General features: G+C 61.9%; 47 protein-coding genes (2 of these 47 only partly in view). 35 read left to right on the top strand and 12 right to left on the bottom strand.

Annotation, left to right across the window (positions count from 1 at the left end):
* A protein-coding gene (locus AB0O81_RS08000) for a glycoside hydrolase family 13 protein (protein ID WP_363583029.1) crosses the window boundary here: on the bottom strand, positions 1-1,505 show its 5' portion. It extends 178 nt beyond the left edge of the window; 1,505 of the gene's 1,683 nt are visible here — the first part of the coding sequence; it begins with the start codon at positions 1,503-1,505; the stop codon falls past the left edge of the window.
* A 99-nt stretch (positions 1,506-1,604) separates the two neighbouring features.
* Between AB0O81_RS08000 and AB0O81_RS07995 the strand changes: the two genes are divergently transcribed.
* The 4 genes from AB0O81_RS07995 to AB0O81_RS07980 all read left to right on the top strand — a co-directional run bounded on the left by AB0O81_RS07995 (position 1,605) and on the right by AB0O81_RS07980 (position 6,110).
* A complete protein-coding gene (locus AB0O81_RS07995; RefSeq protein ID WP_363583027.1) occupies positions 1,605-2,120 on the top strand; it encodes an adenine phosphoribosyltransferase in 516 nt (171 codons plus the stop codon).
* Between the two features lie 113 nt (positions 2,121-2,233).
* Positions 2,234-4,102 (top strand): alkyl sulfatase dimerization domain-containing protein, encoded by a 1,869-nt coding sequence (locus AB0O81_RS07990; protein WP_363583025.1) that lies wholly within the window; start codon positions 2,234-2,236, stop codon positions 4,100-4,102.
* A 113-nt stretch (positions 4,103-4,215) separates the two neighbouring features.
* Positions 4,216-4,425, top strand: a complete 210-nt coding sequence (locus AB0O81_RS07985) for a hypothetical protein (protein WP_363583023.1) — start codon at positions 4,216-4,218, stop codon at positions 4,423-4,425.
* 161 nt (positions 4,426-4,586) lie between these two features.
* Positions 4,587-6,110, top strand: a complete 1,524-nt coding sequence (locus tag AB0O81_RS07980; protein ID WP_363583021.1) for a nucleobase:cation symporter-2 family protein — start codon at positions 4,587-4,589, stop codon at positions 6,108-6,110.
* A 59-nt stretch (positions 6,111-6,169) separates the two neighbouring features.
* Here the strand turns inward: AB0O81_RS07980 and AB0O81_RS07975 are convergent, their stop codons facing one another.
* The gene (locus AB0O81_RS07975; protein WP_363583019.1) at positions 6,170-6,943 is read right to left on the bottom strand and encodes a helix-turn-helix domain-containing protein; all 774 of its coding nucleotides are present in this window, start codon (positions 6,941-6,943) and stop codon (positions 6,170-6,172) included.
* A complete protein-coding gene (locus tag AB0O81_RS07970; RefSeq protein WP_363583017.1) occupies positions 6,882-8,414 on the bottom strand; it encodes an APC family permease in 1,533 nt (510 codons plus the stop codon). Before AB0O81_RS07970 ends, AB0O81_RS07975 begins: the two co-directional genes overlap by 62 nt.
* Positions 8,415-8,650: 236 nt before the next feature.
* On the opposite strand from AB0O81_RS07970, the gene AB0O81_RS07965 reads away from it, so the two are divergent.
* The 13 genes from AB0O81_RS07965 to AB0O81_RS07905 all read left to right on the top strand — a co-directional run bounded on the left by AB0O81_RS07965 (position 8,651) and on the right by AB0O81_RS07905 (position 26,942).
* Positions 8,651-10,126 (top strand): APC family permease, encoded by a 1,476-nt coding sequence (locus AB0O81_RS07965; RefSeq protein ID WP_363583015.1) that lies wholly within the window; start codon positions 8,651-8,653, stop codon positions 10,124-10,126.
* 76 nt (positions 10,127-10,202) lie between these two features.
* Positions 10,203-12,224, top strand: coding sequence for a primary-amine oxidase (locus tag AB0O81_RS07960; RefSeq protein ID WP_363583013.1), 2,022 nt, complete (start codon positions 10,203-10,205; stop codon positions 12,222-12,224).
* Between the two features lie 19 nt (positions 12,225-12,243).
* Positions 12,244-12,780 carry a hypothetical protein gene (locus tag AB0O81_RS07955; protein ID WP_363583011.1) on the top strand — a complete coding sequence of 179 codons (537 nt, stop codon included), beginning with the start codon at positions 12,244-12,246 and terminating at the stop codon, positions 12,778-12,780.
* 63 nt (positions 12,781-12,843) lie between these two features.
* Positions 12,844-16,116, top strand: a complete 3,273-nt coding sequence (locus AB0O81_RS07950; RefSeq protein ID WP_363583009.1) for a transglutaminase family protein — start codon at positions 12,844-12,846, stop codon at positions 16,114-16,116.
* On the top strand, positions 16,113-18,617 hold the full coding sequence (locus AB0O81_RS07945) for a circularly permuted type 2 ATP-grasp protein (protein WP_363583007.1): 2,505 nt from the start codon (positions 16,113-16,115) through the stop codon (positions 18,615-18,617). The genes AB0O81_RS07950 and AB0O81_RS07945 overlap by 4 nt, the downstream gene beginning before the upstream one ends.
* Positions 18,614-19,495 (top strand): transglutaminase family protein, encoded by an 882-nt coding sequence (locus tag AB0O81_RS07940; RefSeq protein WP_363583005.1) that lies wholly within the window; start codon positions 18,614-18,616, stop codon positions 19,493-19,495. Before AB0O81_RS07945 ends, AB0O81_RS07940 begins: the two co-directional genes overlap by 4 nt.
* 3 nt (positions 19,496-19,498) lie before the next feature.
* Positions 19,499-20,488: a putative zinc-binding metallopeptidase gene (locus AB0O81_RS07935; RefSeq protein WP_363583003.1), complete on the top strand. Its 990-nt coding sequence runs from the start codon at positions 19,499-19,501 to the stop codon at positions 20,486-20,488.
* Between the two features lie 287 nt (positions 20,489-20,775).
* The gene (locus tag AB0O81_RS07930; protein ID WP_363583001.1) at positions 20,776-21,837 is read left to right on the top strand and encodes an AbrB family transcriptional regulator; all 1,062 of its coding nucleotides are present in this window, start codon (positions 20,776-20,778) and stop codon (positions 21,835-21,837) included.
* A 63-nt stretch (positions 21,838-21,900) separates the two neighbouring features.
* A complete protein-coding gene (locus AB0O81_RS07925) occupies positions 21,901-22,998 on the top strand; it encodes an NAD(P)-dependent alcohol dehydrogenase (protein ID WP_363582999.1) in 1,098 nt (365 codons plus the stop codon).
* Between the two features lie 206 nt (positions 22,999-23,204).
* Entirely contained in the window at positions 23,205-23,708 is a 504-nt protein-coding gene (locus tag AB0O81_RS07920) for a flavin reductase family protein (protein ID WP_363582997.1), read from the top strand.
* A 350-nt stretch (positions 23,709-24,058) separates the two neighbouring features.
* Entirely contained in the window at positions 24,059-24,808 is a 750-nt protein-coding gene (locus tag AB0O81_RS07915; RefSeq protein ID WP_363582995.1) for an ABC transporter ATP-binding protein, read from the top strand.
* Positions 24,808-25,674, top strand: a complete 867-nt coding sequence (locus tag AB0O81_RS07910; protein WP_363582993.1) for an ABC transporter permease — start codon at positions 24,808-24,810, stop codon at positions 25,672-25,674. Before AB0O81_RS07915 ends, AB0O81_RS07910 begins: the two co-directional genes overlap by 1 nt.
* Before the next feature lie 101 nt (positions 25,675-25,775).
* On the top strand, positions 25,776-26,942 hold the full coding sequence (locus AB0O81_RS07905) for a hypothetical protein (RefSeq protein ID WP_363582991.1): 1,167 nt from the start codon (positions 25,776-25,778) through the stop codon (positions 26,940-26,942).
* Positions 26,943-27,018: 76 nt separating this feature from the next.
* Here the strand turns inward: AB0O81_RS07905 and AB0O81_RS07900 are convergent, their stop codons facing one another.
* The 6 genes from AB0O81_RS07900 to AB0O81_RS07875 all read right to left on the bottom strand — a co-directional run bounded on the left by AB0O81_RS07900 (position 27,019) and on the right by AB0O81_RS07875 (position 34,063).
* A complete protein-coding gene (locus AB0O81_RS07900) occupies positions 27,019-28,029 on the bottom strand; it encodes a nucleoside hydrolase (protein WP_363582989.1) in 1,011 nt (336 codons plus the stop codon).
* A gap of 62 nt (positions 28,030-28,091) precedes the next feature.
* Positions 28,092-29,102, bottom strand: a complete 1,011-nt coding sequence (locus AB0O81_RS07895; protein ID WP_363582987.1) for a queuosine salvage family protein — start codon at positions 29,100-29,102, stop codon at positions 28,092-28,094.
* Positions 29,103-29,105: 3 nt separating this feature from the next.
* On the bottom strand, positions 29,106-30,341 hold the full coding sequence (locus AB0O81_RS07890; RefSeq protein WP_363582985.1) for an ABC transporter permease: 1,236 nt from the start codon (positions 30,339-30,341) through the stop codon (positions 29,106-29,108).
* Complete coding sequence (locus tag AB0O81_RS07885) at positions 30,338-31,489, bottom strand: ABC transporter permease (protein WP_363582983.1); 1,152 nt, start codon at positions 31,487-31,489, stop codon at positions 30,338-30,340. The genes AB0O81_RS07890 and AB0O81_RS07885 overlap by 4 nt, the downstream gene beginning before the upstream one ends.
* On the bottom strand, positions 31,486-32,994 hold the full coding sequence (locus AB0O81_RS07880; protein WP_363582981.1) for an ABC transporter ATP-binding protein: 1,509 nt from the start codon (positions 32,992-32,994) through the stop codon (positions 31,486-31,488). Before AB0O81_RS07880 ends, AB0O81_RS07885 begins: the two co-directional genes overlap by 4 nt.
* Before the next feature lie 25 nt (positions 32,995-33,019).
* Entirely contained in the window at positions 33,020-34,063 is a 1,044-nt protein-coding gene (locus AB0O81_RS07875; RefSeq protein ID WP_363582979.1) for a BMP family ABC transporter substrate-binding protein, read from the bottom strand.
* Positions 34,064-34,476: 413 nt separating this feature from the next.
* Between AB0O81_RS07875 and AB0O81_RS07870 the strand changes: the two genes are divergently transcribed.
* The 18 genes from AB0O81_RS07870 to AB0O81_RS07785 all read left to right on the top strand — a co-directional run bounded on the left by AB0O81_RS07870 (position 34,477) and on the right by AB0O81_RS07785 (position 55,908).
* A complete protein-coding gene (locus AB0O81_RS07870) occupies positions 34,477-35,337 on the top strand; it encodes a carbon-nitrogen hydrolase family protein (protein WP_363582977.1) in 861 nt (286 codons plus the stop codon).
* A complete protein-coding gene (locus tag AB0O81_RS07865; protein ID WP_363582975.1) occupies positions 35,337-36,719 on the top strand; it encodes an amidohydrolase family protein in 1,383 nt (460 codons plus the stop codon). Before AB0O81_RS07870 ends, AB0O81_RS07865 begins: the two co-directional genes overlap by 1 nt.
* Positions 36,716-37,786: a hypothetical protein gene (locus AB0O81_RS07860; protein WP_363582973.1), complete on the top strand. Its 1,071-nt coding sequence runs from the start codon at positions 36,716-36,718 to the stop codon at positions 37,784-37,786. Before AB0O81_RS07865 ends, AB0O81_RS07860 begins: the two co-directional genes overlap by 4 nt.
* On the top strand, positions 37,783-39,198 hold the full coding sequence (locus AB0O81_RS07855) for an aldehyde dehydrogenase family protein (RefSeq protein ID WP_363582971.1): 1,416 nt from the start codon (positions 37,783-37,785) through the stop codon (positions 39,196-39,198). The genes AB0O81_RS07860 and AB0O81_RS07855 overlap by 4 nt, the downstream gene beginning before the upstream one ends.
* Positions 39,199-39,208: 10 nt before the next feature.
* Positions 39,209-40,468 (top strand): aspartate aminotransferase family protein, encoded by a 1,260-nt coding sequence (locus AB0O81_RS07850; RefSeq protein ID WP_363582969.1) that lies wholly within the window; start codon positions 39,209-39,211, stop codon positions 40,466-40,468.
* Positions 40,465-41,850 carry an amidohydrolase family protein gene (locus tag AB0O81_RS07845; protein WP_363582967.1) on the top strand — a complete coding sequence of 462 codons (1,386 nt, stop codon included), beginning with the start codon at positions 40,465-40,467 and terminating at the stop codon, positions 41,848-41,850. Before AB0O81_RS07850 ends, AB0O81_RS07845 begins: the two co-directional genes overlap by 4 nt.
* Positions 41,847-43,430, top strand: coding sequence for an NAD(P)/FAD-dependent oxidoreductase (locus AB0O81_RS07840; protein WP_363582965.1), 1,584 nt, complete (start codon positions 41,847-41,849; stop codon positions 43,428-43,430). The genes AB0O81_RS07845 and AB0O81_RS07840 overlap by 4 nt, the downstream gene beginning before the upstream one ends.
* A gap of 26 nt (positions 43,431-43,456) precedes the next feature.
* Positions 43,457-44,455, top strand: a complete 999-nt coding sequence (locus AB0O81_RS07835) for a methyltransferase (RefSeq protein WP_363582963.1) — start codon at positions 43,457-43,459, stop codon at positions 44,453-44,455.
* Positions 44,452-45,375, top strand: coding sequence for a GntR family transcriptional regulator (locus AB0O81_RS07830; protein WP_363582961.1), 924 nt, complete (start codon positions 44,452-44,454; stop codon positions 45,373-45,375). The genes AB0O81_RS07835 and AB0O81_RS07830 overlap by 4 nt, the downstream gene beginning before the upstream one ends.
* Positions 45,376-45,398: 23 nt before the next feature.
* Positions 45,399-46,361, top strand: a complete 963-nt coding sequence (locus tag AB0O81_RS07825; protein ID WP_363582959.1) for a hypothetical protein — start codon at positions 45,399-45,401, stop codon at positions 46,359-46,361.
* Between the two features lie 140 nt (positions 46,362-46,501).
* Positions 46,502-47,935 carry a 4-hydroxyphenylacetate 3-hydroxylase N-terminal domain-containing protein gene (locus AB0O81_RS07820; protein WP_363582957.1) on the top strand — a complete coding sequence of 478 codons (1,434 nt, stop codon included), beginning with the start codon at positions 46,502-46,504 and terminating at the stop codon, positions 47,933-47,935.
* On the top strand, positions 47,928-48,587 hold the full coding sequence (locus AB0O81_RS07815) for an FCD domain-containing protein (RefSeq protein ID WP_363582955.1): 660 nt from the start codon (positions 47,928-47,930) through the stop codon (positions 48,585-48,587). Before AB0O81_RS07820 ends, AB0O81_RS07815 begins: the two co-directional genes overlap by 8 nt.
* Positions 48,584-49,765, top strand: coding sequence for an amidase (locus tag AB0O81_RS07810; protein ID WP_363582953.1), 1,182 nt, complete (start codon positions 48,584-48,586; stop codon positions 49,763-49,765). Before AB0O81_RS07815 ends, AB0O81_RS07810 begins: the two co-directional genes overlap by 4 nt.
* Complete coding sequence (locus AB0O81_RS07805; RefSeq protein ID WP_363582951.1) at positions 49,762-50,640, top strand: polysaccharide deacetylase family protein; 879 nt, start codon at positions 49,762-49,764, stop codon at positions 50,638-50,640. Before AB0O81_RS07810 ends, AB0O81_RS07805 begins: the two co-directional genes overlap by 4 nt.
* Complete coding sequence (locus AB0O81_RS07800; RefSeq protein ID WP_363582949.1) at positions 50,637-52,019, top strand: amidase; 1,383 nt, start codon at positions 50,637-50,639, stop codon at positions 52,017-52,019. Before AB0O81_RS07805 ends, AB0O81_RS07800 begins: the two co-directional genes overlap by 4 nt.
* On the top strand, positions 52,016-53,470 hold the full coding sequence (locus tag AB0O81_RS07795; RefSeq protein ID WP_363582947.1) for an NAD(P)/FAD-dependent oxidoreductase: 1,455 nt from the start codon (positions 52,016-52,018) through the stop codon (positions 53,468-53,470). Before AB0O81_RS07800 ends, AB0O81_RS07795 begins: the two co-directional genes overlap by 4 nt.
* Positions 53,463-54,368, top strand: coding sequence for an allantoinase (locus AB0O81_RS07790; protein WP_363582945.1), 906 nt, complete (start codon positions 53,463-53,465; stop codon positions 54,366-54,368). Before AB0O81_RS07795 ends, AB0O81_RS07790 begins: the two co-directional genes overlap by 8 nt.
* Position 54,369: 1 nt before the next feature.
* Complete coding sequence (locus AB0O81_RS07785; protein ID WP_363582943.1) at positions 54,370-55,908, top strand: amidohydrolase family protein; 1,539 nt, start codon at positions 54,370-54,372, stop codon at positions 55,906-55,908.
* Here the strand turns inward: AB0O81_RS07785 and pucL are convergent.
* The 3 genes in view from pucL to uraD are tightly spaced (at most 2 nt apart) and all read right to left on the bottom strand, a layout consistent with a single transcriptional unit that may run on beyond the window.
* Complete coding sequence (pucL, locus tag AB0O81_RS07780) at positions 55,905-56,822, bottom strand: factor-independent urate hydroxylase (protein WP_363582941.1); 918 nt, start codon at positions 56,820-56,822, stop codon at positions 55,905-55,907. The two genes, AB0O81_RS07785 and pucL, sit on opposite strands and share 4 nt — an antisense overlap.
* A gap of 2 nt (positions 56,823-56,824) precedes the next feature.
* Positions 56,825-57,187, bottom strand: a complete 363-nt coding sequence (gene uraH / locus AB0O81_RS07775; protein WP_363582939.1) for a hydroxyisourate hydrolase — start codon at positions 57,185-57,187, stop codon at positions 56,825-56,827.
* Positions 57,184-57,671 carry the 3' portion of a 2-oxo-4-hydroxy-4-carboxy-5-ureidoimidazoline decarboxylase gene (gene uraD / locus AB0O81_RS07770; RefSeq protein WP_363582937.1) on the bottom strand. It continues 43 nt past the right edge of the window, so 488 of the gene's 531 nt are visible here — the last part of the coding sequence; the start codon falls outside the window, past its right edge — the gene reads right to left on this strand; its stop codon occupies positions 57,184-57,186. Before uraD ends, uraH begins: the two co-directional genes overlap by 4 nt.

The following is a 57,671-nucleotide window of genomic DNA, read 5'->3' as shown; positions in this document are numbered from 1 at the left end:
TCGACCGACCCCTCGCCGAGCTGGTGAGCACGGCGCTGCTCGAGCAAGGTGCGATAAAGCGTGAGCGTTGACGACGGATCCCCTTGCTGTTGATCGCGCGCCAGCGCCTTCCACTCGGCCGGTTGCGGCAACCAGGAATCTCCGGATTCACTGAAGCCGTATGCGCGGCCGTCGGCAGTCCACGGAATCGGAACACGGCACCCATCCCGGCCATAGCGCTCGCCGTTTGTGCGGAACCAGGTGGGATCTTGGCGTGCTTCGCCGGGAATGTCGATCACTTCAGGAAGGCCCAGCTCTTCGCCCTGGTAGAGGTATGACGATCCCGGAAGGGCCAGCATGAGTGTCGTGGCGGCTCTCGCGCGGGCTAGGCCCACGACCGGGTCGGGAAGACCGGGAGAGTCGGGGCCGATGCCAACGCCCTGTGGATTTTCGGCCGTGAGCGCGAGGCGTGACGCATGACGCACGACGTCGTGGTTTGACAGCACCCAGGTGCTCGGCGCGCCGACGGCGCCGTAAGCCTTGAGGGAGCGGTCAATGACTGCGCGCAGAGCTGCGGCGTCCCATGCGGTCTCGAGATAGGCGAAGTTGAACGCCTGGTGCATCTCGTCCGGGCGCACCCACAACGCCGTTTTCTCTGGTGTGGGCATCCATGCTTCGGCGCATAGCGCACGGTCGCCCTCGTACTCGGCGACAACCTGGTGCCAGTCGCGGTAGATGTCGTGCACGCCGTCTTGGCCCCAGTAGGGAACGTCGGCCGCTTCGCCACCCATCGACCCTGCCTCGGGGTCAGGGGTGTAGTCGGGCAGTCCGTCGGCCTTGATCATGCCGTGCGCAACATCCACACGGAAGCCGTCGACACCACGGTCGAGCCAGAAACGCAAGATATCGCGGAACTCTTCGCGCACGACCTCGTTTGTCCAGTCAAAGTCGGGCTGCGACGAGTCGAAGAGGTGCAGGTACCACTGGCCGTCGCTGCCGTCGGCCTCCTCGATGCGCGTCCACGCGGGGCCGCCGAAGACGGAGTCCCAGTTGTTGGGCGGCAGTTCACCATTGGCGCCTTTGCCGTCTCGGAACATGTACCGCGCGCGTTCTGCACTGCCTGGAGCAGCCGCGAGAGCTTGCTGAAACCAGACGTGCTGGTCAGACGAGTGGTTGGGAACAAGATCCACGATGATCCGGATGCTGCGCTCGTGCGCGGCGGCAAGCATGTCGTCGAAGTCGTCTAGCGTGCCAAAGAGCGGGTCAACATCGCAGTAGTCCGACACGTCGTAGCCGGCGTCTTTTTGAGGAGACCGTTGGAACGGGCTCAACCAAACGGCATCGACGCCCAGATCAGACAGGTCGCTCATGTGTGAGGTGATTCCGGGCAGGTCGCCAATCCCGTTGCCCGTGGCATCAGCGAACGAACGCGGGTAGATCTGGTAGATCACCGCTGTGCGCCACCACTCGTTGCCAACGCGGCCTTTGGATTCTGCGGGGAGCGTGCTTGGAACGGGAGGAGTCATTTCATCAGCGTAATGCAAGCGCTTACATCCTGTGAGGTTGAAGGTCAGGTGGTCGTGCTGTCGCTCAGTCGGGCGTGCGACGCGGGGTATCGTGGGCGAGTGAACGCAGCCCTAGAGCGCGCCCAGTCGCTGATCCGCACCATACCCGACTATCCCGAAGCGGGTGTGATGTTTCGCGACATCACCCCCCTGCTGGCTGATGCCGCGGCGCACCGAGCGGTGATCGATTCGATGATCGAACCCTTCGCGGGTGAGTTCGACATCGTGGCGGGGGTTGAAGCGCGCGGCTTCTTGCTTGCTGGCGCGATCGCCGTGGCGGCGAATGTCGGACTCGTGCCCATTCGCAAGGCGGGCAAGCTACCTCGACCTGCCGCCGCAGTGTCGTACACGCTTGAGTACGGCACCGCGACTATTGAGGCCCACGACGACATGGCGCCCGGTTCCAGGGTGCTGCTGGTTGACGATGTGCTCGCCACCGGAGGCACACTGGTCGCCGCCCACGATCTGGTCTCAAGACTCGGTGGCACCGTCGTAGGCACTTCCGTGCTTATGGAGCTTGAGGCGCTAGGCGGGCGCTCCGCGGTCGGCGACGTGCACGCTGTCTTCGCCGCCTGACCTGCCCCCGGCGGGAGTCGTTTCCCCTCGGTGGTGGTGCCGGAACACCCCTGGCAATAGCCTGTTCGAATGACCTGCGATCGTCTTCGCTAGGTGGACAGGAGCATTCTGCAATGGACGATAAGTCGGCAACCCCCACGATTGAAGCGCAACATGCCGAAGCGCTGAGAGAGCTGCCATTCTCTGACACACGCGACCTTGAAGATGCCCAGCGCGGCTTCATCGCCGCGTTAGAGCCAGGAATCGTGCGCAAGGCAGACGGCACCGTCGTCTGGGACAACGACAGCTACGCTTTTTTGCAGGGTGAGGCACCCACGACGGTTCATCCGAGCCTTTGGCGCCAGTCGAAACTCGTTGCGACGCAGGGCCTGTTCGAGGTGACGGAAGGCATCTATCAGGTGCGCGGTCTTGACCTGGCGAATATGACGATCGTCGAATCAGAAACTGGCATCATCGTCATCGACCCGCTTATTTCGACCGAGACTGCTGCAGCAGCGATCGCTTTGTATCGCCAGCACCGCGGCGAACGCGCCGTTGTCGCAGTGATCCATACTCACTCGCATATTGATCATTTCGGAGGCATTTTCGGAGTGACGTCGCAGGCCGAGGTGGACTCTGGTGCTGTGCAGATCATCGCGCCCGAAGGCTTCGTCGAAGAGGCCGTGTCGGAGAACGTCTATGCGGGCACTGCAATGGCGCGTCGCGCCGGTTATATGTATGGGCAGGCACTGGAGCGCGGCCCTCGGGGCGCGGTTGGCGCCGGGCTCGGCCAGACCACCTCGACCGGTGAGGTTGCGATTATTGCTCCTACGCTCGAGATCACCACCACGGGTGAGGCGCACACGATCGACGGGGTTGAGATCGAGTTTCAGATGGCGCCCGGCACCGAAGCGCCGGCAGAGATGCACTTCTATTTTCCCAAGCACCGCGCGCTCTGTATGGCTGAGAATGCCACGCACACGCTGCACAACTTGCTGACCTTGCGCGGCGCACTTGTTCGTGACCCTCACGTATGGGCGCAGTACCTCACCGAGGCGATCGACACCTTTGCTGGTCGCGCCGATGTGGTGTTCGCTTCGCACCACTGGCCCACATGGGGTGAAGAGCGCATCGTCGAGTTCATGTCGACGCAGCGTGACCTTTACGCCTACCTGCACGACCAGACGTTGCGCTTGATCAACAGCGGCTACACCGGCTCTGAGGCCGCAGAGGCGTTCGTGCTGCCGCCCGCGCTCGAAAATGCGTGGAACGCACGCGGCTACTACGGCTCGGTGAGTCACAACGTCAAGGCAATCGTGCAGCGCTACCTCGGCTGGTTCGACGGCAACCCAGCACGCCTGTGGGCACACACGCCCACCGAGATCTCAGCGCGCTACGTCGACGCGATCGGTGGCGTTGACCGTGTCGTCGAGATTGCGCAGACCGCCTTCGACGGTGGCGACTTCCGCTGGGCGGCCACCCTGCTCGACCACGCGATCTTCGTGGATGAAAACCACGCAGCCGCACGCACGCTTTACGCTGACACGCTCGAGCAGTTGGGCTACGGCTCGGAGAACGGCACGTGGCGCAACTTCTTTCTGTCGGGTGCAACGGAGTTGCGCGGCGAGAATTTCGGAACGCCCACCAAAACCAACGCGCCGACGCTTCTGGCTCAGCTTTCGCCTGAGCAGCTGCTTGACTCGATCGCGATCCGCATCGACGGACCCAAGGCGTGGAAGCTTGATCTCGCTTTCGCGTTCGAGTTCACCGACCTGGGTCGGCGGTTCTTCATCACCGTGAAAAACGGGGTCTTGGTGTACCGCGAGACCGCAGACGGCGAAGTGGGCCTCACGGTCAAGCTTGCCAAGCTGCGCTTGCTCGCCATGCTGGCGGGCGACTCTGAGTCACCGGGTGTCGAGTTCGTGGGTGACGCCGAAATTCTGCAGCAGTTGCTCGCAGTACTCGACCAGGGCAACGACGCGTTCAACATCGTTACGCCGTAGCTTTTGATTCGAAGACCCGTCGCATGCCTGAAGGTCGGGCCTGCGGCGGGTTCTTAGTGGGTGGGGTCGTGATTCTGGCTGGGCTGTCGGTGTGACCCACGTACGCTCGAGGTGTGGAAACCCTCGCAGCTATCGCCCTGTTCGCAAACGCCGTCTTCAACGCCGTGGTGTGGCCGCGTTTCTACCCCCGAATCGCAAACGACACCCGCGCTGGTGAGCCGGGTGCGCGCACCGCGTTTTACCGCGTTCATGTCGTGCTGATCACGATCGCCTTGGTGTTCGCGGCGGCTTCCCTCGTCATTGGCGTGCTGCTTCTGATCTAAGTGCCTGGTCGTACCAGCGTGTTGCGGGTCTGTTTCGCCCCGTGAAATCCGCGAGAAGTGTGCGCCGTTGCTGTATCGGCGAGCATGGTGGGGCTCTACGGTCTTGATCACAGCGACGGGGCGACACTCCGTGTGCGCGCCGCGATAGATGGGAGCGTGCCATGACGAAGACCGACGAACCACCCGTCGACAAGAAAGCCGCCCGCAAAGCGCGAGCTCAGTCGAACACAGTTGATTCCGTGCCAATGATGGGCCGGTTGTTTCCGTTAGGGCTGCAGCACGTTCTGGCGATGTATGCCGGTGCCGTCGCGGTGCCGCTCATCGTGGGTGGCGCGCTCGGCTATTCGTCAGAGGACATGGCCTTCCTCATCAGCGCCGATCTGTTTGTCGCCGGTATCGCCACGATCATCCAGTCGGTGGGCTTCTGGAAGTTCGGTGTGCGGTTGCCCCTGATGCAGGGTGTGACCTTTGCTGCTGTCGGCCCGATGATCGCGATCGGTCAGAGCGAAGGCATCCAGGCAATTTTCGGGGCTACCATCGCCTGCGGCCTGTTCATGATTCTTGTGGCACCGTTCTTTGCGCAACTGCTGAGATTCTTCCCGCCGATCGTGACCGGCACGGTGATCCTCATCATCGGTCTGTCGTTGATGCGCGTCGCGGCCGGCTGGATAGTCGACGGTTCCGAAGATGGCGCGCCACCCATAAACGTCGCTTTTGCCTTCGGCACGCTGCTGTTCATCATCCTGATCGAGCGCTTCGCGCCACCGGCGTTGCAGCGAGTGTCGGTGCTGCTCGGTCTCGTGCTTGGCACGATCGCCGCGCTCTTCGTTCCCGGTATGGTCAACTGGTCGGCCGTTGACGGCGCCCAATGGTTCGCCGTGGTGACCCCGTTCCACTTCGGGTTGCCGACTTTCCAAGTCGCATCCATCGTCTCGATGCTCATTGTGGGTCTCGTGATCATGACCGAAACGACCGGCGATATGATCGCCGTCGGCGAGATCGTTGAGAAGCCGGTCGGTCGTAAGCAACTTGCTGACGGTCTTCGCGCTGATGGTCTGGGCACCGTGATCGGCGGTGTGTTCAACACGTTCCCCTACACCGCATTCGCCCAGAATGTCGGCTTGGTTTCTCTCACGGGTGTGCGCTCGCGCTACGTCGCGACGGCAGCCGGTGTGATTCTGGTGGCGCTGGGTCTCATCCCGAAGGTTTCGGCCGTGGTCGAGGGGGTGCCGCGCGCCGTACTCGGTGGGGCGGGCATCGCACTGTTCGGCATGGTCGCCGCATCGGGAATCCGCACTCTGACGAAGGTCAAGTTCAACAACAAGAACGTGCTCATCGTCGCGATCTCGGTTGGCGTGGCGCTGCTGCCGACCGTGACGCCGACGATCTATGACCAGTTTCCTGAGTGGTTCACTTTGATCTTCGACTCGGGCATCAGCGCAGGCGCCATCACTGCGATCTTGTTGAATCTGCTGCTCAACTCTGAAGAGATGCGGGCAGCCAAGATGAGTGACCCGAGTATCGGGTCTTATGACGCCGTGCGTGGCCCCGCCGCTGCCGCGCTCGTGCACCCCGACGCTCGGGGAACGGGCCTGATTCCCACTCAGCTTCTCGAAGACAAGCCAGAAGTGGATGCTGCGCCCGGCGCCATCGCCGAGCCTGCGCCACCCGCTAGCAAAGACTGACGTTTCCAGCACCCGGTGGCGCGGCGCTGCCCGACGCAGGCGCCGCGCCACCTATTGGATCAGCTGACGAGCGGCGCGAGCCGCCTCGCTGCGGGCCGGAGCGAGGCCAGCACGTTTTCTGGATTGCTGATGCGATGCACAGGGCCGGAGAAGCCAAGGGCGCCGGCGAGAGCACCGCGTTCATCGCGGATGCCGACCGCAAGGCAGCCGTAGCCCGAGATGAGCTCATTCATCTGGCGCGCGGCCGCGTACCTCGCCACATCGGCGATCGTGTCGGGTGAGAGCGCGCTGGCGGGTTCAGATTGTTCCGCAAGCAGGAGACGGCCCAACGCATACCGTTGTGGTTCACGTCCTAGGCGAACCGGATCACTGAACGGAAAGTCTGGATCTGAGTCCACCACTGAGATACGTGCATCGGTGTACATCACTACCTGAACTCCCCCGCGTACCGAACGGCGCACTTCGGTCAACAGTTGACGCGCAGCCGTGGATAAGCGCACGGGGGCTGCGGCTGAGGCGAGGTGTACGACCTTTGCTCCGAGCGCGAAGCCCGTGAGATCAGGGGTGCGTACAAGGAACTCGTCCTGCACCAGCAGGTTCAGCAGTCGATACGCCGTAGCCCGGGGTAGCCCGAGGGCGGTGGAGATTTCGCGCGCAGTGGCACCGGGCCCAAGTTCAGCGACGGCTTCGAGCACCGTGAGTGCACTGTGAATGGCCCGAGGTTGCCGAGCACCTAGATCTGCTGCTGCACCAGGCATCACGAGAGTCGCCTCAGACACCGGGCGAGCTGTCGGAGGCGTCTCGTGCTGGCGGCCTGCCTCGGTGGGCGTCATTGACCCCACCGAGCACGTGGGCTGCGATGGGCTCGTCGTACGTGCCGATGCCTGCAAGCGAGGCAGCCCCGCGCCGCAGGCGCCACGCTACGAGGCACGCCGCAATTGCCGCAACGACAAGGGCTACCGTCACACCCAGGTTTCCGCGCATGCCCTCGTAAGCCAGGTAGATCAAGAGTCCGCCGGCTAGAGCGATAGTCGAAACGATCGCAATCAGCGTCGAAGCGAAGGTGTTCTCGCCGATGCGGCGCAAGAAAACCGGGGCAGCAATGCAGACAAGAGCGTAGGCGACGATGTAGCCGGTCGCTGAAATCGCGATGACCGATTGCATGGCCTCCCACGGGCTGTTGCCGGTCAGTACCGCCAAAACTGATCCCAATGTGACTAAGGGAACGGCGACACCGATGGCGACGATGGGGGTTCGATGGCGGGCGTGAACCTTTCCGAACGCCCGGGGCGCAACGCCGTCGCGACCCATCGAGAAAAGTAACCGGGTGAGCGCGGTGGTCGAAGCAATCGCGCACGCGAGAAACGATCCGGTGATGCCGAGATCGATCAGCACGCCCAGCTGCGCCGCGCCGAAAGCGCCGGCGAGATCGTTCACCGGCGATGTCGACTGGGCAAAAGACTGCCCGAGAGCGGCGAACCCCGCGATCTGGGTGTACGCGGCGAGCACGTAGAGCACCGCGGAGACAAGAACTGTGCCCACGATCGCACGCGGGATGTTGCGCAGCGGCGATCGCGCCTCGACACCCAGCGTCGCCGCGCTTTCGAAGCCGACGAAAGCTGTCAACGCCAGCACCGCGCCTGCGGCCAGACCAGCCGCCGAGAGATCATCCAGCGCAACGATCGCACTGAGATCGATCGGGCCAATCTGCACGAGTAAGGCGATGAACAGCGCCACGATGATCGCGACAGACACGAGTTCGACCACCAAAGCCAAACGTGATGACAGGCGAATTCCACGCACCAGCACGATCGCAAGCACTGCGGCCTGACCCGCGAGGGTCGCAGTGGTGGCTAGCGGTCCCCCGAATGATGGCCACAAGGCACTAATGAGCAATGTCAGATAGTGGGCTCCCCCAAGTAGTGCGAACACAGAGATGAAACCGTAGCCGATCATGATCGCTGCTCCTGCGACGACGGCAGCACCAGAGCCCAGACCTTTGGAGACGAACGTGTAAATCGAGCCAGCCGTGGCCATGCGCTTGGCGAACTGGTTGATGGTCGATGCGATCAGCAAAGCGAGCACTCCCGCGACGGCGACGGCAAGGACTGCCGCTGAACCCGCGACGCCAGCGACCAACAACACCACGGTTGTTGCAGCAGCAGACGGAGCGACGGCAGCGACAGATTGAGCGAGCACGTCTGCGAAGCCGACGCTTCTACGGTCGAGGCCGTCGAGCGGTGAACGTGAGCCAAACCCGTGCACTGGTTGCGGCCGTGCAATCGCGCGTTCGAGTGCGGACATGAGCTCCTCCGAGGGTTGCCGCCAGGTTAGGCGCTGACCGTTGCTCCATCGCGTCCCGCGTGTTTCCGGTGTGTGACGCCGAATGAGACATCTGAGACGGCACGTCTCAGATGCCGTGGTTGAGGCTTCACGCTGCTGAGACAGCGGGGCAACTCGAGTCAGTCATTGTCGATCTATCTGCACCATCTGCCGCGGCTAGCTCCCGCACATCACCCCTACACAGAAACGGGCACGACATGACTCAACTGCAATCTCAGGGAGTCGAGGATTCCGCGAAACGCGGCCTCACTGGTTCTCTCGGCGTCACGGCGATCGTCTTCATGGTCGTTGCCGCTGCCTCTCCTCTTACTGTCATCGGTGGAGCGGCGCCCCTCGGCATCCTGATCGGAAACGGAATCGGCTTCCCTTCGCTGTACGCGATCAGCGCCGTCATCTTGCTCTTGTTTTCGGTCGGTCTTGCGGCCATGACGCGTCACGTTCCCAAGCCGGGAGCATTCTTCACCTATGTGGGCTACGGCTTAGGTCGCTCGACCGGACTCGCCAGCGCATGGCTGGCCATGCTCACCTACACGACCATCCAGGTCTCGGTTCATGCCTATGTCGGCTACATTCTGTCGATCACGCTCGAGTCGCTCGGCGGACCGGTTGTGCCGTGGTGGGTCTTCTCCCTCACCGTGATCGCGCTGGTCGGCATTCTTGGGTTTCGTCACATCGACCTGTCGAGCAAGGTGCTTGGCGTTCTGCTCATTGCCGAAGTTGGCATCGTGATCGCGCTGGTGATCGCAGTTGTGGCCACGGGCGGCGAGGAGGGCCTGAGCCTTGCACCGTTCGAGCCCGCCAACGTCGTCAGCGGCTCACCCGGAGTCGGTCTGATGTTCGCGATCGCCGCTTTCATTGGTTTCGAAGCCACCGCAATCTTCCGTGACGAGGCAAAGGACCCCGACAAGACAATCCCGCGCGCGACGTACGCTGCGGTCATCGGCATCGGCATCTTCTACACCGTGTCATCGTGGGCGCTCATCATGGCGTGGGGCCCGAACGGCGTCATTGACGTTGTGGCTGAAGATCCGGGCACGTTCATCATCACCACCATGGCGCGCTATCTCGGCGTTATTGGTGAAGTGGGCGTCAATATCTTGCTGATCACAGCGATGTTTGCATGCGTACTGTCGTTCCACAACGTCGTCACGCGCTACCAGCACTCCATGGCCAACGCTGGCGTGCTGCCCGATCGCCTGGCGAACGTACACGCTAAGCATCTGTCACCCCATGTGTCCTCGCTCGTCCAGACGGTGACGGCAGCGGTGCTCATCATCATCTTCGCGTCGCTGGGGCTCGACCCCGTGCTGCAGGTATTCACCTGGTTCGCAGGAGTCGCGACGCTGGCGATTGCAGTGCTGATGGCTATCACTTCGCTCGCTGTCATCGTCTACTTCGCCAAGACGAAGAGCGATCGCCGCGTCTGGAACACGGTCATCGCTCCCGCCCTTGGCTTCATTGGACTTGTGACGGCGGCCGCACTAATCATTGCGTACTTCCCGATCATGGTCGGCGACGCAGATGCCGAGGGTGCGCCGGTGTTCGGTGGCGTGAGCTGGTTCCTGTTGTCACTGATCGTGATCTTCCCTGCGATCGGCTACATCCAAGCGAGCTGGATCAAGAACAAGCGGCCTGCCGCCTATGTGAAGCTGACCGACTCGATCGCCGGCTGACTGAAACAAATATGTACGGCCGCCGCCGACCTCATCCCGGCGGCGGTCGTCCTCGTTCCGATTGAAGGAGAAATCCATGACCATTCTTGATTCCGCGACTGACTCTGCCTACACCGCCCCTGCCGCCCCGGTTCATCCCCTCGCCTCGCTGAGCTCTGCCGAGATCGAGGCTGTGCGACTCTTGGTTCTCGGCTTCGAAGACTTCACGGAGACAACCCGATTCGCATACGTCGGCCTCGAAGAGCCGCTCAAGAACGAAGTTCTTGCCTGGGAGGCAGAGAGTGGTGCGCTGCCGGATCGCCGTGCTCGGGTACAGCTGCTCGATATGGCTACGGCGCGATCGACTGACAGCGTCATCTCGATCACGACCGGAGCCGCAATTTCGCACGATGTTCTTGATGGGTCAAACGGACAGCTCGCCATTCTTGATGCTGAGTTCGAAGACGTCGGTGTGATTCTCGCCGCAGACGAGGCATGGGTAGCGGCGCTTGCGACTCGTGGTCTCACGATGGACCAGGTCGTCGCCGTGCCGCTGTCGCCAGGCAACTATGGCTTTGCCAATGAGGAAGGCCGGCGAATCCTGCGTTCGTTCGTGTTCCGCATGGACCACGAAGCAGACCACCCGTGGGCACACCCCGTTGCCGGACTCACCGCCTACGTCGACACGGCCAGCCGTTCGGTCATCGAGATCATCGATACCCCCGGCTACGACGTGCCTGAGACGTCAGGAAACTTCGATGACCCTGCCATGCAGGGCGCTCCCCTCGAGGGCTTGAAGCCGATCGTGATCACTCAGCCGGAGGGTCCGAGCTTCAATGTCGACGGTGAGCACGTCACCTGGGGCAACTGGAAGCTGCGCGTGGGCTTCGACATGCGCGAGGGTCTCATCATGCGCGAGTTGAGCTTCGCCGACCAGGGCGTTGACCGCCCAGTGATGTATCGCGGTTCGGTGAGCGAGATGCTGGTGCCATACGCCGAGCCGAACCCGAACCGCTTCTGGCAGAACTATTTCGATACCGGCGAGTACATGTTCGGTCGCTACACGAACTCGCTTGCGCTCGGGTGCGACTGCGTGGGTGAGATCAAGTACTTCGACGCTGTGTTCGCGGACGAACTGGGCATGCCGCGAACCGTCTCCAACGGCATCTGCATGCACGAAGAAGACTTTGGCACCCTGTGGAAGCACACCGACATCTTCACGGAATCTCAAGAAGTGCGTCGTGCGCGGCGCCTGGTGATCTCATTCTTCACGACTGTGGGCAACTACGACTACGGCTTCTATTGGTACCTGTATCTCGACGGCACGATCGAGTGTGAAGCGAAGCTCACCGGAGTTCTGTTCACATCTGCCTATCCCGGAGACGCCGAAGACGGCACGCCGTACCCCTACGCCTCTGAGGTGGCTCCTGGACTAGCAGCGCCTTATCACCAGCACCTGTTCAACATGCGCCTCGATATGACAGTGGATGGTGTGGCGAATGTCGTCAACGAGATTGATGCCGTCCGGTTGCCTATCTCCGAAACGAACCCGGTCGGCAACGCCTTCACCAAGAAGGTGACGCCTATTGAATCTGAGGCCGTCTCGGGTCGCGTCGCTGACGGACAGGTAAACCGGGTGTGGCAGATCGCCTCGACCGAAAAGACCAGTGGCATGGGCCAGCCCACGTCATACATGTTGTTTCCCACTGAGACACCCACGTTGATGGCGGCGAGCGATTCAGTGATCGCCAAGCGGGCCGATTTTGCGACAAAGAACCTCTATGTGACCAAGTACGACCACTCCGAGCGATACGCCGCGGGTGACTTCGTCAACCAGCATCCTGGCGGCGGCGGGATTCCCGAGTTCATCGCGGGAGACGAGCCCCTCGTGGGTGAAGATCTCGTACTTTGGCACACCTTCGGCTTGACGCACTTCCCGCGCAATGAGGACTGGCCAGTCATGCCGACGGACTACGCCAAGTTCACTCTCAAGCCATACAACTTCTTCGACCGCAACCCCACGCTCAACGTGCCACCGCCTGTCAGCGCCCACTGCGCGGCCGGCAATCCCGCTGATGAAAAGCCCGAGGCTGCCGCCCAGGATTCCTGCTGCCACTGACTCGGATCGGACTCAGCATATGGGAGAGATCTTCCACGTGGGGGCGCTCGTTCCCGCCGCGATCGGCACGTGTTGCATCGCTGCCGACCGTCGGTGGGTGCGGGCGCCCGAACTCTTGGCCTCGCTGATCATGCTGACGGCGATGCTCGATGTAATGTTCTGGTCGTTGATCGCTCCAGTCTTCTGGAGCGCTGCACTTATCGCGTTCGCGCTGCTCATGGTGGCGGCGCGCGGCCTCGGGCGCGGCGCACGAAGCGAGCCAGGATCGGCGCGCATGATGGGGGCGCACTCAGCCCTCGGCATGGTCGTGATGGCCGTTATCGTGATGGCGATGGCACCCGCCGGTTCATCGGTGGATTTGCCTGCTGGGGGGCATCAGCATGCCAGCACCGCAGTGTCGTTCTTGATTTTTTGTGTCGCGGTCTCAGTGGGCTACGGCGCGTGGTCGCTGGCGTCGGCGATGCGCCCGCATGGACGTTTCTCACGCCTGGCGAAACTGGAGATTGGCGCCATGGGAGTCTCGACAGCAGTCATGGGCGCCGCGCTGATTCTGTGAGTTGCACAAGAATGAGCGCGCGTCCGTAACCCATCGGCAACAGAATTCAGGGATGCTTGATCCATGTCGATCAAGGTCGCTCTCGAGCATTACACGAGCTATGAGTTCTCCGAGCCGGTAACGGTGCACCCACACGTGATCAGGCTGCGACCCGCGCCACACGCGCGGACTCCTATCGAGGCGTACTCGCTTGAGATCAGCCCGAAGAACCACTTCATCAACTGGCAGCAAGATCCCTTTGGCAACTGGGCCGCCCGCATCGTGTTCCCAGAGAAGGTCAGCAAGCTCGAAATCACGGTAGGCCTCGTCGCCGACATGATGGTGATCAACCCATTCGACTTCTTCATCGAGGAGTACGCCGAACAGTTCCCCTTCACCTATCGCCCAGAACTTGCTGCCGACCTCGCGCCCTACCGCGCGCCCGTCGATGACAGCACCGATGCCGAACGGTGGAAGAGCGAGCTGGCCGAGCTGCCCGAGAGCGGCATGGCAACTGTTTCATTCTTGGCGAGCCTGAACTCTGCGGTGAATCGCGCTGTCGCCTACGACGTGCGCATGGAACCGGGCGTGCAGTCACCAGACGAGACCTTGCGCATTGGCATCGGCTCTTGCCGCGACTCCGCGTGGCTGCTGGTGAGCCTGCTGCGCAAGTACGGCCTCGCGGCACGCTTCGTCTCGGGCTATCTCGTGCAACTTGCGGCAGATCAGAAGTCGCTCGATGGCCCCAGTGGCCCAACCGCCGACTTCACCGACCTTCACGCCTGGGCCGAGGTCTTCATTCCCGGTGCTGGGTGGGTGGGCATGGACCCCACGAGCGCGCTGTTCGCGGGCGAGGGTCACATTCCCCTCAGCGCGACCCCGCACCCGAGCACCGCGGCTCCGATCGAAGGATCGACGGGCCGCACACAGGTCACTTTCGGGTTCCACAACGAAGTGCGCCGCATTCACGAAGATCCTCGCACCACGAAGCCGTACACCACCCAGCAGTGGGAGCGCATCGACTTGCTCGGTGAAGCTGTCGACGAGCGGTTGCGCCAACAGGATGTGCGCTTGACGATGGGCGGTGAGCCAACGTTCGTCGCGTTGGACGACGCCACGGCCGCCGAGTGGAACACGGATGCTGATGGCCCGCAGAAGCGCGAGCGCGCAACGATCCTCGCCGAACGGCTGCGCGAGCAGTACGCACAGGGCGGGGTCGTGCACCGCGGAGACGGCAAGTGGTACCCGGGCGAACCGCTCCCGCGCTGGAACATCGCACTTCAGTGGCGCACCGACGGGGTGCGCATGTGGAGCGACCCCGCGCTATTCGCCGACCCCTGGAACGGCGACGCTGCGCCCGACGCCAAAGTGAAGGCCGAAGCGCTCGCGCGTCGAATGACTGAGCTGCTTGGCCTTCCTGCTGGCCAGCTGTTGGCGGCGTACGAAGACCCGCTCGCTGATGTTGCCGCCGAGATGCGTAAGCCAGCGGGCCCCCGCCTCGACGCAGACGAACTTGCTGAGGCTGACATCGCCGAGCTCGATGAGTCGGTCAATGAAGCTACGGGTTGGGTACTGCCCATCACCACAGAAGACGAATGGACGAGCCCCGCGTGGACATTCCGGCGCGGCCGCTTAGTGCTATTGCCCGGCACGAGTGCGGTCGGGCTGCGCCTGCCGCTCGACGCGATCGCGTGGACCGATCCCGAGCACCCGGGCGAACCCAGCTACCTTGAAGCTGGCCCTTCGCTCTTGCCAGGAATCCCCAAGGTCACTGTTGTCGAGCCCGACACCGCTCAGCGCACCGCGCTCGCCATCGAGGCCCGCTCGGGTCACGTGCACGTGTTCTTTCCGCCGACCACCACACTCGAGGCATATGCCGACCTGTTGGTGCTTATCGAGACAGCAGCGCGCGAAAGTAAGACGACGGTGGTGCTTGAGGGCTACGGCCCACCGCCCGACGCCCGCATCAGCCAGCTCGTGGTGACCCCAGATCCTGGCGTTATCGAAGTGAACGTGCAGCCGACATCATCGTGGGCCGAGCAGCGAGATCTGACTCAGTCGCTCTACGAGCACGCACGACAGAGCCGGCTTGCCACCGAGAAGTTCGATCTCGATGGCCTGCACACCGGCACCGGTGGCGGAAACCACATCACCCTCGGCGGCACACAGCCAATTGACTCGCCGCTGCTGCGTCGCCCCGACCTGTTGGCAAGCCTTGTCGCGTACTGGCAGCGGCATCCCTCGCTGTCTTACTTGTTCTCAGGGCGCTTCATCGGGCCAACGAGCCAGGCACCTCGCTTCGACGAGGGGCGCCCTGAGGCCGTGTATGAGATGGAGATCGCGCTGCAAGAAGTGCTGCGCCTATCGAAAGATCCTGACGACGAAGACGCCACCAACCTGCCGTGGCTCGTTGACAGAGCGCTTCGCCATCTGCTGACCGACCTCACCGGCAACACACATCGCGCCGAGTTCTGCATTGACAAGCTCTATTCGCCCGACAGCAGCCGCGGGCGACTGGGCTTGCTTGAGCTGCGCGGATTCGAGATGCCGCCGCATCCCGAACTTGCTCTCGTGCAGGCACTTCTGGTGCGCAGTCTGGTGGCGATGTTCTGGGAGAAGCCCTACACGGCACCACTGGTGCGGTGGGGTACTCGCCTGCATGAAGACTTCTTGCTGCCGCAGGGAGCTCGAGCAGACATCGCCGAGGTCGTCGCTGATCTGCGTGCACACGGCATTGCCTTTGAAGAGAGCTGGCTCGACCCGTTCGTCGAGTTCCGTTTTCCTCGCATTGGCATCACGCGAATCGGAGGCGCTAACAACGGCATCGAACTCGAGCTGCGCCAGGCAATTGAACCCTGGCACGTGCTGGGTGAAGAGGCAACAGCTGGCGGTACTGCACGCTATGTCGACTCCTCGGTGGAACGAATTCAGGTGCGCGTTCGCGGACTCGATAGCGATCGGCACCTCGTGACGTGCCAGGGTATACCTGTGCCACTTACTCCGACCGAGCACATGGGCGAGTACTACGCCGGTGTGCGCTACCGCGCTTGGCAGCCGTGGTCTGCGCTTCACCCGTCTATCGAGGTGCATGCCCCACTCACGTTCGAGGTCGTCGACATTGAGTCGTCAGTGAGTTTGGGCGGTGCGACCTATCACGTCGTTCACCCCGGTGGCCGTTCGTACGATCACCCTCCGATTAACGCGAACGAAGCCGAGGCTCGCCGCGCGAGTCGATTCGAGCAGCGCGGGTTCTCGGCCGGTGAGTTGGATATCGCGGCGATGCAGGATGCTGCGCGCAACGCTGCCACGAGCGACTACCCCCGCACACTCGACCTTCGGAGGGTTCCTCCGAAGTGAGCGTGCTCCACGAATATGCGGCAGAGCTGACGCGGGCGACATTGCCACTCACTGCCGCTGACGAGCGTGCTTCCGAGGCGCGTTACGACGAAGTTATCGCGCCCGAGGGCACGCTTCGTGCTGCCTGGAAGACTCTTGCTGCCGCGGCGGTCACGCTGACCTCAGCCGAAGTCGACCGCCTCGACGAAGAGATCGCGCAAGCGCTCGCCGATGATGGCGTCACCTACGCGCACCCGGGCGACGGAGCCAGGCCGTGGAAGCTCGATCCGTTGCCACTGGTTTTTGACGCAGAGTCGTGGACAGCGCTCGAGGTCGGTTTGGTGCAACGGGCCGAGCTGCTGAACGCGATCATGGCTGATATCTACGGCGAGCAGAAACTCCTTTCGGAGGGCATCATCCCTGCCGCGGTGGTTACCGCTCACCCCGGTTTCGTCCGCGCGATCGCACGCCCGAGTGTTCCCCAGGCTCACCCACTCTTGATGTCGGCGACCGATCTTGGTCGCGATGAGAACGGCGAATGGCGGGTGCTGGCCGATCGCGTACAGGCGCCTTCCGGGCTCGGGTATGCGATGGAGAACCGTCTTGTGATCTCGCGGCTGTTGCCGGATCTCTACCAAGAGGCAGACCTGCACCGCATGGATCCTTACTTCGCGATCCTTCGCGACGCGCTGCTGCAGTGCGCAGCGAGTGACGATACCGACCCCCGAGTGGTGGTGCTCTCGCCGGGAACGCACTCTGAAACGGCTTATGATCAGGCATTTATCGCCAACACTTTGGGGTTTCCGCTTGTGCAGGGCAACGACCTCATCGTGAGCGATGGATGCGTCTGGATTAAGCCGGCGCGTTGGCCGAACACCGTACCAGTTGACCGCGTTGATGTCATTCTGCGCCGTGTTGATTCTCAGTGGTGCGATCCACTTGAACTGCGCGGAGACTCGCAACTCGGGGTGACTGGACTCGTCGAAGCGGTGCGTCGTGGCACCGTGCAGGTGGTCAACTCTCTCGGCTCAGGCGTGCTTGAGAACCCGGCGTTGCTGCCTTTCATGGCTGCCGCGTGCGAGCGACTGCTCGGCGAGCAACTGCGACTGCCGGCGACTCCCGCTTGGTGGTGCGGCGAAGCGACGGGCCTCGCAGAAGTGCTTTACCGCCTGCGCAATGACCCGGAAGGCGTCATCGTGCGCACGCTCGATGGCGACCTCGCGGGTGACGGGGTGCCCGTCGAAGACTTGATCAGCCAGATCGAGACCCATCCCTATCGCTATGTGGGTCTCGCCCGGCTGCCGCTGTCGCAAGCGCCCTCGTGGGGACGCAACGGGGCTGCCTTGCCGCAACCTCTCGTGTTGCGAGGGTTTACCGTGCGCTATGGCTCGTCGTACCGCACCCTAGCTGGTGGCATGGCGACGGCACGTGATGACGACGGTGCTCCGCTGACCAAAGACGTGTGGGTTCTCAAGGCTGACCCTGACGATCCTGATCAGGGTTTGGCGTTGACGATGCCGCGCACGCTGATCCCTTCTATTCCCGCTCTCGCGCCGCGTGCGCTCGAAGACATGTATTGGGCAGGCCGTTACGCAGAACGTGCCGAAGACATGCTGCGCCTCGTTCTGGCGGCGCAAACCGATCTTGAACGCAAACGCGCCCCACGAACCAGTGCCGAGTCGGTACTTCTGGGCGTTATCCATTCGCTCGCAGGTACCAGGTTCTCGCAACCAAACGAAGAGTTGCGTTCGCTGTTGGTAGACGCACATCGCCCGGGGTCTGCGGCACATGCGCTTTCGCGTATGCGAGGTTCGCTTGAGGGCGTACGCGACCAGCTTTCGGGCGATGTGTGGCGCGTATTCGGTGCTGCCGATCGCGCCATGGCGGTTGCGCGCACGACGGCGCACAGCCCGCAGATCGCAGAGTCCGCGGGACGCATGCTGACCGGCGTGCTTTCGCTGCACGGTGTCACGGCCAACATGATTCGTGACTCGGGCTGGCACATGATTGAGGCCGGACGCTACATCGAGCGCTCGATGCAGCTGTGCGCGTTGCTCACGGCAACCACCTCGGCACACCCGGTGCGCGCCACTGATCGAGGGATTCTCGACGGCGTCTTGCTCGCTGCCGAGAGTCTCGTGACGCATCGCCGCCGGTATCGCGGGTACGGCCGCACGCGAAGCGTCTTCGAACTGCTGCTGAAAGACCTCGACAATCCGCGTTCGCTCGCATTCGCGCTTGAGCAGTTGCACACCCACCTGGCGGCACTTCATGAGTCGACGGGTTCGACCAGGCCTGAGCGGCTGCGGTTCGAGTTGGCCGACATGCTCGACTCTGCAGACGCCGCGACGCTCTCGCAAGAGATTGATGGCTATCGGCCCGCACTCGCCGAGATGCTTGAGGAGATGTCACAGGGGCTTCGGCAACTGTCAGATGCGGTCGGCGATGTGCACTTCGCGGGCGGTCCGCCGTCGATGGAGATGTCGTCGCTCTCGCTGATTGAAGAGATCGGGCGCGCATGAAATACCTGCTCTCTCACAGCACCGAGTACCGCTATGACAAGCAGGTGCGCAACAGTCTCGGTGTGCACCATCTGCGGCCGCGGTCACTGCCATGGCAAGAGGTATCATCCCACACGGTGGTGCTTGACCCGGTGCCTACCGACACGTCTCGTGACGTGGACTATTACGGCAATGCGGTTACCTATTACCACCTTCTCGAGCCCCATACGCGCCTCGAAATTGCGGCAACGAGCGAGGTGACGGTCTCCGTACCCAGCTATGACAAGTCAGCGCTTGCGATGCCGTGGGAGAACGCTCGACCTTTGCTCGGTGATACCGGACCCCACGGATGGAGCGCCACCGAGTTCGCCCTCGAGTCGCCCCGGGTGAAGCACACGCCCGAAGCAGCCGAGTACGGCGCCGAGTCTTTGACTCCCGGCCGAGCGCTCGGCGAGGCTGCGACTGATCTGATGAAACGCATCTATCGCGACTTCGACTACGACACCAAAGCAACGACCGTTACGAGCACGGTCGCCGACGCGATGCGAAAGCGCGCCGGGGTTTGCCAAGACTTCGCTCATGTGGCTCTGGCCTGTCTTCGCAGCCACGGCCTTGCTGCGCGCTATGTCAGCGGATATCTCGCCACCCAGCCACCTCCCGGCAAAGAACGCGTTTTCGGTGCCGATGCCTCTCACGCCTGGCTTGCGGTGTGGTTGCCCGCGTCAAATGAGTGGCTGGCGATCGACCCGACGAACAATCAATGGGCCAACGATCGGTACATCACGGTGGCTTGGGGGCGTGACTATGGTGATGTTGCCCCGGTTCGTGGCATCATCTGGTCGAAGGCTAGGCGATCAACGCTCAATGTCTCGGTGGATGTGGCTCCTGTGGAGGCGTAAAGCATGAAGTCGTTTCGTTGTCGTGTATGCGGTGCACAGCTGTTCTTTGAGAACTCGGTCTGCGTGTCTTGTGGCACCGCCCTGGGTTATTCGCGCGATGAGCACGACATCGTTCCGCTCAACAAGTCGGGGCAGTACGTCGACTCCGACGGCATGGTTTGGTATATATGCCGAAATTTGAATTTATCTGGATGCACGTGGCTCGCGCGCATCAAGGGCGAGCAGTGTGACAGCTGTGCGTTGACGCGTGTGCGCCCGAACGACGCTGATCTTGAAGGCCTCGAGAACTTCGTGTCGGCCGAGCGCGCGCAACGTCAGCTGGTGGTCGAGATCGACCGCCTGGGTTTACCTCTTCGCAACCGAGCCGATGAACCCATCGAAGGACTCTGCTTCGACCTGCTATCGAGTGTGTCGCAGTCGGTGACAATTGGGCATGCCGATGGCGTGATCACGATCGACCTTGCCGAGAGCGACGACGTCTATCGCGAGCGAGTGCGTGACCGGCTCGACGAGCCGTACCGCACAATGCTCGGGCACTTCCGGCACGAAGTAGGTCACTACTACCAATGGCAGCTCGTGCGTTCAGCCGACGAGTCCGCCCGCTTTCGTTCGCTGTTTGGCGACGAGAGGGCCGACTATCAGGCTGCAATCGACGAGCACTACGCGAATGGTGCGCCGGCGGGTTGGCGGCAGTCCTACATCTCCCAGTACGCGACCATGCACCCCCACGAAGATTTCGCCGAGACCTGGGCGCACTTCCTTCACATTCGCGACACTATCGACACCGCTGTGTCGTTCGGACTCATCTCGGCCCCGCCCGCGGGCCAGCAGTTTCGAGAGCAGGTCGTGAAGGTGTGGATGCCGCTGGCTGCTGCCCTCAACGGGGTCAACCGTTCGATGGGCAAAGAGGATCTCTACCCATTCGTCATCGCCAGCGACGTGCTCGACAAGCTCGACTATGTCGCTGACCTGGTGGCAGACTTCGTGCTCTGAAGGCGTTAGCGCGACCCTTCGCATGCCGGATGTTGTTGGTGATGCGGGCCGTCGCCACGACACCGCACGGGTGACACAGGGTGACACCCGCCACTTTTGAAGACAGTAAACTGCACTTTCGTAACGTTTTGGCGATGCATACCGATGACACCGCCCCGGCTCTCCTCACGAGGCCGCACGTTTCTTTCGCGCCACCTCAGCTAAGAGCTTGCTCCGCGAATAGGTCGTTATTGTGTCAGTTCTTCTTGGCGCACACCCCACGCTCCACCCAAGACGAAGGACACATCGTGCGAGATGCTTTCACCCGTGGCGCCATACTTTTGGGGCTCGTCGTGGCCAGCCTCGCTATTGGATTACCTTTGCAGACAGCTGGTTTGTCGAGCGCAACACTCTTCGCGGGTCTCGCGATCGGTGCCGCCGTGGCGCTCGCGACATCACAGGTGCGCGTGTTCCCCAAGCCAGTCGTGCGCGCCGCTCACGGCGGAGTCGGCGTTGTCGTCGCGAGTAGCGTCTCGTACACGGCGCTCGACTCATTCACGACGACCTGGTCGTTTGTGTTGGTTGCGGTGACTGTGACTTTGCTTCTCGGATTTCTGGGTGCCTGGCTCTTCTTCGTCGTGACCAAGTCGTCTGACGTCACCTCGTTGCTCGCAATGCTCCCCGGGGGAGCGGCGGGTGTGTCTGCGCTGAGTTCAGAGCTCGGCGCAGACGATCGTGTGGTGTCGGTCTCTCAGTACACACGCCTGTTGATCGTCGTGCTCTCACTGCCGCTCATCGCCACACCCCTGGGGGCGGTCGCTTCGGCGGGCGACGGCCCGGCTTTTGACCTTTTGGCCCCGATCGATCCGACCGGACTGGCGCTCGTCGTGGTGACGATCCTTGTGGGCGGATGGGGCGCGAGCAAGTTGAAGATTCCCGCGAGTTGGCTTCTCGGTCCGCTCATCGTCGGCGTCATGTTCGCCGCATTTCTGCCCGGTCTTTGGTCGCCTCCCGCGCAGCTCACCCCGATCGTGTTCGCGATTGTCGGTCTTGTCATCGGCTTGACGTTCGATCGTGCATCTTTCAAGGCTGTCGCGGCGGTGGTGCCCTGGGTGGCGGCGATTGCTGTCGTATTGATTGCCGCCACTTTTCTCGCATCGACCCTCGCCGCCGATATCTGGGGGATCGACCGACTCGATGCATACCTCGCAACGGCGCCGGGCGGCGTCTATGCGGTTGCCGCCTACGCAGCGACGTCTGCGGATGATTCGGCGCTTGTGATGGCCACTCAAACCGCCCGCTTGCTCGCTGTGCTCGCGCTTACGCCGCTGTTGGCATGGGGATTGCGCCAGCGACGACGCCCGCGATAACGATCAATCGAATACGCCCGAGACGATCTCGCCGGCGTACAGCTGCTCAAGGACGGGGCAATCATGGAGGTACGGGCAGCAGTCGCTCGCGAGGCGCGACAACCGCTCCAACTGATGACGTTGCAGCTCGACGAGCCGCGAGCGAACGAGGTACGCGTGAAGATGGTCGCTGCGGGTGTCTGTCACACCGACGCGAGTGTTCGCGATCAGTTGCTCCCGACCCCGTTGCCTGTCGTCTTAGGCCATGAGGGCGCCGGAATCGTCGTTGAGGTGGGCGCGGCTGTGCGAGCGGTCGAAGTAGGGGATCACGTTGTTCTGGGCTCGACGTCTTGCGGGTTCTGTAAGTGGTGCCTCGTCGGGTATCCAGCCGACTGCGTGAACGCCGGTGTCTACAAATGGTCTGCGAAGCGTTCCGACCGCACCACCGCGTATGCCGATGGCGCAGAGGCTATCGGGAGCCACTTTTTCGGGCAGTCGAGCTTCTCCACGTATGCCAACGTTGATGCTCGGACTGTCATCAAGGTGCCCAAATCCACGCCCTTGCGCCATGCCGCAGCCCTCGGCTGCGGCATGGCGACGGGTGCGGGCACTGTCTTCAACGTGCTTCGGCCAGAGCCTGGTTCTTCCATTGCAGTTTTCGGAACAGGCGCCGTCGGGTGTGCCGCCATGCTGGCCGCGGTCGTTGCCCATTGCTCGACGATCATCATGGTGGACGTTGTCGACAGCCGGCTGCAACGGGCTATGGAGCTGGGCGCGACTCATGTCGTCAACGGTTCGCGGGAGGACAGCGTTGCTGTGATCCGAGAGATCACAGGAGACGGTGTGCAATTTGCGGTCGACACGACGAGTAGCGCTCAGGTGTTTCGCCAAATGCTCGACTCCCTTGCAACGAGAGGTCACGCCACCCGTCTCGGGGAAGCTGCGCCCGGCGACAACGCGGTCATCGACCACGGCAAGATAATGAAGCGCTCCCAGCGCATAACGGGCGTCCGCCAGGGCGACGCGGTACCACAAGTGATCGTTCCTCAACTGCTCGAACTGCATTCTGCTGGTCGCTTCGCCTTCACAGAACTGATCGAAGTTTTTCCGTTCGAGCAGATCAATGACGCTTTTGACGCGTCTGCGTGCGGCAGAACCATAAAGCCGATCGTTGTCTTCTGATGTCGAACGTGCCCAGGCGCGCACGGCGGGGGCTGTGCTCGCTGTCACTGTGATGCCACAATCTGTGTCTCTGTGTCGCACTCGGTAACGGGGTCAGGAGCGTCGTCGTAACAGGCATGTAAAACCCGGTGAGATCGATCATCTCGCGTTGTTTCTCGACCGATCCGGCACGTAGCGTCAGATGACGAGAGGAACACGTGCGAATCATGACTATCTGCGCTCGCCAAGAGGTTGAAACCGCTTTTTCGGGTTTCCCGTCGGGCGTGGCTGCTCTCACCGCAGTGATCGACGGCGAGCCGGTCGGTTTCGTGTCTACGTCGTTCACCGTGGGAATATCGTTCGACCCGCCGCAGGTGCTGTTCTCCGTCAAACAGAGCTCTCGAACGTGGCCCGTTCTGCGCCGTGCCGAGCGAATCGGAGTTTCGGTGCTGGCCAGCGGGCAAGAAGAGACATGCCGGCAGCTGGCATCGCGTTCGCGCGATCGCTTCGCGGGGCTTGACGTGCTGGCAGGTGATGGTGGCGCGCTGTTCGTTGCGGGGTCGGCACTCAGGTTGGAATGCCGCGTTCACGCGGAACACGAGAGCGGGGATCACATCCTGGTCGTTCTTGGTGTGGAACGCATGGAATCCATCGCTGACGCCGAGCCCCTCGTGTACCACCGCCGAACATTTCGCCAGATGCTGGCGGCCCCGCAGCGCAACATCGCGTAGGGCTCCGCGGCACCCCCTCATGGGGTAGGTCAGATTTGCCCGATCCTGTGTCTGGGACCTGCTCTCAGCGGCTCAAGCCTGCGGCTGCCGTCTTGCAACGCGGTTGGGCCACCGAATGCGCGCGCCGGCTCTTTGAAATCGATAGCCATCACGGGTTCTTTCTGTGACGCACCCGCATCAATCTGTCTCTCTGTGCCTGGGTCTGTAACGAGGTCAGGAGCACCGCATAAAAGGCATGTAAAACCCTGTGATTTCGGCGATTTCGCTTTGTTGGACGGGAGATCTGGCACGTAGCTTCAAGAGTGCGCAGAGACAGAGGCGCAAAACGCAGCGGCGTGAGGAGCAATTTTATGGTGACCGCACTCACCGATACGAAACCGATTATCTCGTTTCGAGACATCGGTATGTCGTTCGGAGATGTCCCTGTCTTCGAGGGTTTCGACCTTGACGTCAGCCCAGGGGAATTCGTGTCGATCATCGGTCCCTCCGGCTGCGGCAAGTCAACGGTTCTGCGGCTCGGCTCAGGGCTGCAGGAGCCGACCGAGGGCGACGTGTCTCGTACGACCGACAACATCGGATACGTCTTTCAGGATGCAACTTTGATGCCCTGGCATACGGTTCGCAAGAATGTCGAACTGCTGGGCAAACTCGACAAGTTTTCAGCGGCAGAACTCAACAAACGAGTTGATGACGCGCTCGAGAAGGTCGGGCTGACCCAGTATGCGGATCTCTTGCCTCGTCAGCTATCGGGTGGCATGAAGATGCGCGCATCGCTTGCGCGAGCGTTGGTCGTCCAGCCGGAGCTCTTCTTCTTCGATGAGCCATTCGGCGCACTCGATGAAATCACGCGGGTTCGGCTGAACCAAGAACTGATGACCTTGTTCGCCGAGCGGCGGTTCGCTGGCCTCTTCATCACCCACTCTGTCGATGAGTCCATCTTCTTGTCGACGAAAGTGCTTGTGATGTCGCCTCGACCTGGGCGCGTTGTCGCATCCTTCGACGTTCCCTTCGCCTTCCCTCGCCCAGTGGAGATCAAATTCACTCCCGAGTTCGCCCAGCTAGAGCAAGCCGTTGCAACGGCGCTTGGCGAGGTTTCCTAATGCTCAAAACCGACCCGCAACTCTCAGGAGACAAAAGGGGCACCCCCAAAGCGCCTTCGCGCACGAGCACCTCAAGAGGCCGAGGAACGAAATGGAAGAAGAGCGCACCCGCGATCATCTTCTTCCTCTTGATCATGGCCTCGTGGTATCTCGTCTCCTATGTGATCCTCGAACCCGGCAAGCAGTTCTTGCTTCCACCTCCACATCAAGTCATCATCGACGGCTTTGTCGCGCAAGAAGCGCGACAAGACATCATGTTGGCCGCTTGGGAATCCTTCAAGGTGGCCATCGTCGGCCTGACCATCGCTTTTGTGCTTGGGATGACGCAAGCGATCTTGATGAGTCAGGCCAAGTGGGTAGAGAACATGCTCTATCCGTATGCCGTATTTCTGCAGACCATTCCCACACTTGCGATCATCCCGGTGATCGGCTTCTGGTTTGGATACGAGTTCAACGCACGGGTGGTTGTCTGCGTGATCATCGCGCTATTCCCGCTGGTCATCAATCCCCTCAAAGGACTTCTGAGCGCAGATCGCGGGCTTCATGACCTGTTCACCATGAAGAAGGCCAGTCGTATGACGCGACTACTACGTCTTCAGCTACCCGCCGCGCTTCCCGATATCTTCACGGGTTTGCAAACCGCCGCCGGCCTCGCCGTTGTCGGGGCAGTCGTTGGCGACTATTTCTTCGGGCGGGGGGCGATCGGGTTGGGCTTGCTTATCTCCCGGTACAGCTCTCGCCTCGCGGCGTCCGAGATGTTAGCGACGGTGCTTGCTGCCTGCGCGCTCGGCGTATTGATGTTCTGGTTCTTCGGCATGCTCGGGCGCCGAGTTGTCGGGAAGTGGTCAGATGCGTGGTCTCGTTGACCGCGCTTGCCCTCTCGTCATGTCCCACCCCTCCCCGAGCAACACTCCCTGCACCACCATCTTGCGGTAGCCACGGCGCCGTCCCTACGAAAGGACCAATCATGAAGGCACAGCAGAGAACAGTGCGCGCAGCGAGCGCAGTGGCTGCCATCGGCGGGCTCGTATTGCTGGCCTCGTGCTCGGCAACCCTCGAGACCGAGACCGAGACCGAGACAGCAGATGTCGCAGCTTCCGGCGTACTCACCGACATCTGCCCCGCAGATGTCGTTATCCAGGCTGACTGGGAACCAGAGTCTGAGCACGGCGGCATCTACGAGCTTGTCGGCGATGACTACGTCATTGATGCTGACAGCAAGTCAGTCACCGGAACGCTGATGGACGGCGATGAAGAGACCGGCGTGAACGTCGAGATCCGTATCGGCGGGTCCCCGGTTGGGTATCAGCCCGTGCAGTCGTTGCTCTATCAGGACGACGACATTCTCATGGGCTACGGACGGGTCACCGAGACCATTCCGGCCGCCGACACCAACGCAGTGGTGGGCATCATGTCGACACTGGAGGCAAGCCCGTACTCGATCTACTGGGACCCCGCCACGTACCCGGATGTTGAATCCGTCGCTGACCTGAAAGACTACGACGTCACGATTCTCATGGGATCCGACGCGACCGTGTGGCAGGACTACCTGCTGGGCACTGGCGTCATCGAGGCAAGCCAGATTGACCAGTCCGATGCTCCCAAGCCGGCAACATTCATCGCGGCCGACGGAGCAGATGCTGAGGCGGGCTTTGCGTCAGCGGAACCGTACCTCTATGAAGTAGAAGCGACCGAGTGGGGCAAGCCGGTAGAGATTGGCCTCATTCATGACCTGGGCTTCCCGGAATACTTCCAGTCAATGATCGTGCGTTCGGCTGATGTGACGGAGCAGGCCGAGTGCCTTACCGAACTCGTTCCGATTCTGCAGCGCGCAGAAGTGGCATACATCGAAGACCCAGCTGCGACGAATGAACTCATCGTCGAGCTGGTTGAAGAGTACGACACCGGCTGGATCTACACAGCTGATCAGGCGGAGTGGTCGATCGAGAAGCAGAAAGAGCTCGGTCTTGTCGGCAACAATGCAGAAGGCGTATTGGGCGGCTACGACATCGAGCGCGTGCAGGAACTGATTGATCTCGTTGGTGAGTACACCGACTACGACGTCAGCGAAATCACTCCTGACACCCTCGTGACGAACCAGTTCATCGATACCAGCATTGGTTTGCAGGGCTAGAGAAAACAGAGCGACGGGCCCCACACCATCAGGTGTGGGGCCCGTCGCTCTGTCTAGCGCAGAGCAGCTGGTTTTGTTACCGAGCGGCCAACGACGCGAGTACCTCCCGCATCGAGATGCCGAAGCGTTCGCCATCTCCGCGGCGAACCACGAAGGCGTTCGCGGGCTTGTTCAGATGCCCGCGCCAGTCGGCGATGGTCTCACCGTCGGTCATTGCACCGCCCAGCTGAACGTCGACCACTGTTTCCTCCGCGTCGATCAGGGTCGGGTCCAGGGCCGCACCAACAACGAACGGGTCGTGAATGTGGGCGCCATAGAAACCGTCGGCTTCTTGATGAAACTCGAAGTAAAAACGCAGGCTGTTTCTCACCAGGTCGAGCACAGGATTGCCGAGAGGAGTAGCCATGATGCTGACGTCATCAGTGCGCTCACATTCGAGACCGGCCGCCTGCGCTATCTCGACGATGTGCGGCGCCTTGATGATGGAAGTTTCCGTGACATCGAGACCCATGATCGTAATCGGGCGCGCACCGCGCGGCGCAGCAACACTCCACTGATGAAAGACGACTCGTGCGGCCTCGGGGTCCACATGGATGTTCCATTCCACCCGAGGCGCCGCATTTCCGGCTTGAAAGAAAGTGCCACCCATGACAAAAACGTCTCGCAAGAGCAGCGGGAGATTGGGCTCGCGAAGCACAGCCGCAGCGAGGTTGGTGAGGGGGCCGAGGGTGACGAGGGTGATCTCCCCAGGCCGACTGCGTGCCGACTCGACAATCAAATCCACCGCCGAGCGTTCAGATTCTGCGCGAGGGGGAGACACCTCGGCATACCCGATTCCGTGGGGACCGTGGGTCTCGGGGGTTGTCTCAAGCGGTCGAGCGATAGGGCCCGCTGCGCCTCGAGCAACCTCGACATCGTCGCAGCCAGCAATGTGCAAGACACCGAGCGTATTGTGCACGACGTCGCCAATGTCCACGTTGCCCGCGACGGTGCTTACCCCGACGAGTTCGATTTCGGGGTGAGCACCAGCATAGAGAAGCGCCAGAGTGTCATCGATGCCAGTGTCTGCATCGATGATCATTGGCATTGGACCACTCGGTCGAACTGAGGAACGTGCAGGCAGGTCTCGAATGTGGCGCATGGTTACTTTCAGTAGGCGGTCGTGATGGTTAGGTGATGTGGTCGGATGAGGTTGTGGAATGCAGACCAGAATCGATAGTCGATTTGTGGGTTGATGAGGTCTGGACCTGGGCGTCGCGCATTCAGCGCTTCGGTGAGCACACCGCACGCGTAGATGGTCTGCATCCGGATTTCGTTTTCCCAATCCGACCCGGCAGGAATGATCTGCCCGGTGTCGACCGCTTCTGCGAGCGGAGGCGAATAGCTCAATACGTTCATCGCACGCAGGGCGGCGGGCACAATATAGTCGGCGAACACCGCAAGCGAGTCGACATCTTCGAGATGAACCAACCCCAACCGGTGCAACGTCCATACGCCCAGCTGCGCGAGTTTGAGAATCGTCACGGGCTCCCCGTGCAGCACTGACGAGTCGTCGAACGGAGAAAACTCGGCAACGAGCCGCTCGACCAGCCCATTGCCATCAGCGAACGCTCGTGGGTCGCAGCTTTCAACGAATCGCCAGAATCGACCTTCGTAGTGCTCGACGAGCACAGCGCCGATCGTGCGCAACACCGCAGCCCGTTCCGCGAGCAACGGGATCTCGCGTGGTCCATGAAGCACCGCGCCGAGTTGCTCTGTGCCGACCTGAGCCAGCCATGCTCCATCAAGTACCGGAATGCCCGCGGCATGGGCTTGTTCAAACCGTGCGAACATCGCGTCGGCATCGATGAGCTCGACGCCCTCGACCGACACGGACCACGGAATCTGGGTTTCGAAGTCGGTGTAGGCGAAGTTGATTGCCACAGTAACCAGAGTGAAATCGATTTGCTGCTGAGGGCTAGCCAATGACGGCCGCGCGGGATCTGACGCGACCGACTCGAGCGAGGCGAACTCTTCAAACCGCATCCAATCGGCGACAGCCGCAAGTTTCGCTCGGTCCAGCAGCACATCGCGACAGAGTGGATGAACAACAGCGGCACTGGCGAGAACCGGGTGTGCCCATGCGGCGCTTTGTGCGGGGGATTCAACAGATGACGCCACGGACTATTCCTCTGATCTTCGATAGGTAATGCCAACGGATGCTGGCGGTCGGAGAGTGCGGTGCGCGCCCAGTAGTACCAGCAGTGTCACGAGGTACGGCGCGATGCTCACGAGCTCCGTAGGCACGCCATCTCCGTAGAAGAACCACAGCAACACGGGGACTCCGAACGCGAGGTACCAAAACGACTCGCGGTGCCTGCCAGCTGCGAACAGCCAGATGAAGCGAGCGAGCAGGAGGACGGCTCCCAAAAGCAACAGCGCGCCAACCGAGGCTTCTTGTCTTGTGCGGAGCGCATCCGTGAAGCCGAATAGAAGGCTTCCCGTGAGCACGCCCCCCGGGTGCCAGTTGCCGAAGATCACGGTGGCCAGACCGATGAACCCTCGTCCACCAATCTGTCCTTCCCGGTACAGCGAGCTAGCCGCAACCACCATGTATGCGCCGCCAAGCCCTGCGAGCCCTCCTGAGATCGCCTGTGTGATGTAGTGAATTCGGTAGGGGGAAACTCCCAGCGAGTCCGCGGCGGCGGGGTTCTCACCCGTTGCCCGCACCCGCAACCCGAAGCGGGTTCTTGTCAGGATCCACCAGGTCAGCGGCACGAGCGAAAACGCGATGAGGGTTCCGTACGACACATTGGTGAGCAAGCCGAGAGTGATGTTCGCGGCGTCCGAGAGGAAGAGAATGCCGGCGCTCGAGAGTGGTTCGAGGACTTGTTCGGCACCGGGAAAAGTGAGTAGGGGCAGTTGCTCAAGCGTGGGTGACTGACTGATGCTGCCGCCCGGCTCGTTGGCGAACGTCACCGACGAAAGAAACCGCACGATGCCGATGGCCATCATGTTGATGACGATGCCTGAGATTGCCTGGTCGATACCAAAAGTCTGGGTAAGAAGTCCTTGGAACAGGCCCGAGAGAGTGCCGCCGATCACACCGCCCAGCAGCGCTGCCCAGGGGCCATATGAGAGCCCTACCCATGCTCCTGTCCAGGAGCCAATAATCATCATTCCGTCGAGGCCGATGTTGAGCGTTCCACCGCGCTCCGCCCACAATCCGCCCAACCCTGCGAGCAGAATGGGCACCGTGAATCGCAGGGTTGCGCTGGCAAGCCCCTCGGAGGTGAGGTCGGGAGTCTCTGCCCACACTGCGATGAGGGGCATTGACATGGCGATCAGAACAACCCAGACCCAGCGAGGAACGCGCCGGGACTTTGTTCGCACTGGTGAGGCATGCAATGTCGTCGTCATGCCGTGGGCTCCTTCGCGGCAGCAAACAATGCGGCTCGTTTTCGTTCGCGTGCCGCAGAGTAACGGTGAACCAATTCATAGGAGGTGACCACGGCGAGCAGAACGACGGCCTGTACCACCTGAATCACCTCTTTTGGCACCCCGATGAGGTCTAGCGGAAGCGCACATCGCTCGAGAAATGCCCACAAGAGTGCGGCGAAAGCTACGCCGATGGGGTGGTTTCTGCCCACGATGGCGATTGATAGCCCCGCCCACGCCAGCCCCGCCGGAAAACTGATGCCGTAGCGGTGCGTGGAGCCGAGAAGCTCGGGAAGACCGCACAGTCCGGCGATAACGCCCGAGACCACCATCGTGAGCAGAATCATGCGCTTCGGATTGATTCCCGCCAACAGTGATGCCCGAGGGGCCGAACCGACTGCGATGAGTTGGAAACCGAACCTGGTGCGTGTCGTGAGGTACCAATAGCCGAAGCCGACCGCGATGGCGATCACGGTGAACCCGTAGATGTCGCCAGCGCCCGGCACGGTAATGGCGGGGAGCCAGCCGGATTCGGGGATGAGTGCTGTTTGGATGTTGTTGCTGCCCTCATCCTGAACGCCGAGTTGTGACGGGGAGATCAAGAAGGCGATGATGCCCGTAGCGATGGCGTTCAGCATGATGGTGCTGATCACTTCTGAGACACCGCGCTGCGCTTTCAAGTAACCCGCGATTGCTGCGTACGCGCCAGCCACGCAGGCGGCGACGGCGATCATGATCGGAATGTGCAAGAACCACGGGAGCGAGAGCCAGCCGCCGATGACCGCGGCAAAGAACACTCCGAGTCGGTACTGCCCATCGATACCGATGTTGAACAGGTACATCCGGAACCCGATCGCGGCCGCAAGGCCCGCAATGTAATAGGTCGTGCCCTTGTTGACGATCGCGATGGTGCCCTCAGGGGTGAGTGCGTACTGACCAACGACCGATACGACAGCGAGTGGGCTTGTTCCGTAGAGCGCGAGCACGACGCCCAAGAGCGCCATGGCGAAGATCAGCGAGAGACCGACCGCGACGATGTGCAGTGAGCTTGTGGCGAGACGCGGACTGTTCACGGTGCGGCGCAAGAAACTCGTGACGCCGAGAATGAATGGGTGGCTATTGATCTTCATTCGGACCCTGCCGTCATGGATTGGCCGATCGCTGCGCGTGTGGCCGTGTCGGGATCAAACTGGGCGGTAATGCGACCGCGCGATATCACGGCGATGCGGTCAGAGAGAGTGGTGAGCTCGTCCATGTCGGTGCTAACGAGCAATACCGCCATTCCTGATTCGGCGGCATCAATCAGGCGCGACCAGATCTGCCGCTGCGCACCGATATCGACACCGCGCGTTGGCTGCGCGGCGATCAGTACGGTGGGATTTGCGTCAAGCTCTCGCCCCACAATGAACTTCTGCTGGTTTCCCCCCGACAGGGCGGAGGCAAGCACATTGATCGAGGGTGTGCGCACATCTGAGGTGTCGACGACGTGTTGCGCTGCCGCGCGGACGTTGCGCACCCGAACATGACCGCGGCGACTCAGCGCGGGATCGTGGGTGTGGCCGAGCAACCGCGATAGCCAGAGGGGCTGGTCTGTCAGGAGGCCTTCGCGTTGACGGTCTTGGGGAATGCAACCGAGACCTCCCGCACGCCGATCCAGGGCAGAAACGCCGACCATGTCATTGCCATCGATCAGAACCTGCCCAGAACTCAACGGCATAACGCCGAGGACGGCTTCGATGAGTTCGTCTTGCCCGTTGCCCTCAACTCCGGCAACGCCGACAATCTCTCCGCGACCCACATGCAGATCGATACCGCGGAGGCGAACACCGTTCTCAGCGATCCCATGTGCATCGCGTATTTCGAGCGCTATGGCGCGGTCGGCCTGGGATGGCCGGCGCGGAAGTTCGAGCGGCGCTGAACCCACCATGAGCACGGCAAGTTCAGTGGCGGCAACGTCTCCTGGAACGACATCGGCGACGACGCGGCCCGATCGCATGACTGTGACGTGGTCGCTGGAGGCAAGCACCTCGTCGAGGTGGTGGGAGATAAAGATGACGGTGAGTCCGTTTGCGCACATCTCGCGGAGTCGCCGTAACAGGTCTTCTGCTTCTTGCACCGTCAAAAGAGCGGTTGGCTCATCAAGGATGAGGATGCGAGCGCCACGGTAGAGCACTTTGATCAACTCAATACGCTGGCGAACTCCGACGCCTAAATCGCGCACCATCGCATCGGGATCTATTGCGAGACCGTAGGTGTCACAGATCTCGAGAATCTTTGCGCGTGCAGCCGCGCGGTCAACGACCCCGCGCCGCAGGGGTTCTGCGCCAAGGATGATGTTTTCGAGCGCGGAGATGTTCTCGGCAAGCTTGAAATGCTGAAAGACCATGCCGATCCCAGCGGCGATGGCATCCGCGGGTGAGCCGAAGTTCTTCAGCTCACCCGCGACGCGCAGCGTGCCGCTGTCGGGCTGGGTCGCCCCGTAGAGCACCTTCATCAGCGTGGACTTCCCGGCGCCGTTTTCGCCTACGATCGCATGCACAGTGTGCGCGGCGACCGAGATGCTGACATCGGCATTCGCGATGACACCGGGGTAAGTCTTCGTGATGGAGGTGAGTTCTACTGCGGGCTGATCCATGATGAAGCGGACTCTCTGTCGCGGCCTACTCGACGGTCGTCGGCACGACGATCTCGCCCGCGCTGATCTGCGCGGAGAAGTCGTCGATGGCAGCGATGGTTTCAGATGAGAGGAAGTCGCCGCTGGTGGAATAGCTGACGCCGCCCGTGGACAGATCGAAGAGCGTTGTACCTGCGGTGGCCGTGCCATCAAGAACACCCGTGATGAAGGACTCAACACCGACATCGACGCGCTTGAGCATCGAAGTCAGGACGACCTCGTTGAGAGGCGTGTCGGTCGTCTCGTACTGGTCGCTGTCCACGCCGATTGCCCACGCGCCTGCAGTTTCAGCAGATTCGAAAACTCCGAGACCCGATCCACCTGCTGCGGCGAAGATGACGTCGACTCCCGAGTCGTACATGCCGTTTGCTGCTTCGGCGCCGCGCTGGGGGTCGTTGAAGCCGTTGAAGTCCGGCGGCTCCGAGAGGTAGGTCGCCGACAACTCGACGTCTGGATTCGCGGCGAGTGCGCCCGCATCGAAACCGGCCTGGAACTCGTTGATCAGCGGGATATTGACGCCACCGATGAACCCGACCTTGCCTGTCGTGGATTCCATCGCTGCCGCGACGCCGACCAGGAACGAGCCTTCGTTCGCCGAGAACATCAGAGAAGCGACGTTGGGCTGGTCGACTGTGTCGTCGTCCACGATTGCGAACCAGGTGTCGGGGTAGTCGGGAGCAACCTCACTGAGCGCGGTGGCATAGAGATAGCCGACGGCGATGATGGGGTTGGCGCCACCCTGCGCCATCAGGTCGAGGCGCGCGGTGCGATCAGCGTCGGTGTCTTCTGCACGTGCCGTAGATTCGAGCACCTCGCCGCCGGAGGCTTCTGCGGCTTCAATGGCACCGGCGTAGGCGAGGTCGTTGAACCCGCCGTCGCCGCGCCCGCCTAGATCGTAGGCGACGCCCACGGTGAACTCGGCTTCCTGGGTTGTCTCTTCCGAGTTGGACGAGTCCGACGAACATGCGGTGAGGACGAGCGCGGCGGCGGCGAGGAGGCCGAGCGCAGTGGACAGAGTGCGATTTCTCATGGTGCCCTTTCGTGAAGTGCCCTATCCATGCGGTGAGGCAGCGATAGGCGGAATGGCGGTGCGTATGCAGAACTGTGGCACCGCCCCGAGCTTTCTCTTGCAGAAAAAGCTCGGGGTTTACAGCCTGTTTACGTGAGGCTCTGTTGGATGTCCGGGCTTGTCACGAGCGGGGGCACAGAGGCACAGAGGGGTGTGTCGAAGGTGGACGTGCGCGCCGGCCTGTCTCTCTGTGTCCCTGTCTGTAACGACGAGGAGCCCCTGGATACCCGGCCTGTAACCACCCTGTAAAAACAGGGTTTCGGAGGCGTTTTCGATGAGTGGACGCTGCCGCCCGACAGTTAGCGTGACTGGTGCCGGGTACAAGAGACAGACACCGGCCGCGCCGACAGGTGCACGCCTACTTCGGAGGAAAAATGGCATCCGCCAAGCCCGACAGCTTCGCTATCGCGATCGCGCAACCGATTGTACGAACCGACCCAGACCACTCGGCGAACGTGTCACACGCGGTGACGTTGATCGAACGCGCGGCCGCGTGCGGTGCCGATCTTGTGCTCTTCCCCGAGCACAGCCCGGGACCTTTTCGCGAAGGCCAGAACTATGACGCGAGCAAGGCGCTCGCCGACGCAGCGATTGCTCATCACATCAACGTGGTGTGGAGTCGGATGGAAGAGTGCGCCGATGATCTCTGGCGACTGGTGGTCTATGTGGTCGGCAGAGATGGAAGTACGGTCTTTCGCTACGAGCGCACGCACCCCGCAACGGTACCTAGCGCAGATACGGGCGGCTTCGTGGCGCCCGGGTCAGAGCTGGGATCCTTCGAAATCGAGGGCATCCCCATCGGAATAGCAGTTTGTTCTGAACTGTGGATTCCAGAGACGACGCGTGTTCTCGCCTTGCGTGGGGCCGAGATCATTCTTTCGCCCGCCGGTGGGCATTTCACTGCCCTCACGAAGAACTGGCAGGTTCTGGCGCGGGCGAGGGCAATTGAGAACCATTGCTACGTTGCGCTGACCAACAATGTCTACGGGGCAGAGCAGGGAGCCGCGATGATTGCGGGACCTGAGCATGTTCTCGTCGAGGCCGGCCGTGCCGAGCTCGCTGTCGCGACGGTAGATCTCAAGCGTGCGCGTTGGCTACGCGATACTGACGACTCACTCGCCGAACCGAAGCCTTTCGACTCCATTCCGGGGTTGTTGCGCGCGCGGCGACCAGCGCTCTACGACGAGTTGGTCAGTGCTCGCGACGACGATTTCGACTACGACGGAAACCGATAATGACTGAGTTTATTGTTCGCGGCGGGTACGTTCTGACTGCCGCCCCTGATTCCTCCGAGACCCCAGGACTGATCCGCGACGGTGCCGTTTACGTCAAGGACGGTCTGATTGCCGAGGTTGGTACTTTTGCCGCGATCACGGCAGCCCATCCCGGCTTACCGGTTTCGGGGGGCGCGCACGACATCGTGACGCCGGGATTCGTGAACACCCACGGACACTTCTCGGAGGGGTTGATCACTGGCATCGCGTCGCAGTTCACGCTGTGGGAGTGGATTCACGCGCTCATCCGGCCGGTATCGCCATTCTTGGACCGGGAAAAGGCCTACCTCGGCACGATGCTGGCGGGCTCGCAGATGCTTCTCAGCGGCATCACCACGGCAAACGACATGTTCGTCACTGACCCGCGGCCCGATGCGCCGGTGACACCCGGCGTCGTGGCGGCGCTAGATGAGCTCAACCTGCGCGGTGTTGTGTCATTCGGCGCGGGAGACAAGGGCTCGGATCGCGGCATCGACGTCGAATTTGATGAGCACCACGCTCTACGAGAAGCCGCGGAGAGCAGTCGCCTCTCGACGTTCCGTGTCGGCATCGGTGCGGTGGGCGGGCAAAGTCCCGAGATGTTCCGGCGGTCGATTGACTACGCTACGGGCGGTGGGCACGGCGTGCACATTCACCTGCAGGAGGTGCGAGAAGAAGTCACCGCGACCATGCAACAGACGGGTCTCACCGCGATCGCGCATAGCGAGCGCGAAGGTCTGTTTGCCGCTCCCACGCTCGCCGCGCACTGCGTCTGGGTAGACCGTGCCGACCGCGAGATTCTTGCGCACAACCACGTGGGTGTCGCGCATAACCCCGTGTCGAACATGATTCTCGCGTCAGGCGCGGCTCCCATTGCCGAGCTTCGCCAATTGGGAGTGGATGTCGGCATTGGTGTCGACGGCCCTGCGTCCAACGATTCACAAGACATGATGCAAGCAATCAAATCGGCGGCGCTGCTGGCGCGGGTTACCGATATGCAGGCCACCGCGATGAGTGCGTTCGAAGCGTTTGAGATGGCAACCATCGGGGGTGCGAGGTCGTTGCGGATGTCGGAGAAGATCGGGTCACTCGAGCCTGGCAAGGTCGCCGACATCGTTCTGTTCGATGGAGATTCCCTCGCGCTTGCCAACATCCACGATCCTTATCAGGCAGTCGTCTTTGCGGCAGGAGCACGTGACATCTCTGCGGTCTGGGTGGACGGAGAACAGAGCGTTCGCGATGGGCAGGTCTCTCGGATCGATCCGACCGAAATGGTGAAACGTTCTCGCCCGCACGCGCGGGAACTGATGCGTGCTGCAGGGCTTGGCCATCTGTCGGACCTCGCGGAAGGTGGACATCGATGAGCGCCGATGCGTCACTGCTCACTCATGAAGCACGCAAGCCGTCTTCGCAACGCAAGATTCGCGCTCCGTTTGCTCTCGACGAGTCGATGTGTTTCTACTCGCCCCAGGAGAACGTAGATTCGCTGGATCACCCTCGGGTAGCGGCGTGGATTGACTTCGTCTCGAAGAAGTGGGCCCCTGAGCGTGACGCGCAGGAGCGTCCACGTATCGCGTTGCTCATCCCGTGTTGCAAATACAAGCCGTACCCCGTGAGTCGGGAGCACCGCGCCATCAACCACGCGTTGCTAGCGGCGGGGTGGCGCCCGACCGGAGGCGTAGCGGTTCCGGAAGCTCTTCTCGCAGTCCTGGATGAGGGAGAAGACCCCGACGTGCTTGATCTCTCGCCGTGGGAGAAGGACGGTGTGGTTCTCGACAGGTTCGTCGTGTCGGAGCCACTGGGAATCGTGCCCTACCCCTTGGCTTACGAGTGGGCAGGTGCGCAGAGCCCGGCGACTTCATACGATGACCCCGGACTCTTCGAGGCACGAGGCACCTCGGTCTCACCTGAACACCCAGACTTCTCGGCGACGCCGGGCGTGGGAAACGCGTGGAAGTGGGGTCCCTCAGAGCGGCAGTCCTACGTCGTCATGCATAACCGCATGGCCGAAGTCATCGCAGAAGTATTGACACGCGTCGAGAGCCGATACGCGAGCTTCGGGGCCTGGCTCTCGCCGGGACTCACCCACCGAAGCTTCATGGCAGGTAGCGCGCGGCGTGATGAGGACAATCTTCCACATGCCCGTCGCGGAGTAGACGATGTCGAGCTTGCTCTCGTAGGAGTAGGCGATCTGAAGGCTCCAGAAGTCACGATGATGCCAACGAAAGGGCAGCTTGAGACGGCGCGGGAACAGCTGGCGGTGCGTCTTGCTGCTCAGGGGCGCTCGCATACACCTGGCGCGGTGCGCGCGATCTTTGCTCGCGGAGACGGGCATGACACTCCGTTGGGGCTGCCTGAAGCGCTGAAGGTACTGACGAATTGGCTCGATGACTCCGCAGACGCGGCACGTCAGCAGGGAGCTTCCGCGTGAGCATCCATGAGATTCACGCTCCCGGCACCGGTGCTCTGCTGGGAGCGGTCGAAAAGATTGAAGTCGCAGATGTCGCGCGCATTGTCTCAGCCGCACGTGCGGCACTGCCGCAATGGCGACGCCGCGCACCTCACGACCGCGCGGAAATTCTGCGGCGTGCGTGCGTGCTCATCGCCAATGATTCCGAAGCACTCGCTCAGCTTCACGCCTCGGAATCGGGCAAGATCATTGCGCAGGCGCGATTCGAGGTGCGAGGTGCCGCACGGCTGCTCGAAGCCAACGCTGAGCTGGGACGCATGTGGGCGGGGACGATCGCACCCACCGGTGCATTGCCCGGGGGGGAACGTGACCTGACGATCGTGGAACGCGTACCACTGGGCGTCGTGGTCGCGGTCATCCCGTTCAATTTTCCGATTGAGCTCATGATCGAAAAAGCTGCCGCAGCACTGGCCGTGGGCAACGTCGTGATCGTCAAAGCGCCGCCGCAGAACCCGCTTGCAATCGGTCGCGTGGTTGACCTTCTGCATGAAGCAGGCGTGCCAGCCGACGTGCTCCAGATGGTCTCGGGAGATACTCCCGCGTCTGCAGCCTTGTGCGCGGCCGAAGGTGTGGATGCCGTGTCGTTGACTGGCTCCGTTGCGGCGGGCGTGGGTGTGGCCACAGCCACGGCGGCGCAATTGCGTCCTCTTCACCTTGAGCTCGGTGGCAATGGGGCGGCGCTGGTCATGCCCGACGCCGACCTCGATTACGTCGTATCTGAAACCCTGCGTGGCCGCCTCTTGATGAACGGTCAAGCATGCGCGGCGACCAAGCGTGTGCTGGCGCACCGCGACATCGCGGGGGAGCTGACTGATCGGCTCGAGGCGGCACTTTCTTCTATCACCCCCAGCGACCCCCTGGTTGAGAACGCACGACTAGGCCCGCTCATTGATGAACGCTCCGCTGCGCGCGTGAGTGCTCAAGTCGACCGTGCGATTGCACAGGGCGGACGCCGAGTGCTCGGCGCCTCAAATGACGGTGCATGGTTTGCCCCGACGCTCTTGACATCCGTGCCGACGAATGCGGCCGTGGCGATTGACGATGAGATATTCGGCCCTGTGGTCACGGTTGTTCCCGTCGACGACGCCCCCCACGGTGTGGCCGTTGCGAACGCCTCGCAGCTGCGATTGACCGCCGCTGTGTTCACACAAGACATCCCGACGGCGATGTCGATTGCCGCAGAGTTTGACTACGGCGGTGTCGTGATCAATGGAACGAACAACTATCGGCCACCGGTGGTTCCGTTCGGTGGCGTTGCTCTGGCAGGTGCCGGCCGCGAAGGCATCGGGTTCACCATCGAAGAAATGACCCGAACGCGCTTCATCGCGTTAAGAAACTTGCGCCCCGCGTGGGACGCGAATACGAAAGCTTGAGGAAAAGACGATGAGCGACAGCCTGTTGGTCGAAGATGCAACCATCGATTCGTACCGTGATCGGTTCGTTGCGCGCCTGTCTCAAACCGTTCCCGGTCGCAAAGAGTTTGTCGTTGGCAGCGCATCGGGTTGCACGCTGACGTCAGCTGAGGGTCGTGAGTATCTCGATATGACCTCAGGAATCGCGGTGGCGAACGTCGGTCACACCCACCCTGACGTCGTGGCCGCGATCATTGATCAAGCGCAGCGGTATTCGCACGTCAATGTGTACGGCCGGTTTGTGATTCCTGAGCAGGTAGAGGTCGTGGAGCGAATCACGTCTGTCACTGCGCCCGGTCTCGATGTCGCCTATCTGACGTCAAGCGGTGCGGAATCAACCGAGGGCGCACTGAAGCTCGCGCGGAAGTTCACGGGCCGCCCGAAGTTCGTTGCGTTCGAACGGTCATACCACGGCCGCACCCTTGGCGCTTTGTCTGTGAGCTGGAGAGAAGAGTGGCGTGCGCCCTTCGAGCCCTTGCTGGCTGAAGTGGAGTTTGTGCCGTTCGGCGACCTCGCCGCGGCAGCGGCGGCGATTGATGAGCGCACCGCCGCCGTCATCGTCGAGCCCATCCAGGGTGAGGGTGGAATTCGCATTCCCACCGACGACTTCTTGCCGGGCCTTCGTCAGCTCACCACGGATGCGGGTGCGCTCTTGATCGTTGACGAGGTGCAGGGCGGAATGGGCCGTTCGGGTCGTTGGTTCTCGCATCAGCACTGGGATGTCGTGCCCGACATCATCACGATGGCTAAAGCGCTGGGTGGTGGTCTGCCCCTCGGAGCAATCGTCTCGACGGCGGAGATCTTCGCGACATTCGTTGACCCGCCGCTCTCGCACCTCACAACGATGGGCGGAAACCCGGTCGCCTGTGCGGCGGGAATTGCGGCTTTCGACGTGATGGTTCGAGACAGCTTGGTTGAGGCATCCGCGCAGCAAGGCGAATACTTGCGCGCCCGCATGGGGGAAGTTCAGCGGGACTATCCAGAACGGATCATCGACATTCGGGGGCGCGGCCTCTGGTGCGCTTTCGAGGTCGCTGGTGATGGAAACCTTGTTGCGCGCGAGCTCCAGGAACGAGGCGTTCTTGTGGGTTCAGTTCTGAACTCTGCCGGAACCGTGCGCGTCACACCGCCATTGATCATTACGAAAGAGCAAATAGATCGGTTCGTCGCAGTGCTGCGCGAGGTCATCGAGACCGGTATCGGCATTGATGTCGCGGAAGATGCGTCATGAGCGCCACCGAGGTTCCTCGTGAGGAGGCCGTCGTCCGGGCAGCCTGGGTTTTGACGGCGGGGCCCGATGGTGCGGTACGAAACGGTGCGATTCACATTGCAGATGGCCAGATTCTGGCGGTCGGAGAGTTTGACAGCATCGCGGCGCGTGCTTCCGGTGTGCCCGTCGTCGGTGACGGCACGGGAATTCTTGCTCCCGGTTGGGTCAACACGCACACGCATCTCTCGGAGGCGCTTGCCACCGGGATGGGGTCGGAGCTCACCTTGTTCGAATGGGGGGAGAAGATCGTTGGCCCCCTGGGCGATGTCGTGACGGCACAGGATGCTGCCGAGGGCACCGCGTTGAAAGCTGTCGAACTTCTCCTGAGCGGAGTCACCACGGTCAACGACATGTTCGTGCACTCGAACCCGGGCTCTTACGCGAGCGTGGGCGTGGTGGAAGGGCTGGAACGCTCGGGTCTTCGCGGCATCGTGTCTTTCGGTGCCGAAGACATGGCGAACCCTGATGCGGGTCCGTGGGGCACGGTCGAAGAGATCCTCGACGAGCACGCGGCGTTGCGTGCGGCCGCCGATTCCAGTGACCTGGTCACCTTTCGCTACGGCATCGGCACGCTCTTGGGACAGAGCGATGAGTTGCTGTCGGCCGGAGCCGCTGCCTGTGAAGAGCACGGCTGGGGCATCCACACACATCTCGCCGAGACGCGAGAAGAGCTCGTCGTTGCGGCCGGGCGGTGGGGGCGGCGCACGATCGACCACGCTGAGCACCTGGGATTGCTGCATCGACCGCTCATCGCGGGGCACGCAGTCTGGGCCACGCGTCGCGACATCGATCTGCTGGCGTCGCGCGGGGTCGCCGTCGCGCACAACCCCGTTGCGAACATGATCCTTGGCTCGGGCGTCTGCCCCGTGCCCGACCTGCGTGCCGCCGGTATTGCTGTCGGCATCGGTACCGACGGGGCTGCGTCGAATGACTCGCAAGACATGTTGCAAGCAGTGAAGTCGGCAGCGCTCTTGCAGAAAGTTCACGCTTTGGATCCCAGCGTGATCGATGCGCAAACGGTCTTTGAGATGGGCACCATCGAGGGTGCGCGTGCGCTCGGGATCGATGATGTCGTGGGCAGCCTCGTGGCCGGAAAACGGGCCGATGTCGTGCTTTACCAAGACACAGTAGACGTCGCGATTGTGCATGACCCCTACGGTCAGCTTGTCTATGGCGCCTCGCCTCGATCGGTTTCGGCCGTGTGGGTTGATGGTCGCCGACTGGTTGACGATCATGTGTGCGTGACCGTGTCAGAGCGAGACCAGATTGTGCGATCGCGTCCGCTTGCGCAACGCATCGCCCGTGATTCGTCGTTGAGCAGCGCGGGATGGTCTGTGCTGTGACTTCGGCGGCGGAGCATCTTCGGGTCGCGGTGATCGGCGGTGGACACAACGGACTAGTCAGCGCCGTAACCCTGGCACGTGCAGGCTATGACGTCACCGTCATCGAGCAATCCGGTGAAGTGGGCGGATGCCTGTGGACCGCAACCGCAGCGTCTGGGGCACGGATCGAACGCGGCGCCATCGATCACGCCGGGGTGAGGCCGCTCGCCGACGAATTGGGGCTCGGCAAGTTCGGCCTCTCGTGGCGAGAAAGCGACCGGATGGCGGCGTTTCACATCGAGGGGCAAGAGCGAGTCTTCTATGCCGATGCCGCACAGACTGCCGCGGGGCTTGGCGACGACGAGGCCCGTTATCTCGAGCTGGTTGAACAGGCGAGCGCGCTCTTTGGAGCTCTTGAGATGTTCTCGGAACCCCCCACCCCCACTCAGCTCGGCGCGATGCTTTCGCGGCTGCGCGGCGGTGACGACATGTTCCGCACGGTGCTGATGTCGGCCGAGCGTGTCATCGCGACTGCGATCGGCGATGATCGCACCCGTGCGGCACTAGAGATGTATGCAGCGCATAGTCAGGTTCCACCCTGGGCACCGGGTTCGGGGTCGATGGCAATGTTGCTTCCGGGCTCACATGGCTCCCCCGCCGTACGCCCCGACGGAGGTTCGCGAGCACTCGCCGTTGCGCTGCGCGCCGCTCTCGAATCCGCGGGTGGGCGTGTGCTCGTCGATACCGCGGTCACGCGCATTCGTGAGAGAGATGCGGCAGTGTGGCTCGATCTGTCGACCGGAGACAGCGTGTGCGCAGATCGCATCATTTCAACGATTGATATCGTGCGCACGACCTCACTGTTGGAAGACCCGCCAGCGCAGATGGCCAAAACCGCGCGGACCACCATGTCGGGTGGGTTCAACGTGTCGGAGATGACCGTGTCGATCGCCCGTACCGGGCCGTCACCCGAGCTTCCGGGTGGACCCGACGCGATCACTTTCATTCAGAACAAAACCGGTGACCTTCGCCGGGGTTTCGGCGACATCGTCGCTGGGCGGGTGCCAAAGAGCCCATGGGCGATGGTGGCCAACATCCCACAGGATGACGCACGCTACAGCGCCACCTGGATCAGTTCTGTCGTGCCCTTGCACCGTGACAAAGGGGCATGGACAACGCGTGCAGAAGAACGCGCCGGGCGCGTCGTCGTCGATGCTGTATCTCAACAGCTCGACGTCGATCTCGCGGGCGACGGAGCAGAAGTGATCGTTTCGGGCCCGACGACCTGGCAGCAGCGGATCGGTGGCACCGGCAACCCCAACCACACCGACCTGACCATCGACCAGATGTTCGGGTGGCGGCCGGCCGGTGCTGCTGGCCATCGCACCGAGGTTCCCTGGCTGTATCTCGCGGGAGCAGGCACTCATCCGGGAGGCGGGCTTTCTGGCGCTTCTGGCCGGTCTTCGGCTCGTGCGCTGATGCGCGACCTGGGGTCGCATCGAAACCCTCGAGGAGTGCTGCGCGATGTCAGCTCGGAAGCCAGCGGGCTCTGGTCGGCGATGCGCTCATACCTCCAGTTACGTCAAGGGAGCCGGCCGTGAATGGCTCCACAGAGAAAGAGCCAGGCATGAGTGAGAAGTCTCAGTTCCCCCTAGATTCCTACGGAGTCCTCAACACCATCACGGCCTATCAGCAGGCCGCAGCGGTCTCAACCGGCGTTGAGACCGGCCTGTTCACAGCCTTGGCTTCGGGCCGCCAGACATCGGTCGACGTTGCAGAGGCGTGCGAGACGCACCCTGTTCCGACGCGAAGTTTGCTCGACGCGCTCAGCGGTATGGGTTTCTTGCACCGAGATATCGGTGACAATGCCGAACCTCACTACCGGCTTGCCGGCGCCGCTGTTGAACTTGCCGCGGGCGGAGCTCTGGTTGATCTGGTGCGCAAAGAGGCCTACCTCGCAACTCAGTGGCAGAGCCTCGAAAAGACGGTGCGCACTGGAACACCGATCATCGCGCCGTGGCGCACGCGTCTCGCTGATGACCCTTCTGCGACACGCAGCTTCTTGAGAGCCCTCGTCACACTGGCCCGGTTGATCGGCGCAGATTTGACGAGGGTCCCGGAGCTTGGTGAGGGACGTGACGTGATCGATGCCGGAGGTGGCCTCGGGTCATACGCCGTTCCTTTGGCTGCCGGCGGCGCTCGTGTGCGGCTGGTAGAGCTTGCTACGGTCGCGGAATGGTGCCGCGAGGAGCTCGAGGGCTCCGCCATTGAGGTCATCGAAGCTGACTTATTGACTGACGTAGCACTCGGCGTGGAGGAATCCTCCGCCGACAGCGTGCTGTTCTCCCACCTGCTTCATGACCTCAGCGATGAAGATGCGCTTGTTGTATTGCGCAAAGCTGTCGACGCGTTGCGGCCCGGTGGCGCCGTGGTCATTTTGGAGATCCCCGGCGACGCGCCCCTTCCTTTGGGAGGTCTGTTCGATCTCATGATGCAAATAGAGACTCCGGGCCGTGCGCGGCAGTCGGATGAGCTCATCCAACTGCTCGCGGCGGCAGGGTTTGAGAACATCCACCGAGCCGACGTCGCCGACCCAAATCTGGTGCTGATCGGAGAACGCTCATGAGCATCCCCATGGAGCCCATGAGCGTAAACGATGTCTATCGAATCATTCTCGATCGCATCAGCGCGGGGCAGTACCCTCGTGGCTCTCGACTGCCGTCGTGTCGACAGATGGCGACGGACCTCGGTTCAAACCCTTCGACGGTCGACCGTGCCGTTCGCAGACTTGCCGAACTCGGAATTCTGCGCACGGTGCCACGGACCGGCACTTATGTGGCCACGGCGGGTGCACCCGTCGCTCATTCGCAGGGTGAGGTCGCCGATGAGGTTCGTCGTGTGTTGCGGCGCGCATGGCGCTCAGGGGTCCCGATCGACGACATCCGGGCGATTGTTGCAGACGCGGTAGATGAGATCGAGACCGCACCGCGCATTGCGTTCGTTGAATGCAATCGACGCGATCTGCAGCACATGCATTCGCTGGTGCGGCAGCAGTCGCGATTTGAGATGCAACCGGTGCTGCTGGCAGATGCTTGGGGGCGCAAACTTGACGAAGAGTTTGACATCGTCACTACCCCGGTGTTTCACCTCAATGACCTCGGCGACGTCGTCTCTGACTTCGACAACGTGGTTGAGATCACTTTCATCGCCTCGCAGACCGCATTGCGTCAGCTTGTGAGCCTCAGAAATGCCAGACGCCTGGTTGTCGCGGCACCAACCGAGCGTGGCGTTTCTTGGATGGCTTCGGTAGTGGGCCAGTATTTCTCGGGGCCCATCGAGCGGTTCCACATAGGTGTCGATGACCCCGCGATGCTCGATGGCGTCGAAGTAGTGGTGCTGAACAATGCGGCCCGCCTTCCTGATGGCTGGGAGCTGCGCATTCCTAACATCGTTCCTATCGAGTGGGAGCTTGATCCGCGCTTCGCGGCGTCTTTCGAAGAACGAATCGCAACGCTACTTACACGCCGCAGGGAGACCGCACGATGAAACTCACCTTTGGCCTGTCACACATGGACAGGGTGCTTCCACTCGCAGACGGGCGAGTGCAGATTGGCAGTCAGGGGGCACCCATCGATGCAACGGTCTCGCTCATGCCCACGCAGGCACTCTTCAACCAGCAGCTCGTCGACCACACGTTCGACTGCGTGGAGTTTCCCATCGCAACTTTTGTCAGATTGATGGAGCAAGAGCGAAACCCTTACATCGCGCTGCCGGTGTTTCCGTCTCGCCATTTTCGACTCTCGTGCGTGTTCGTGAATAGGCAGTCCGGCATCACTCAACCGGCGGACCTTGCTGGCAAGAGAATCGGTCTTCCCGTCTTCGACATGGCCGCTGCCGTGTGGCTGCGTGGCATTTTTGCCGAGTACTACGACCTGGATATCCTCGCGCCCATTTACGTATCGGGAGGGCTGGAAGATGCGCGCACGGGCGACGAGCACCCGCAGTACTACCCACCGCAGTTCACGCTCGAGCATCGTAACGACGCGTCATTGGCGCAGTTGCTTGCCGACGGTGAAATTGACGCGCTGTACACGGCCCGTGCACCCTCAACGTGGCCGTCCGACACAGTGACGCGTCTGTTCGATGCGCCCCGCGGCGAAGAATTGCGGTACTTCCAACGCTCGAACATCTTCCCGCCGATGCACGTCTTGGCTCTCAAACGCGACATCGCCGAACAGCACCCAGAGGTCATTGCCGCCATCTATCGTGCCTTCGGGGAAGCGCAGCGCGTCGCGAGGCGTGACCTCTGGGATTCGACGGCACTCAGCACGATGTTGCCGTGGCAACTTGAGGCTCTCCGCGAATCGGAGGATCTCTTAGGGGGCGACCCCTGGCCGATGGGATTTGCGAAGAACTCGCACACGATCCGGACGCTGATGAGGTATCTCTACAACGACGGACTGATCACCACAGAGTTCGTCCCTGAAGACATGTTTGCAGGTCCTGAACAGGATTTTCTGCTCTCGACCTAAGCCTGATTGTCTACATAAATATCGCACGCCGGGCGACGAAGTCACGAATGGCTTCTGCAAACACGTGCACTTTCGCCTGAAATACGGGCGAAACACGCCTCAGAATACAGTCAGATTGTCAACAATTGAAAGGGCAGGTCATGCGCACAGGTCAGGAATACCTCGCAGCACTGGCGGATGGTCGCGAAGTATGGGTCGACGGTGAGCGGGTGGAATCTGTCGCAGAGCACGCCGCGTTTCGTGGCGTCGCGCAGACGACGGCTTCGATCTATGATCAGTCGAACTCGCCCGGTAGCGAACTGCTCGACCCCGATACGGGCCGCCCGCGTATCTACTCCATCCCGCGCACAGTAGCGGAGAGCAACGCACGTCGCGCGGCGCTAGAGGAGTGGTCCGCGGCGACGAACGGCTTCATTGGCCGCGGCGCGGATCATGTTTCGGGTCTGCTCGCGGGCTTTGCAAGCAACCCGGCGGTTTTTGACGACGAGAACTATCAGCTGGGCAATCGAGTCGTCGAGTTTCACGAGTACGCCGCATCTCGGTCTTTGTGGATCACGAACGCGATCGTGCCGCCACAGGCGAACCCCCTTGACACGAGTTCACACGTTCGTCCGGTGGAGGTTGTCGATGAAGGAGCAGACGGGATCATCGTCGACGGCGCACAGATGCTCGCCAGCGGTGGCGCCGTTGCCGACGAGCTGTTTGTCACGTGCGTGCGCCCCCTTGCGCCGGGTGAAGAGAGCCGCGCACTATCGTTCGTCGTCCCCATCAACGCAAAGGGTCTGCGCCTGATTTCTCGGCGTCCTTACGCGACCATGGGTGATGCCTTCGACTACCCGCTGTCTGCGCGCTACGACGAGTCAGATTCCATGGTGACTTTTGATCAAGTCAAGATTCCTTGGGAGCGAGTTTTCATCGTCAGAAATCGAGCGGCGCTGCAAACGCAGTTCTTTGGCACCGCTGCGCACCAGCTCGGCAATATTCAGGCTGTGATTCGATTGTCGGCAAAACTTCGCTTCATCGCAGGGCTGGCAAGCAAAGCAGCGAAGGCAAATGGGCGTGAAAAGTCCGAGTCCGTAAAGAACGCGGTGGCGGAAGTGAGCCTCATCGCCACGACTATCGAGTCGTTCGTTGAATCGGCGTACGCGCGCGCGTATGTCGATGATGTGGGCGTTGTTCGTCCCGAGGGCCAGTTTCTCTACGCTGCGCTGGGGATGCAGACAGAAATGTATCCGCGCGCGATCAAGATCCTGGGCGAGCTTGTCGGCGGCGGTGTCATCCAGCTACCTTCATCGGCCGCCGACATGATGAACCCGACTGAGCGAGCGTCGATGCGGCGACTCATGGGGTCGGAGCAGCTGGGTCTTGATGATCGCGTCAAGCTGTTCAAGCTGGTTTGGGATGCGGTCGGTACCGAGTTTGCCGGCCGTCACGTGCAATACGAGCGCTTCTACTCCGGGGCGCCTGCGGTAGTGAAGAATTACGCGCACCGAAACTATCCGTTCGATCGGGCAGAGCGTCTGGTCGACGACTTCCTGTCAAGCTACGGGCTTCCCGGAACCGATCATGACTGACGTTGCCCCTCCGGTGAGCCGTCCGAAGGTTGTACGGCATCAGCTCGAACGGTTGATCATCACAGGCGAGCTGGCGCCAGGTGATCGATTGGCCGAAGTGCTCTTGGCAGAACGGCTCGGGGTGAGCCGAGGGCCTATTCGCGAGGCAATTACTGCTCTGGAGCGCGACGGTCTTGTGGTGCAGATACCGAATCGGGGCGCATTTGTCCGCGTCGTCAGCGAGGCGGATGCCCGGCATCTGTACGAGATTCGATCTGCACTGTTCGGGCTGGCGTGCGGGCTTTCAGCATCGCGTCATACCGGCAGCGTCGACATTGAGCTCCGAGGACTGCTTTCCTCGATGCGGGGTGCCGCCGAGCGGGCAGATCACGAGATGTACTTCGACCTCAACCGTGCATTTCATCGGACTTTGCTGGAGACATCGGGCAATCCATTTCTTGCAAAGCAGTACGAAACCATCTCGCGTTCTATCAACCTGTTCCGCGCGCGGGCGCTGACGATTCCAGAGAACGTCGCGGCCTCTCTCGAGGAACACGAACGCATCGCCGCCGCGGTGACCTCAGGCGATGAAGAACGCGCGCGTTCGTTAGGCGCCAGCCACATCGCTGGTGGGTTCGCGCGTCATTTGGGAGAGAGCGTGGTCGCATCATGACCGAGACGGGAACCTACTTTTCGCCTGGCGGCCAGTTCACGCTCACAGAGGCCGAGTCGGGGTCGCTGCGTGGCGTTACCGTCGCAGTGAAGGATCTCTACGATGTTGCCGGACACGTGACTGGCGCGGGAAACCCCGCTCTTACTTTCCACGGCCAGCCCGCTCAGTCTCACGCTGCCGCCGTTGGTCGAGTGCTTGATGCCGGAGCCACCATCATCGGAAAAACGGCGACAGACGAACTGGCCGCGGGGATGTTCGGTGTCAACTCTCACTTTGGGACGCCATGGAATCCCGCCGCGCTGGATCGAGTTCCCGGTGGATCATCTAGCGGCGCGGCATCCGCGGTTGCTGCAGGAGACGCGGCGCTGGGTCTAGGCACTGACACCGGCGGATCGGTGCGAACCCCTGCATCGTTCTGCGGAATCTTCGGCTTGCGCACTACGCATGGCCGCATCCCGATTTCAGGTGTGCGCCCGATGGCGCCTCGTTTCGATACCGTGTCTCTGTTGGCGCGCCGTGTCGATGTGCTCGCGGCGGCGATGAGTGTTCTTGCGGACGCGCCGGTCGTTCCGCGTTCGATCGAGAAGATCGTGTTGCTCGAAGACATGCTCGACCTTGCGGATCCCGAAACCGCCGCACTGACGCGCCGCACCGCTCAACGCTGGTCGCGGTTGTGGGGCCTGTCGCTTGAGAGTGCGCGGCTCGCGCCGCCTGGTGAGTTTCTTCGTTCGCTCGTCGACACCTTCTGGCCGCTCATGAGCCGGCAGCTGTGGGAGAGCAACGGCGAGTGGATGCTTCGTGAGAACCCCCCTCTTGGAGACGGCATCAGCGAACGCATTCTCGCGGCCCGGGAAATCACCGACGCAGAGATCGAAGAGGCCGAGATCGCTGTGCGTGCGCTGTCGGCTCGCGTCGAAACGCTTTTGGACTCTGCGCTCGCTGTCTTGCCCTCCGCGATTGGCCCCGCACCCTTGCGGACGGCACCCTTTGAGGAGCTGATGGAGTTTCGGACGCGCAATCTTCCTCTCGTGGTGCCAGCGTCACTGTGTGGCCTGCCCCAACTGAGTATTCCCGCGGGACTCGTCGACGGCGCGCCCGTCGGTACGTCGTTGCTGGGGCTGCCGGGTGATGATGAGTTACTCCTGCGTTGGGCGCAACGGCATGGGATCGGCGCATGAGCGACGGCCGGCGAGCGCCCGCCCCCTTCGAACTCACCGCACACGGCACCGGGCTTCCGCCCTATCGTGGCGCTCGAGTTCTCGTCACCTTCGTGGTGAACATCGAACATTGGAGCCTTGATAAACCCATGCCGCGTGCGGCGCTTCCGGCGCCCCATGGCATGAGTGTCGTCCCCGACGTCGCGAATCACTCGTGGGTGCTTTACGGACTCCGGGTTGGGCTCGCTCGAGTCGTCAAGGCGCTGCAGCCGCTCGGGGACCGCGTAACGGTGGCACTGAATTCATCGGCAGTGGTCGAGTACCCCGCAGCCATCGATCTCATTGAACGGCAGGGATGGGAGATCGTGGGGCATGGCGTGCGCCAAGAGAGCGTGCAATCAGTTGCCGACGAGGAGACGGCCGTTTCCGGCGCGATAGCTCAGCTCCGGCAGCGGTTCGGCGTCGCGCCGCGCGGCTGGCTCAGTCCAGGAATGAACCAGACCGACGACACGCTGCGTCTTCAGCGCGCCCACGGCATCGAATTCACACACGACTGGATGATTGACGACCGCCCAGTGTGGCTTGAGACCGGCGGCGAGCCCATGCTCGGGCTGCCCTACACGTTGGAAAACAACGATGTGACGGTGTATCAGATACAGCACCAACCTGATGGCTCGTTCTTGAAGAGGGTGGAGCGCACGCTCGACAGACTGAGCCAAGAGAGCATCGATGGCACAGTCGTGTTGCCAATTGGGCTTCATCCCCACATCGTGGGCGTTGCACATCGCATTGCAGAAATTGAACAGATCGTCGATCTCATCGTTCGATCTCCGCAATGTCGGGCGGTGACGTCTTCAGAGTTGGCGGATTGGTATCGCACTGAGGTGCCCATATGACCGCGGTCCAGAACCAGATAGGCGCTATCGAGAACCAGAAAAGTGCTGTGCAGAAACGGGCTCGACTACGGCCGTGGCGGGGGAGTTCATCCGCCGACGACTATTTTGCGGGCAGCGTCCTGCGCCTTGAGCAGTTTGAGCATGAGATCCGCGCGTTTACTCACCGGAACGAGCGTCAGCTGCGCGAGAGCATCGAGAAGGCTGCGCGGGATTCCCGCGACGGCAAAGCTGTGGCACCGCTCGCGGGAATGCCCGTTGCAGTGAAGGAGATCATCGATAGCGCTGACTTTCCCACCGAACACGGATCAACGCTGTATCGGGAGCGCCGCCCAACGCGAAATGCGACGTGTCTGCAACGTCTCGTCGACGCCGGTGCGCTCGTTCTCGGAATGACCACCAGTACTCCCTTCGCGTGCGGAACCACGACTGTCACGGCAAACCCGCATCGGTTGGAGCACACCCCCGGCGGCAGCTCTGCGGGTTCTGGCGCTGCAGTCGGCGCCGGATTTGTTCCCGTGGCGCTTGCTACGCAGACGGGCGCCTCGACCCTTCGGCCTGCCTCGTATTGCGGTGCCTACGGCTACAAGCCTTCGCACGGGCGCTACCCCATGGACGGCGTGCACCCGCTCGCCGAGACCCTTGATGATGTCGGAGTCATCGCTGCTTCGGTGAACGATATTGAGCGAGTCGACGCGGTGATCGCAGCGCGCACTACCGATCGATTGCCCGCGCCGGCGCCGACGAGTGTTCGAATTGGCTGGGTGCGCCTCGACGCAGGCGAAGAGCCCGACCCCGCGAGCTGGGCGGCGTTGAACCGCGTCCGGAGACATCTGACGGGCGTGGGGATGCACGGCGTCACGCCGGTGCAATCCGAGGATCTTGCAGCGTTTGACTCGCTCGTTCGAGGCTCGACGGATCGAATGTTCGACATCTTTGCAGCAGAGAGCGCGCCGATCCTGGCGCAGTACGTTAATCGGCCAGACCCGGAGGAAGACCCGCGGCTTGCGGAGCTTGTCACCCGCGCGCGCACTCTTGACACCGAGGACCTCGCCGCGGCGTATGAGCTGAGGGCGCGTTTGCGTGCTGCCCACGCTCAGCTCGCTGATTCTGTCGACGTGCTGGCGACGCTCGCGACAGTGAATCCCGCACCTGCGGGACACGCGCGCACCGGAAGCAGGACGATGCCGGCTACTTCGAGTTTTCTTGGTCTTCCCGCTATGTCATTGCCCGTTATGCACGTCGATGGCATGCCCCTGGGGTTGCAGCTCATCGGGTTCGAGGATCGTGACGAGGAGCTTTTCGCTCTCGCGCGCACTATCGACGCCGCGTTTTCGGGCCACAGTGTCGGTTTATCTGACTGCACGAAAGGAACAGAATGAGCACGAACATGAGCGCGGGAGTGGAGCGCGTGCGCCTGCTCGAAGAAGCTGTTGCTCGCGAGGTCGCTGTTACTGCCTATCCCACGCCCGAGTGGTTGGCGCCGCGTGAACATGACGGCGAGAGCGTCCGTGATGTCTTGATCGTCGGGGCAGGTCAAGCAGGGCTCGCGCTGGCTTTTGCGCTCCGGAGGCGCGCGATCACGAACGTCGAGATCTGGGACGAAGGCGAGAAGGGCAGCGAGGGGCCATGGATCACGTACGCCAAAATGCACACGCTGCGCACGCCGAAATACCTCGCCGGTCCCGATCAGGGAGTTCCCTCACTCACCGCCGAGGCGTGGTACCGCGCTCAGTATGGCGACGAGGCGTGGGAAGAGTTGCGATTCATCGAAAAAGAGCGGTGGCAAGAGTATCTGGTGTGGTTCCGTGCGGTCACTGGAGCGCAGGTTCGAAACCACACTCGCGTCACTGGCATCTCACCCGCCGACGACCTGATTGCGGTGTCGTCAGAAAGCCCTGAAGGTGTCAACCGCGTGACGTACGCGCGGCGAGTTGTGCTGGCTACGGGCATGGCAGGAAACGGCCGGTGGACAGTGCCGAAGATTCTCAGCGACGCGCTTCCCGCTGATCGTTACAACCACACGGGCGAGCAGGTCGATATGGAGTCGATGCGCGGCAAGCGAGTGGGTGTTCTTGGTGGCGGAGCTTCCGCTTTCGACTACGCAGGCTCAGCTTTGGAATCTGGTGCAGCTTCCGTGGACCTGTTTTATCGAAGGGCCGTGGTACCGCGGGTCAACCCGTTTCGATGGATGGAATTCTATGGATTTGGAGCTCACTTTCCGGATCTGTGCGACGCCGACAAATGGCGGTTCACGGCAAGGTTTCAACAGACCAACCAACCGGTGCCCCAGTACACGTGGTATCGCTGCACTCGCTTTGACGAGTTCACTTGGCACGTCTCATCGCCGTGGACTTCGGTCGCCCTCGTCGATGATGAAATTGAAGTCTGTACGCCATCAGGGGTCTATCGCTTCGACCATGTCATCGCGGGGACGGGTCCTTCGGTTGATCTCGCTGCCCGACCCGAGCTGGCAGAACTCGCCCCTCGGGTTGCACGCTGGCGCGACCGCTACGAGCCCCCGCAGGAGTGGGCGGATGCTTCTTTGGGGGAGTACCCGTACCTCGGCGGCGGCTTCGAGTTCTTGCCGAAGAACTCCGAAGTCGACGGGTGGGTGAGCCGCGTCTACGATTTCACCTACGGCGCGAAGCTCTCGATGGGACTCAACGGCAACATGAACTCGGGACTTGGTGCAGGAACACGACGTCTGGGAGAAGCGGTGAGCAGATCGCTCTTCGTCGAAGACGCTGACGACTTCTTCGACAGCTATCACTCCTATGACACACCTGAGCTGGTCGACCTAGGCCGGCCCGAGGACTCTCGAAGTGCGTGATCTCGTCGGATACGGCGCGCACAGACCTGATCCGCAGTGGCCGGGCGGCGCTCGGCTCGCGGTGAATTTCACTGTCAACTACGAGGAGGGTGCCGAGGAGTCCACGCCCGATGGCTTCGATCACAGCGAGGCGCCGCTCACCGATGGTGTTCCCGCCGGGAGCGACGTAATAGGTCGCGATCTCGCTGCCGAGTCCCTGATGGCATATGGGGCGAGGGTCGGTGTCTGGCGGATTCTGCGGATGTTCGAGGAGCGTGCAATGGCCGGGACTCTGTCGGCGTGTGCGGTTGCGCTCGAGCGCAACCCTCTGGTCGCGCCTCTCTTTCGGGAGGCGGGCTTCGATCTTCTGGGGCATGGCTGGCGGTTCACGCGCCACTACCTGCTGGACGAAGCAACCGAACGCGAGCACATGGAGCGAGCGTTGGAGTCTTTCGAGCAGACGTGGGGTGCGCGCCCGTCAGGTTGGTACTGCCGGTACGGGCCGAGCGTGAACACACGCGCCCTTGTTTCTGCGCACGGTATTTCTTACGACTCGGATGCATACGATGATGAGTTGCCCTACTGGACTCAGGTTGACGGCCAACCCCATCTTGTTGTGCCGCACACCTTTTCAAACAATGACAACAAGTACACCAAAGGCTGGTGGGCGACCAGCGACGACGCCTACGCATATTTGAAGGATGCCTTTGACGTGATGTACGCGGAGGGTGCGTATAGCCCCGGCATGATGATGGTGAGTATTCATCCACGAGTCAGCGGGCATCCCGCGAGAGCGGCGGGGCTCGGCCGCTTTCTTGACTACGTCGCTAGCCACGAAGACGTGTGGGTCGCACGTCGGGAAGATATCGCTACGCACTGGCGAGCTATCCATCCCTCGGCCCAAGGCGGGGCGCGCTGAGATGAGGACCACTCCGCGTGTTATCGAAGGCGGCTTTGTGCTGTCAGCGGGGAACAATGCGTTTGAGCCGCTCGACATCCTTGTCGAGGGTGGAAAGATTGTCGCGCTCGAGCGACGGGCGGCTGCAGGACCCGCGCCGTTCGAATCAGTGGCGGGGCCACGTCTGTCGGCACATGGGCGGCTTGTGGTCGCTGGTTTCACCAATGGCCACACGCACTCGCATTCCAGTCTGCTCGGCGGCATAGCGAGGGAGCGTACTCTCGAGGAGTCGTTGATGAATGGCTCATGGATGGCTTCGCAGCGGTCAGCCGAATTGACGCGACTGAGCACGATTCTCGGCGCAACGGAACTGCTGGCTTCGGGGTGCACGGGAGTTTTCGATCTCGTCTCGCATTCGCCAGCGATCGACCGCGAGGCGTTTCTTGCGACCGCGGACGCATATCGCGAGGTGGGTATTCGAGCGACGATGGCACCGATGGTCGCGGATCGGCCGTTGACCGAGGCAATTCCCGCGCTCGCCGGCTGTGCCGAGGCGCAGTCGCCCGTGACGAGCGATCCCGGCACTGCAGTAAGCACGATTCAAACCTGTCGGGAACTCATCGAGGAATGGCCCTTCGATCGCGACATGATTGCCCCGGCTGTCGCCCCTACGATCCCGACACACTGTTCAGACGAACTTCTCCGTGGACTCGACGAACTTGCTCGCGAGATGAACGTGCGACTGCATATGCACCTCGCTGAATCCAAACCCCAAGCTCACGCTGGATTGTTACGGTACGGACGATCCATCACCGCAGAGTTGGACGCGCGAGGCATGTTGCGCGATGGCGTGACCGCAGCGCACGCCATCTGGATTGATGGTGCGGACGCGCAACGTCTCTCCGCGGGAGGTGTCGACGTGGTGACTGTGCCCACGAGCAACCTGCGACTCGGCTCGGGCGTACAAGACTCGCGTGCACTTCTCGATGCGGGCGTGCGCCTGTCTGTGGGGACCGATGGCGCAAACTCTTCGGACGCACTCGATATGGTGAGCGCGATGCAACTGGCCGGACTTCTCAGCCGCGCGTTCGACAGGCCGCAGAGCGAGTGGCTTTCAGTGCCCGAGCTGTTTTTCGCCGCAACACAGGCGGGGTCGTACGCATGCGGGCGAGGATCCTTCACCGGGGTGCTGCAGCCGGGTGCTGCCGCAGATCTATCGCTGTGGGATCTGAGCTCTCCGGCTTTTACCCCGAGGTTCGATCTTGCAAACCAAGTGATCACGGCGGGCCGTGCGGCAGATGTCAGAACGGTTTTGGTGGCAGGCCGCATCGTCTACGACGAGGGTATTTTCCCGGGTCTCGACGTTCATGCCATGCGTGAGCGCGCCAATGAACTCGCCCAAGACTTCTTCGATCGCACTCGCTCAGCGCGCACACGCGCACTGAGCGAGGCGAAAGCATCTACCGAAACGCTGGCTGCCGAGCGGGCGCGTTCGTGGTCGCCCTCGCGGCTTCTCGCTCACGAGCCCGACGGTCGCACTTCCCCGTCCGAAACACGCTAGACAAACGCGGGCAAGTCAGTCCACGCGTCGGGGGCGGGCTCGACACCATCGCGGGTCACGGTTCCTTCGATGAGGCCGTACGGGCGATCGGCGGCCCAGAACACTTCGTTCGGGTTTTCGAGTCCGAAGGGCTTCAGGTCGTACGCGAAGTGGTGCTTGTTGGGCATCGAGAAGCGCACTTCGGCGATCTCGGGCCGTGCCTCAATAGCAGCTTTGCCCATTTCGAAGAGCGTCTGCTGCAGCGCGAGCGAGTGCACTGTGGCGAAGGTAGACAGCAACACCTCGAGCACCTCGTTGTACAGCGCGTTGTAGTCGATTCCGGCGTCGACTGCCTCGGGCAAGAAGCGCCAGCGCCCGGTGACTGACGTCGCCATGATGCGGTCTGTGGCCTCGACGAGAGTCGTGTACTTGTCTCGAGGGAATCCGTGGAATTCGCTTCCGGTCGACTTCAGCACCGTGAGGTCTTTGACACCACCTGTGACGTGGGTCTTGCCATCCATTACCTGAACCGATGCAAGACGTGTACCCTGGCCGACGCGCACGAATGAGTGGTCGTGAGGCTTGCCATCAACCAGAATTCGCGCCCACTCGTACTGCTCGGCCTGCCATAGGCCGCCTTCGATCCAGTCGAAGCCCGAGACGAAGTGCTCTGACAGCTTCAGCAGATACTCCTCGGGTGAGAGAACGCCGTGTTCTTTCGCGAACGCGAAGGCAGTGTTCTTCTGCGTGTCAGTTGCTACCACCAAGCTGTTGTCGCCCGAGAGGTAGGAATCGACAAGGGCTGCGCCGCGCAGTTGGGATGACACATTGAGGTCGACGATCTCGTGGCGTGGGGTATCGCGATAGATGCGCACAACACGGTTCTCGGCCTTGCCGTACTTGTTGGCGCCGAGACTTACGGACACATCACTCATAGCTAACTCCCTCTATAGGTTGAATAGGCGAACGGGCTGAGCAGCAGGGGCACGTGGTAGTGCCGGGTGCCGCCGTGGGCTGCGCCTTCAACGCTGAAGGTAACGGTGATGAACGGGTAGAAACTCGCGGTGTCGCGATCGGTGAAGTACTCGCGCGTGAGAAACGTCAGCGTGTAGTCACCTGGTTCCAAGACCTCAGGGCCGAGCGACGCCCGACCATCGGCGTCGGTCTTTCCGTGGGCAATGATCGCCCCGGGAGATTCGGCAACGATTGATTGACCGGATGCTGCGGCGAGCACCACGCCCATCCCTCTGGCGGGTTCACCCGTTGCGGCGTCGAGCACGTGGGTGGTCAGGTGTGTCATGAAGAATCCTTCAGGGAATGAGCGGCGGTGGGCTCTTGCATCGTCGAGGTGAGCCGCAGCAACGCGATCTCGGCCAGCTGCGCTACGGCTTCGCTCGCTTCGGTGTCGTCATCGTTACGCAGCCGACGTTCAAGTTCGCCCAGCATTTCGGCGGGTGAGCGCCCGGCTGCGCGAATGAGAAAGACGCGACCGAACTGAGTTTCGTAGGCGGTGTTTCCTGCCGCGATTCTTGATGCGACGCTGGCGTCGGCATCCGCCATCGAAGCCTGCTCACGTCGAGAGGCGTCTGCCTCAGCACCCGTTGCGATCGGCTTCTCACCGATCCGGGGGTGACGTTCGAGTGCTGCATCGAGATCGGCGCGTGTCCAGGCCTGGGCGCGCAATGAGGCAAACCCTTCGAGTTCGGCCGCAGAATCGTATGGTCTCGCCCCGACGATCTCGTGCGCCCACGGCGCGACGGCGGCCCAGGTCAGCGCCAGCTCGA

It is taken from the genome of Microbacterium sp. NPDC076911 (assembly GCF_040687125.1).
In the GTDB taxonomy this organism is placed as follows: domain Bacteria; phylum Actinomycetota; class Actinomycetes; order Actinomycetales; family Microbacteriaceae; genus Microbacterium.
Note: the sequence above shows the minus strand (reverse complement) of the source record. Positions and strands in the feature narration are given on the sequence as shown.

What these genes read in the sequence shown, in the direction of transcription:
- AB0O81_RS07940 (WP_363583005.1), top strand. Translation starts at nt 18,614, where the DNA reads ATGAAATACCTGCTCTCTCACAGCACCGAGTACCGCTATGACAAGCAG.
- AB0O81_RS07980 (WP_363583021.1), top strand. Translation starts at nt 4,587, where the DNA reads ATGACGAAGACCGACGAACCACCCGTCGACAAGAAAGCCGCCCGCAAA.
- AB0O81_RS07850 (WP_363582969.1), top strand. Translation starts at nt 39,209, where the DNA reads ATGAGCGACAGCCTGTTGGTCGAAGATGCAACCATCGATTCGTACCGT.
- AB0O81_RS07935 (WP_363583003.1), top strand. Translation starts at nt 19,499, where the DNA reads ATGAAGTCGTTTCGTTGTCGTGTATGCGGTGCACAGCTGTTCTTTGAG.
- AB0O81_RS07825 (WP_363582959.1), top strand. Translation starts at nt 45,399, where the DNA reads ATGGACAGGGTGCTTCCACTCGCAGACGGGCGAGTGCAGATTGGCAGT.
- AB0O81_RS07990 (WP_363583025.1), top strand. Translation starts at nt 2,234, where the DNA reads ATGGACGATAAGTCGGCAACCCCCACGATTGAAGCGCAACATGCCGAA.
- AB0O81_RS07905 (WP_363582991.1), top strand. Translation starts at nt 25,776, where the DNA reads ATGAAGGCACAGCAGAGAACAGTGCGCGCAGCGAGCGCAGTGGCTGCC.
- AB0O81_RS07965 (WP_363583015.1), top strand. Translation starts at nt 8,651, where the DNA reads ATGACTCAACTGCAATCTCAGGGAGTCGAGGATTCCGCGAAACGCGGC.
- AB0O81_RS07845 (WP_363582967.1), top strand. Translation starts at nt 40,465, where the DNA reads ATGAGCGCCACCGAGGTTCCTCGTGAGGAGGCCGTCGTCCGGGCAGCC.
- AB0O81_RS07835 (WP_363582963.1), top strand. Translation starts at nt 43,457, where the DNA reads ATGAGTGAGAAGTCTCAGTTCCCCCTAGATTCCTACGGAGTCCTCAAC.
- AB0O81_RS07800 (WP_363582949.1), top strand. Translation starts at nt 50,637, where the DNA reads ATGACCGCGGTCCAGAACCAGATAGGCGCTATCGAGAACCAGAAAAGT.
- AB0O81_RS07955 (WP_363583011.1), top strand. Translation starts at nt 12,244, where the DNA reads ATGGGAGAGATCTTCCACGTGGGGGCGCTCGTTCCCGCCGCGATCGGC.
- pucL (WP_363582941.1), bottom strand. Translation starts at nt 56,822, where the DNA reads ATGAGTGATGTGTCCGTAAGTCTCGGCGCCAACAAGTACGGCAAGGCC.
- AB0O81_RS07860 (WP_363582973.1), top strand. Translation starts at nt 36,716, where the DNA reads ATGAGCGCCGATGCGTCACTGCTCACTCATGAAGCACGCAAGCCGTCT.
- AB0O81_RS07880 (WP_363582981.1), bottom strand. Translation starts at nt 32,994, where the DNA reads ATGGATCAGCCCGCAGTAGAACTCACCTCCATCACGAAGACTTACCCC.
- AB0O81_RS07915 (WP_363582995.1), top strand. Translation starts at nt 24,059, where the DNA reads ATGGTGACCGCACTCACCGATACGAAACCGATTATCTCGTTTCGAGAC.
- AB0O81_RS07815 (WP_363582955.1), top strand. Translation starts at nt 47,928, where the DNA reads ATGACTGACGTTGCCCCTCCGGTGAGCCGTCCGAAGGTTGTACGGCAT.
- AB0O81_RS07865 (WP_363582975.1), top strand. Translation starts at nt 35,337, where the DNA reads ATGACTGAGTTTATTGTTCGCGGCGGGTACGTTCTGACTGCCGCCCCT.
- AB0O81_RS07950 (WP_363583009.1), top strand. Translation starts at nt 12,844, where the DNA reads ATGTCGATCAAGGTCGCTCTCGAGCATTACACGAGCTATGAGTTCTCC.
- AB0O81_RS07960 (WP_363583013.1), top strand. Translation starts at nt 10,203, where the DNA reads ATGACCATTCTTGATTCCGCGACTGACTCTGCCTACACCGCCCCTGCC.
- AB0O81_RS07875 (WP_363582979.1), bottom strand. Translation starts at nt 34,063, where the DNA reads ATGAGAAATCGCACTCTGTCCACTGCGCTCGGCCTCCTCGCCGCCGCC.
- AB0O81_RS07910 (WP_363582993.1), top strand. Translation starts at nt 24,808, where the DNA reads ATGCTCAAAACCGACCCGCAACTCTCAGGAGACAAAAGGGGCACCCCC.
- AB0O81_RS07785 (WP_363582943.1), top strand. Translation starts at nt 54,370, where the DNA reads ATGAGGACCACTCCGCGTGTTATCGAAGGCGGCTTTGTGCTGTCAGCG.
- uraH (WP_363582939.1), bottom strand. Translation starts at nt 57,187, where the DNA reads ATGACACACCTGACCACCCACGTGCTCGACGCCGCAACGGGTGAACCC.
- AB0O81_RS07870 (WP_363582977.1), top strand. Translation starts at nt 34,477, where the DNA reads ATGGCATCCGCCAAGCCCGACAGCTTCGCTATCGCGATCGCGCAACCG.
- AB0O81_RS07890 (WP_363582985.1), bottom strand. Translation starts at nt 30,341, where the DNA reads ATGACGACGACATTGCATGCCTCACCAGTGCGAACAAAGTCCCGGCGC.
- AB0O81_RS07795 (WP_363582947.1), top strand. Translation starts at nt 52,016, where the DNA reads ATGAGCACGAACATGAGCGCGGGAGTGGAGCGCGTGCGCCTGCTCGAA.
- AB0O81_RS07900 (WP_363582989.1), bottom strand. Translation starts at nt 28,029, where the DNA reads ATGCCAATGATCATCGATGCAGACACTGGCATCGATGACACTCTGGCG.
- AB0O81_RS07805 (WP_363582951.1), top strand. Translation starts at nt 49,762, where the DNA reads ATGAGCGACGGCCGGCGAGCGCCCGCCCCCTTCGAACTCACCGCACAC.
- AB0O81_RS07830 (WP_363582961.1), top strand. Translation starts at nt 44,452, where the DNA reads ATGAGCATCCCCATGGAGCCCATGAGCGTAAACGATGTCTATCGAATC.
- AB0O81_RS07820 (WP_363582957.1), top strand. Translation starts at nt 46,502, where the DNA reads ATGCGCACAGGTCAGGAATACCTCGCAGCACTGGCGGATGGTCGCGAA.
- AB0O81_RS07810 (WP_363582953.1), top strand. Translation starts at nt 48,584, where the DNA reads ATGACCGAGACGGGAACCTACTTTTCGCCTGGCGGCCAGTTCACGCTC.
- AB0O81_RS07975 (WP_363583019.1), bottom strand. Translation starts at nt 6,943, where the DNA reads ATGACGCCCACCGAGGCAGGCCGCCAGCACGAGACGCCTCCGACAGCT.
- AB0O81_RS07920 (WP_363582997.1), top strand. Translation starts at nt 23,205, where the DNA reads ATGACTATCTGCGCTCGCCAAGAGGTTGAAACCGCTTTTTCGGGTTTC.
- AB0O81_RS07970 (WP_363583017.1), bottom strand. Translation starts at nt 8,414, where the DNA reads ATGTCCGCACTCGAACGCGCGATTGCACGGCCGCAACCAGTGCACGGG.
- AB0O81_RS07885 (WP_363582983.1), bottom strand. Translation starts at nt 31,489, where the DNA reads ATGAAGATCAATAGCCACCCATTCATTCTCGGCGTCACGAGTTTCTTG.
- AB0O81_RS07925 (WP_363582999.1), top strand. Translation starts at nt 21,901, where the DNA reads ATGGAGGTACGGGCAGCAGTCGCTCGCGAGGCGCGACAACCGCTCCAA.